General features: G+C 35.0%; 50 protein-coding genes and 2 tRNA genes. 14 read left to right on the forward strand and 38 right to left on the reverse strand.

The annotated features are described in order from the left end of the window. Positions 1-119: 119 nt before the first annotated feature. Positions 120-767: a Crp/Fnr family transcriptional regulator gene (locus PUH65_RS11050; protein ID WP_305520058.1), complete on the forward strand. Its 648-nt coding sequence runs from the start codon at positions 120-122 to the stop codon at positions 765-767. A gap of 6 nt (positions 768-773) precedes the next feature. Here PUH65_RS11050 and PUH65_RS11055 read toward each other — a convergent pair whose 3' ends face one another. Next, positions 774-1,202, reverse strand: coding sequence for a DUF4268 domain-containing protein (locus PUH65_RS11055; RefSeq protein ID WP_305520059.1), 429 nt, complete (start codon positions 1,200-1,202; stop codon positions 774-776). Between the two features lie 222 nt (positions 1,203-1,424). Here PUH65_RS11055 and PUH65_RS11060 point away from each other — a divergent pair, with 222 nt between their 5' ends. The 5 genes from PUH65_RS11060 (at position 1,425) to PUH65_RS11080 (ending at position 6,466) form a co-directional block, all read left to right on the forward strand. Then, the gene (locus PUH65_RS11060; RefSeq protein ID WP_305520060.1) at positions 1,425-1,832 is read left to right on the forward strand and encodes an Rrf2 family transcriptional regulator; all 408 of its coding nucleotides are present in this window, start codon (positions 1,425-1,427) and stop codon (positions 1,830-1,832) included. A gap of 89 nt (positions 1,833-1,921) precedes the next feature. Continuing rightward, positions 1,922-2,617, forward strand: a complete 696-nt coding sequence (locus PUH65_RS11065) for a phosphoadenylyl-sulfate reductase (RefSeq protein ID WP_305520061.1) — start codon at positions 1,922-1,924, stop codon at positions 2,615-2,617. Between the two features lie 18 nt (positions 2,618-2,635). After that, positions 2,636-3,544, forward strand: a complete 909-nt coding sequence (cysD, locus tag PUH65_RS11070) for a sulfate adenylyltransferase subunit CysD (protein WP_305520062.1) — start codon at positions 2,636-2,638, stop codon at positions 3,542-3,544. Positions 3,545-3,697: 153 nt separating this feature from the next. Continuing rightward, on the forward strand, positions 3,698-4,936 hold the full coding sequence (locus PUH65_RS11075) for a sulfate adenylyltransferase subunit 1 (protein WP_305520063.1): 1,239 nt from the start codon (positions 3,698-3,700) through the stop codon (positions 4,934-4,936). A gap of 3 nt (positions 4,937-4,939) precedes the next feature. Then, the gene (locus PUH65_RS11080; RefSeq protein ID WP_305520064.1) at positions 4,940-6,466 is read left to right on the forward strand and encodes a TSUP family transporter; all 1,527 of its coding nucleotides are present in this window, start codon (positions 4,940-4,942) and stop codon (positions 6,464-6,466) included. Positions 6,467-7,008: 542 nt separating this feature from the next. On the opposite strand, the gene kbl is transcribed toward PUH65_RS11080, so the two are convergent. The 5 genes from kbl to PUH65_RS11105 form a co-directional block, all read right to left on the reverse strand. Next, a complete protein-coding gene (gene kbl, locus PUH65_RS11085) occupies positions 7,009-8,202 on the reverse strand; it encodes a glycine C-acetyltransferase (protein ID WP_305520065.1) in 1,194 nt (397 codons plus the stop codon). Between the two features lie 97 nt (positions 8,203-8,299). Next, positions 8,300-10,231, reverse strand: a complete 1,932-nt coding sequence (locus PUH65_RS11090) for a M1 family aminopeptidase (RefSeq protein ID WP_305520066.1) — start codon at positions 10,229-10,231, stop codon at positions 8,300-8,302. Between the two features lie 80 nt (positions 10,232-10,311). Then, positions 10,312-11,757, reverse strand: a complete 1,446-nt coding sequence (gene dacB / locus PUH65_RS11095; protein WP_305520067.1) for a D-alanyl-D-alanine carboxypeptidase/D-alanyl-D-alanine-endopeptidase — start codon at positions 11,755-11,757, stop codon at positions 10,312-10,314. 151 nt (positions 11,758-11,908) lie between these two features. Then, positions 11,909-14,356, reverse strand: a complete 2,448-nt coding sequence (gene priA, locus PUH65_RS11100; protein ID WP_305520068.1) for a primosomal protein N' — start codon at positions 14,354-14,356, stop codon at positions 11,909-11,911. Positions 14,357-14,526: 170 nt separating this feature from the next. After that, on the reverse strand, positions 14,527-15,696 hold the full coding sequence (locus PUH65_RS11105; RefSeq protein ID WP_305520069.1) for a proline dehydrogenase family protein: 1,170 nt from the start codon (positions 15,694-15,696) through the stop codon (positions 14,527-14,529). Positions 15,697-15,786: 90 nt separating this feature from the next. On the opposite strand from PUH65_RS11105, the gene aroB reads away from it, so the two are divergent. Further along, on the forward strand, positions 15,787-16,815 hold the full coding sequence (gene aroB, locus PUH65_RS11110; protein ID WP_305520070.1) for a 3-dehydroquinate synthase: 1,029 nt from the start codon (positions 15,787-15,789) through the stop codon (positions 16,813-16,815). 309 nt (positions 16,816-17,124) lie between these two features. Continuing rightward, positions 17,125-17,742, forward strand: a complete 618-nt coding sequence (locus PUH65_RS11115) for a porin family protein (RefSeq protein WP_305520071.1) — start codon at positions 17,125-17,127, stop codon at positions 17,740-17,742. A 70-nt stretch (positions 17,743-17,812) separates the two neighbouring features. Here PUH65_RS11115 and purF read toward each other — a convergent pair whose 3' ends face one another. From purF to PUH65_RS11150, 7 genes are all read right to left on the reverse strand, one after another. Further along, positions 17,813-19,303, reverse strand: coding sequence for an amidophosphoribosyltransferase (gene purF / locus PUH65_RS11120; protein ID WP_305520072.1), 1,491 nt, complete (start codon positions 19,301-19,303; stop codon positions 17,813-17,815). Positions 19,304-19,321: 18 nt separating this feature from the next. Next, the gene (gene purC / locus PUH65_RS11125) at positions 19,322-20,041 is read right to left on the reverse strand and encodes a phosphoribosylaminoimidazolesuccinocarboxamide synthase (RefSeq protein ID WP_305520073.1); all 720 of its coding nucleotides are present in this window, start codon (positions 20,039-20,041) and stop codon (positions 19,322-19,324) included. A gap of 90 nt (positions 20,042-20,131) precedes the next feature. Further along, complete coding sequence (locus tag PUH65_RS11130; RefSeq protein WP_305520074.1) at positions 20,132-20,833, reverse strand: DUF3307 domain-containing protein; 702 nt, start codon at positions 20,831-20,833, stop codon at positions 20,132-20,134. Beyond that, on the reverse strand, positions 20,834-21,439 hold the full coding sequence (locus PUH65_RS11135; protein ID WP_305520075.1) for a SatD family protein: 606 nt from the start codon (positions 21,437-21,439) through the stop codon (positions 20,834-20,836). A 146-nt stretch (positions 21,440-21,585) separates the two neighbouring features. Continuing rightward, positions 21,586-25,275, reverse strand: a complete 3,690-nt coding sequence (locus PUH65_RS11140; RefSeq protein WP_305520076.1) for a phosphoribosylformylglycinamidine synthase — start codon at positions 25,273-25,275, stop codon at positions 21,586-21,588. Between the two features lie 124 nt (positions 25,276-25,399). Next, positions 25,400-26,827, reverse strand: a complete 1,428-nt coding sequence (purB, locus tag PUH65_RS11145; protein WP_305520077.1) for an adenylosuccinate lyase — start codon at positions 26,825-26,827, stop codon at positions 25,400-25,402. A gap of 56 nt (positions 26,828-26,883) precedes the next feature. Further along, positions 26,884-27,690: an SDR family oxidoreductase gene (locus PUH65_RS11150; protein ID WP_305520078.1), complete on the reverse strand. Its 807-nt coding sequence runs from the start codon at positions 27,688-27,690 to the stop codon at positions 26,884-26,886. Between the two features lie 128 nt (positions 27,691-27,818). Between PUH65_RS11150 and PUH65_RS11155 the strand changes: the two genes are divergently transcribed. After that, entirely contained in the window at positions 27,819-29,180 is a 1,362-nt protein-coding gene (locus tag PUH65_RS11155; protein ID WP_305520079.1) for an aldehyde dehydrogenase, read from the forward strand. 72 nt (positions 29,181-29,252) lie between these two features. Here PUH65_RS11155 and PUH65_RS11160 read toward each other — a convergent pair whose 3' ends face one another. Continuing rightward, positions 29,253-29,843 carry a thioredoxin family protein gene (locus PUH65_RS11160; protein WP_305520080.1) on the reverse strand — a complete coding sequence of 197 codons (591 nt, stop codon included), beginning with the start codon at positions 29,841-29,843 and terminating at the stop codon, positions 29,253-29,255. 85 nt (positions 29,844-29,928) lie between these two features. On the opposite strand from PUH65_RS11160, the gene PUH65_RS11165 reads away from it, so the two are divergent. Genes PUH65_RS11165 through PUH65_RS11185 form a run of 5 tightly spaced genes read left to right on the forward strand, consistent with a single transcriptional unit; the run spans position 29,929 to position 34,108 of the window. Continuing rightward, positions 29,929-30,804: a lysophospholipid acyltransferase family protein gene (locus PUH65_RS11165; RefSeq protein ID WP_305520081.1), complete on the forward strand. Its 876-nt coding sequence runs from the start codon at positions 29,929-29,931 to the stop codon at positions 30,802-30,804. Positions 30,805-30,843: 39 nt separating this feature from the next. Then, positions 30,844-31,806, forward strand: coding sequence for a glycosyltransferase family 2 protein (locus PUH65_RS11170; RefSeq protein WP_305520082.1), 963 nt, complete (start codon positions 30,844-30,846; stop codon positions 31,804-31,806). Between the two features lie 52 nt (positions 31,807-31,858). After that, positions 31,859-32,725: an alpha/beta hydrolase gene (locus PUH65_RS11175; protein WP_305520083.1), complete on the forward strand. Its 867-nt coding sequence runs from the start codon at positions 31,859-31,861 to the stop codon at positions 32,723-32,725. Positions 32,726-32,743: 18 nt separating this feature from the next. Continuing rightward, on the forward strand, positions 32,744-33,511 hold the full coding sequence (locus tag PUH65_RS11180; protein ID WP_305520084.1) for an alpha/beta hydrolase: 768 nt from the start codon (positions 32,744-32,746) through the stop codon (positions 33,509-33,511). Positions 33,512-33,550: 39 nt separating this feature from the next. Beyond that, positions 33,551-34,108: a 3'-5' exonuclease gene (locus PUH65_RS11185; RefSeq protein WP_305520085.1), complete on the forward strand. Its 558-nt coding sequence runs from the start codon at positions 33,551-33,553 to the stop codon at positions 34,106-34,108. 13 nt (positions 34,109-34,121) lie between these two features. On the opposite strand, the gene apaG is transcribed toward PUH65_RS11185, so the two are convergent. The 24 genes from apaG to PUH65_RS11305 all read right to left on the reverse strand — a co-directional run bounded on the left by apaG (position 34,122) and on the right by PUH65_RS11305 (position 57,539). Beyond that, positions 34,122-34,508 (reverse strand): Co2+/Mg2+ efflux protein ApaG, encoded by a 387-nt coding sequence (gene apaG, locus PUH65_RS11190; RefSeq protein ID WP_305520086.1) that lies wholly within the window; start codon positions 34,506-34,508, stop codon positions 34,122-34,124. 83 nt (positions 34,509-34,591) lie between these two features. Further along, the gene (gene odhB / locus PUH65_RS11195) at positions 34,592-35,824 is read right to left on the reverse strand and encodes a 2-oxoglutarate dehydrogenase complex dihydrolipoyllysine-residue succinyltransferase (RefSeq protein ID WP_305520087.1); all 1,233 of its coding nucleotides are present in this window, start codon (positions 35,822-35,824) and stop codon (positions 34,592-34,594) included. A gap of 26 nt (positions 35,825-35,850) precedes the next feature. Next, a complete protein-coding gene (locus PUH65_RS11200; RefSeq protein ID WP_305520088.1) occupies positions 35,851-36,417 on the reverse strand; it encodes a hypothetical protein in 567 nt (188 codons plus the stop codon). Between the two features lie 10 nt (positions 36,418-36,427). Continuing rightward, positions 36,428-39,235 (reverse strand): 2-oxoglutarate dehydrogenase E1 component, encoded by a 2,808-nt coding sequence (locus PUH65_RS11205; protein ID WP_305520126.1) that lies wholly within the window; start codon positions 39,233-39,235, stop codon positions 36,428-36,430. A gap of 101 nt (positions 39,236-39,336) precedes the next feature. Further along, positions 39,337-40,374 carry a polyketide cyclase gene (locus PUH65_RS11210; RefSeq protein WP_305520089.1) on the reverse strand — a complete coding sequence of 346 codons (1,038 nt, stop codon included), beginning with the start codon at positions 40,372-40,374 and terminating at the stop codon, positions 39,337-39,339. 83 nt (positions 40,375-40,457) lie between these two features. Next, on the reverse strand, positions 40,458-41,726 hold the full coding sequence (locus PUH65_RS11215; RefSeq protein ID WP_305520090.1) for a glucose-1-phosphate adenylyltransferase: 1,269 nt from the start codon (positions 41,724-41,726) through the stop codon (positions 40,458-40,460). Positions 41,727-42,034: 308 nt separating this feature from the next. Continuing rightward, positions 42,035-42,108 (reverse strand) — tRNA-Asp (locus tag PUH65_RS11220). A 69-nt stretch (positions 42,109-42,177) separates the two neighbouring features. Continuing rightward, positions 42,178-42,251: transfer RNA gene (locus tag PUH65_RS11225), tRNA-Asp, on the reverse strand. A 208-nt stretch (positions 42,252-42,459) separates the two neighbouring features. Further along, a complete protein-coding gene (gene trxA / locus PUH65_RS11230) occupies positions 42,460-42,777 on the reverse strand; it encodes a thioredoxin (RefSeq protein WP_305520091.1) in 318 nt (105 codons plus the stop codon). A gap of 70 nt (positions 42,778-42,847) precedes the next feature. Beyond that, positions 42,848-44,023, reverse strand: coding sequence for a cysteine desulfurase family protein (locus tag PUH65_RS11235; protein WP_305520092.1), 1,176 nt, complete (start codon positions 44,021-44,023; stop codon positions 42,848-42,850). A gap of 38 nt (positions 44,024-44,061) precedes the next feature. Next, the gene (locus PUH65_RS11240) at positions 44,062-44,649 is read right to left on the reverse strand and encodes an HAD-IB family hydrolase (protein WP_305520093.1); all 588 of its coding nucleotides are present in this window, start codon (positions 44,647-44,649) and stop codon (positions 44,062-44,064) included. Between the two features lie 57 nt (positions 44,650-44,706). Further along, a complete protein-coding gene (locus PUH65_RS11245; RefSeq protein ID WP_305520094.1) occupies positions 44,707-45,432 on the reverse strand; it encodes an SDR family NAD(P)-dependent oxidoreductase in 726 nt (241 codons plus the stop codon). A 59-nt stretch (positions 45,433-45,491) separates the two neighbouring features. Further along, a complete protein-coding gene (locus tag PUH65_RS11250; RefSeq protein WP_305520095.1) occupies positions 45,492-46,805 on the reverse strand; it encodes an FAD-binding oxidoreductase in 1,314 nt (437 codons plus the stop codon). Continuing rightward, positions 46,802-47,689, reverse strand: a complete 888-nt coding sequence (locus PUH65_RS11255; RefSeq protein ID WP_305520096.1) for a decaprenyl-phosphate phosphoribosyltransferase — start codon at positions 47,687-47,689, stop codon at positions 46,802-46,804. Before PUH65_RS11255 ends, PUH65_RS11250 begins: the two co-directional genes overlap by 4 nt. A gap of 92 nt (positions 47,690-47,781) precedes the next feature. Next, on the reverse strand, positions 47,782-48,474 hold the full coding sequence (locus PUH65_RS11260) for an OmpA family protein (protein WP_305520097.1): 693 nt from the start codon (positions 48,472-48,474) through the stop codon (positions 47,782-47,784). 19 nt (positions 48,475-48,493) lie between these two features. Next, positions 48,494-48,973, reverse strand: a complete 480-nt coding sequence (locus PUH65_RS11265; RefSeq protein WP_305520098.1) for a lipocalin family protein — start codon at positions 48,971-48,973, stop codon at positions 48,494-48,496. A gap of 112 nt (positions 48,974-49,085) precedes the next feature. Next, positions 49,086-50,801: a S8 family serine peptidase gene (locus PUH65_RS11270; protein WP_305520099.1), complete on the reverse strand. Its 1,716-nt coding sequence runs from the start codon at positions 50,799-50,801 to the stop codon at positions 49,086-49,088. Continuing rightward, positions 50,798-51,421: a WbqC family protein gene (locus PUH65_RS11275; RefSeq protein WP_305520100.1), complete on the reverse strand. Its 624-nt coding sequence runs from the start codon at positions 51,419-51,421 to the stop codon at positions 50,798-50,800. The genes PUH65_RS11270 and PUH65_RS11275 overlap by 4 nt, the downstream gene beginning before the upstream one ends. 266 nt (positions 51,422-51,687) lie before the next feature. Continuing rightward, positions 51,688-53,337: a signal peptidase I gene (lepB, locus tag PUH65_RS11280; protein WP_305520101.1), complete on the reverse strand. Its 1,650-nt coding sequence runs from the start codon at positions 53,335-53,337 to the stop codon at positions 51,688-51,690. 122 nt (positions 53,338-53,459) lie between these two features. Continuing rightward, positions 53,460-54,164 carry a 4-hydroxy-tetrahydrodipicolinate reductase gene (dapB, locus tag PUH65_RS11285; RefSeq protein ID WP_305520102.1) on the reverse strand — a complete coding sequence of 235 codons (705 nt, stop codon included), beginning with the start codon at positions 54,162-54,164 and terminating at the stop codon, positions 53,460-53,462. A 32-nt stretch (positions 54,165-54,196) separates the two neighbouring features. Then, entirely contained in the window at positions 54,197-54,826 is a 630-nt protein-coding gene (locus PUH65_RS11290) for a DUF5683 domain-containing protein (protein ID WP_305520103.1), read from the reverse strand. Further along, positions 54,826-55,713 carry a ParB/RepB/Spo0J family partition protein gene (locus PUH65_RS11295; protein WP_305520104.1) on the reverse strand — a complete coding sequence of 296 codons (888 nt, stop codon included), beginning with the start codon at positions 55,711-55,713 and terminating at the stop codon, positions 54,826-54,828. Before PUH65_RS11295 ends, PUH65_RS11290 begins: the two co-directional genes overlap by 1 nt. A gap of 61 nt (positions 55,714-55,774) precedes the next feature. Then, entirely contained in the window at positions 55,775-56,548 is a 774-nt protein-coding gene (locus PUH65_RS11300) for a ParA family protein (RefSeq protein ID WP_305520105.1), read from the reverse strand. Positions 56,549-56,720: 172 nt separating this feature from the next. Then, entirely contained in the window at positions 56,721-57,539 is an 819-nt protein-coding gene (locus PUH65_RS11305) for an energy transducer TonB (RefSeq protein WP_305520106.1), read from the reverse strand. Between the last annotated feature and the right edge of the window lie 132 nt (positions 57,540-57,671).

Here is a 57,671-nt window from a genome sequence, read left to right on the forward strand (position 1 = left end):
CAGCACGCGGTTACTTTCGTCACATGTCGGTGTGAACATTTCTTTTGTTGATTTATCTCACCTCACGACTTTTAAATTTTTATTTTAATCAGCGTATATTGCTCCCTTATTAAAAAACGATGATTGTACCCGAAGCCTATTTAGAAAATCCTATTTTTGATCACTTATCCGATCGCGAAAAGGCGGTTCTGAATGCGAATGCCTCGTTAATGCAATTTGATCAGGAAGAAATGTTTATTAAAAATGAAAGCTTATTGTTTTCAGTATTTTATATTTACAAAGGAGAGGTGAAAATTAAAGACGATAAGTGTCGTCTAATCGATCTATATGGAGAGACCGATTTTATAGGATTGCGTTATTTGTTTAATGATGATCCGGTTTTTTTCTCAGCTTATGGTGTGAAAGGAACCCAGGTTATTCAATTTGAGAAAAATGTTTTCAAAAAATTTGTCACTACCAATGCAATGTTTCTGGTAGATGTTTATAATGAGTCCTACAACAATATAACCGCGCTCACCAGAAATCTTTTGAGTTACAAAGCCCATAAAATCAATGGTGCATTGGCAGATTTTCTCTTACATTACAACGACAGAGGTTGTCTGCAATTTTTGAAACAGAAAGAAATCAGCGAAGTTTTAGGCTATTCACGAGAGAATGTGAATAAATGTTTGAATGAATTTACTTCCGAAGGATACATTAAATTTACCGACGAAAAGATAGAAATTCTTAATGATGAAGGTTTGAAAGCCATTCGGAAATTCGGCTAAGATTGATTAGACATCTTTAATAAAGTCTTCATATTCATAAAATACTCTTTCGAATCCTTCCATTTTTTCTATAAAAAATTCAAAGATTTCCTGCCACGTATTTTTATTGTAAATCGAAACATTTTCTTTGGTGATCCAAAATCTAGAAATGACTTTGCCGTTTTCTAAAGTATAGAATTCATCTTTGTGAATTTCCCCTAATTCCTCTTCTAAAATAGATTCCAACGACCACATTTTCTCGAAATAAGCATTTCGAAAAATCTCATCATTCATTTCTATATCTAAAGAAACTTCGGCTTTTTTAGCATCAGCATTAAATTTAAAAGAGAAATCTTTAATCTTGGTATTGTATAAAATCCATTTTCTGGGAAAACTTTTCCCAAAGGCGATCCAGAATTCTTTTCTTAATTTTTGTGCTTCTTCTTTGCTAAACATTCCACTGAATTTATGACCTGCGAACTTACTTAAAATATCACATTATAAACAATGCAGTGGGCAATTTTTAAGGAAAATCGTTTGGCAATTATTTTTCTACCTAAATAAATATTTTCAGTTCTTTCTATTTAAATAAATAATATGCGTGAATTCGTAGCAAAGTTTGTTGTGTTTAAAACCTTACTTCTCTATCTTCTGAAAAGTTTTACTTAATTTTACATCATGCTTTCTAAAAAATCTCAGTATGCACTCAGAGCGCTTTCTTTTCTCGTGGAGAAAAAGAATCAAGGACCTGTTTTGATTTCAGATATTGCCAATGAGAAAAAAATTCCGATCAAATTTTTAGAAAACATTCTTTTGGAACTTAAAAAAGCCGAAATCCTGGATAGCAAAAAAGGAAAAGGTGGCGGCTATTTTTTTAATGCGAATCCGGCTGATGTTTCGCTTGCTACCATCATCCGTTTGGTGAATGGTCCGATTGCAATGATTCCTTGTGTGAGTCTTAATTTTCATGAACAATGTCTAAATTGCAATCAGGAACATTGTGGTTTACATGATGTCCTGATCGAAGTTCGCGATGCCTCTTTAGCGATTTTAGAAAAGAAGACTTTGCTCGATATTGTAGATTAATTCGATCCCTTTTTATTTATTTTAATAGTCCACCAATTTGGTAGGATAATAAATTTATTGCAAATTTGCTGACATTAAATAAAGAAATAATGTTCTCAACAGAAGAAATTCAGCAAATAGAAACCCTTTCCCTAGAGCAAAGCCTGTTTAAATTGTGCGAGATGATTCCAGACGGAATTGTATTTTCCACTTCTTTAGGACAAGAAGATCAAATCATTACCGATGTTATTTTTAAAAATAAATTACCCATAAAAGTATTTACATTGGATACGGGAAGATTATTTTACGAACATTATGACCTTCTTTCCAACAACAATTCAAGATACAAAATCAAAACAGAAGTCTATTTTCCGGAAGCAGATGATGTTGAAAAATTTGTCAATGAAAAAGGAATTAACGGCTTTTTCCATTCTATAGAAAACAGAAAAGAATGTTGCTACATCCGAAAAGTAAAACCACTCAATCGTTCTTTGCAAGGAGCAAAAGTTTGGATTACCGGTTTAAGAAGTGAACAATCTGAAAACCGACATTCTTTAAAAATGCTGGAATGGGACGAAAGCAGACAACTCTACAAATTTAATCCACTTCTCCACTGGACTTATGATGAAATTTTAAAATACATTGAGGAACATCAAATTATGGATTTGCCTCTTCATAAAAAAGGGTTCATCAGCGTTGGTTGCAAACCGTGTACAAGAGCAATTGAACCCGGTGAAGATCCGCGTGCCGGAAGATGGTGGTGGGAAGAATCTCAGAAAGAATGCGGTCTTCATTCAGAAAAATAAAAATTCTAAAACTCAATTATGTCAAAATATCATTTAAATGATCTGGAGCAATTAGAAGCGGAAAGCATTTATATCATGCGGGAAGTTGCGGCTCAGTTTGAAAAACCTGCACTATTATTCAGCGGTGGAAAAGATTCGATTACATTGGTTCATTTGGCGATGAAAGCCTTTGCGCCTATGAAAATCCCTTTTCCTTTAGTTCATATCGACACCGGTCATAATTTCCCGGAAGCCTTGGCGTACCGAGATTTTTTAGCCAAAGAAATCGGTGCAGAATTAATTGTCAGGAAAGTGGAAGATACGATTCACAAACAAAAACTGACTGAACCTAAAGGAAAGTTCGCTTCCAGAAACTGGTTGCAAACGCATACTTTATTAGAAACGATTGAAGAATTCCAATTCGATGCCTGTATTGGTGGAGCGCGACGTGACGAAGAAAAAGCCAGAGCCAAAGAACGTTTTTTTTCCGTTCGGGATGATTTCGGACAATGGGATCCAAAACTTCAAAGACCGGAATTATGGAAAATCTACAACGGACGAATTCACAAAGGTGAAAATGTTCGGGTCTTCCCTATTTCAAACTGGACGGAACTCGATGTTTGGAATTATATTAAAAAAGAAAAAATTCAATTGCCCTCTATTTACTTTTCACACGAAAGAGAAGTTTTGGAATATGAAGGTCAGTTAATTGCAGTTTCAGATTTTATTCAAATTGATGAAGATGATGTTATTTCTACAAAAACCGTTCGATACAGAACTGTGGGAGATATGACTTGTACGGCAGCGGTAGAAAGTAATGCCGCGACTTTAGATGAAGTTGTTCAGGAAATTACCGCCTCAAGAATTTCGGAAAGAGGCGAAACCCGAATCGATGATAAAGTGACCGAAGCCGCAATGGAGGATCGTAAGAAAGGCGGATACTTCTAATTAAAAACAAATCGTTTTTAGAACCCTAATTCTGCAGCCCGACTTGAGCGGAAATCCTTTTTTTGTAGGGCAAAAGCGATGGAAAAAAAGATTGGGAGCGGAAGGCGGAGATGCTGCCCAAATAAAAACCTTTTAAAGAAAGAAAATAAAGAAATGGATATATTAAGATTAATGACGGCCGGAAGCGTTGATGATGGTAAAAGCACCTTAATTGGTCGCCTTTTATACGACAGCAAAAGTATTCTGGTCGATCAACTGGAAGTCTTGGAAAAGCAGTCTAAAAATAAAAATTCAGACGGAATTGATTTGGCGATTCTTACCGATGGATTGCGTGCAGAAAGAGAACAGGGAATTACGATTGACGTCGCCTACCGATATTTTTCAACACCGAATCGGAAATTTATTATTGCGGATGCTCCCGGTCACGTTCAATACACGAGAAACATGATTACCGGCGCGTCTAATTCTGATTTGATGATTATCCTGATCGATGCTCGACAAGGTGTGATTGAGCAAACCAGAAGACACAGTATTATCGCTTCCCTTTTAAAAATTAAACACATCGTCATTGCGGTGAATAAAATGGATTTGGTTAATTATTCAGAAGAAGTTTTTGAAAATATTAAAACCGATTATCTGGAAATTGCTAAAAAATTGAACCTCAGCAATATTCAGTTTTTCCCAATCTCTGCTTTAGATGGCGATAATATCGTCGATCGATCTACGAAAATGCCTTGGTTTAAAGAAAATTCTTTATTAGAATATTTGGAGCAAGTTGAAATCAATAAAGAAATTAATCTGGAAGACACGCGCTTTCAAGTGCAATTTGTTATTCGTCCGCAAACCGAAGAACTGCATGATTATCGAGGTTATGCCGGCGAAATCGTAAGTGGAATTTACAAGAAAGGTGATCGTATAAAAGTGCTTCCGCAGAATATAGAAACCACGATTATTAAAGTTGAAACCGGCGGAAAAGAAGTCGATGAAGTTTTCGCACCTCAACCTGCTGTTATTCATATTGAAGATGATATCGATATTTCACGTGGTGATTATTTTGTTCATGCAGACCAACTTCCGACCGTGGCTAATGAATTTGAAGCGTTAGTTTGTTGGATGGATCATAAAGAATTAGTGATCGGGAATAAATATTTTCTGCAGCACAGAAGTAAGTTGATTAAAACGATTATCAAAGAAATTGATTATAAATTAGATGTCAATTCCTTAGAAAAAACGCCAACTGATTCTGTCAAATTGAATGAAGTCGTAAAAGTTACTTTAAAAACCGCGAGTCCTTTAGTACATGATTCTTTTGAAAAAAACAAAGGAACAGGAAGTGCGATTTTGGTCGACGAAACAAGCAATTCAACTGTTGGCGCGGTAATGATTCTATAATTCATGAGCGAAGTTCAACCTAATAATATGCATCCGTTATTCCTTAATTTGGAAAGGATTCCCGTATTATTGGTTGGACATGATGAATTGATTCTCCAAGCATTAAAACAAATCGTTCGGAATTCTATCCATTGTAAAATCAAAATTTTTGATGAAAATAGTTCAGAAGATTTAATTGAATTCTCGAGAGGCAGATCAAACATTACTCTTTTCCCTCGAAAAATGGAAGAAGATGATTTACAAGATTTTGCCTTGCTAATAATTTCAACTGAAGATCATGAATACGAAGAACATCTTCTTCAACTTTCTCAAAATAAAAATGTTCTGATCAATGTCATCGGGAAACCACAAATCAGTGATTTCTCTTTGGTTTCAGTCATTAAAAAAGAAAATATAAAACTGGGAATTTCATCTAATGATTATTCGCCAGAAGTTCAGGAAAGAATCAACCGAATTATCGAACACAGCATTCCATCGGACTTGGAGGAGTTTATTGGTAAATTAAAATTCGCCTATAAAAACCCTTTGATGAATCGAGAAGATGAACTGAAATCGCTCGACACGATTACGGCTGATTATCTTGATCAGAAACAAAAACATCCTCTCGCCAATTCTGAATTTGAGAATTTAGAAAAAATAACGAAAGCCGTTCGCCGTCGGTCTAATATCTATCTTGGTATAATCGGCGTCATGGTTTTAATTGGCGTTTTGTCTTATATTCTTTTTGAATTTCAATTATTCCCGGATATCAATGCATTTCTAAATGCCGACAATCATATTTTTTATAAAATGCTGGCGGTTGGTTTCGTCGCAGAACTGGTTGTCGGAAGTACGGGAATGGGTTACGGAATTATTTGCACCACGATTCTATTAATGTTGAATATTGCACCACCAATTATTAGCGCAAGTATTCACTCGGCAGAAACATTTACGTCTGCAGCGGGAAGCATCAGCCATTTCCGCTTAAAGAATGTAAATATGAAACTGGTGAAAGCCTTGGCGCTTCCGGCAATTATTGGTGCGATTATCGGCGCATTATCTCTTACTTATTTTGGTCAACATTATGCGCATATTGTAAAACCAATTATTTCCTGTTACACTTTATATCTTGGAATTAATATTTTGCGGAACGCTTTCAAAAATAATAGAAAGAAAAAACGCACTCAGAAATCTAGTCGAAACATCAAAGTTTTAGGATTATTCGGCGGGTTTATCGATTCCTTTACCGGCGGCGGTTGGGGACCAATGGTTACGGGAAGTTTATTAAAAGACGGCCGAACGCCAAGATACGTGATTGGAAGTTCTACCCTTTCGAAATTTATTTTAACCATTACGAGTGCAATTACTTTTGTGATAACAATCGGCATTCAACATTGGAATATAGTTCTCGGTCTTTTAATTGGTGGAATTGTTACCGCACCTTTTGCAGCAATGCTTACGAGCAAAATTCCGATTAAGAAAATGTTTGTGGTTATTGGGATTCTTATAATTAGTTTGAGTGTTATTTCGATTGTAAAATCGTTGACTTAGTTTTTTTAACCACACAAGTCACAAAAGTTTTTAATGGCTGAAGTTTTAAATAATGCTGCTGAAAGTTCACAAAACGTCTATTGAAAAGTTATTAAACCACAAAAGTCACAAAAGTTTTTAATGGCTGAAGTTTTAAATAATGCTGCTGAAAGTTCACAAAACGTCTATTTAAAAGTTTTTAAACCACAAAAGTCACAAAAGTTTTTAATGGCTAAACTTTAAAATAATGCTGCTGAAAGTTCACAAAACGTCTATTGAAAAGTTATTTAAACAAAAAGTCACAAAAGTTTTTAATGGCTGAAGTTTAAAATAACGCTGATGAAAAGTTCACAAAATATTTCTTGAAAATTTTTGACCGCAGAAAATCCAAAAGGTTTATTTATCAGGACATTCAAAAGGTTGTAAAAGGTGCTAGGAATAACGCTCTTAATTATTTACATTCTTTTGTACTATTTTTTTCAATTACCTTTTACTTCTTTTGCGGTTAAAATATAAAAACCTTCCATTACAGAAGGTTTTTAAATATATTTCGGAACAAGTTTTTAAATAACTCCTAAATCTTTTCCTACTTTTTCGAAAGCAGCAATCGCTATGTCTAACTGTTCTCTGGTATGAGCCGCAGAAAGTTGAACTCTGATTCTGGCTTTTCCTTTTGGCACAACCGGATAAAAGAAGCCGATGACATAAATTCCTTCATCCATTAATTTTTCCGCCATTTTTTGGGCTAAAGGTGCGTCGTATAACATTACCGGAACAATCGCAGCATCGCCATCAGGAATATCAAAACCTTTGGCTTTCATTTCTTTTCTGAAGTATTCTGCATTTTCCATTACCTTGTCTCTCAAAGTCGTATCGTCGGAAATCATATCCAACACTTTAATCGCTGCCCCAACAATTCCGGGAGCGAGAGAATTCGAGAATAAATAAGGTCTGGAACGCTGTCTCAACATATCGATGATTTCTTTTTTACCGGAAGTAAATCCGCCAAGCGCGCCGCCTAATGCTTTTCCTAAGGTTGAAGTGATGATATCTACTCTACCCATTACATCGTTTGCTTCGTGAGTTCCACGACCGGTTTTCCCGATAAACCCTGTAGCGTGAGAATCATCAACCATGACCAAACAATCATATTTTTCTGCTAAATCGCAAAGTCCTTTCAGATCTGCAACAATTCCGTCCATGGAGAAAACTCCGTCGGTAACGATGATTTTAAAACGGTGATTATTTTTGGAAGCCTCAATTAACTGCTCTTCCAGATCTGCCATATTATTATTTTTGTAACGGTATCTGGCTGCTTTACACAAACGCACGCCATCAATGATTGAAGCGTGATTTAATTCATCAGAAATAATGGCGTCCTGATCAGTAAACAAAGGTTCGAAAACGCCACCATTTGCATCAAAACAAGCAGCATATAAAATCGTGTCTTCTAAGCCTAAAAACTTAGAAATCTTGGCTTCTAATTCTTTGTGAATATCCTGAGTTCCACAAATAAAACGGACGGACGATAATCCGTAGCCACGACTTTCGATCATATCCTGTGACGCTTTCATCACTTCGGGATTATTTGATAATCCTAAATAGTTATTCGCACAGAAATTCAAAAGAGTTTTTCCGTTGGCTTCAATCACAGCAGATTGCTGTGAAGTAATGATGCGTTCGGTTTTAAACAAACCATCATTTTTAATATTTTGAAGTTCGTTCTGAAGATTTTCCAGATAATTTTTAGAAATCATATTTAAATTATTTTGAAACGCTAAAATACGAAAAAAAGCACTCTTTCAAGTGCTTTTCTAATTTTGTTATTAATAACATAAGGTTACTTCAACGCTTTTATTCTTTAATAAATTTCAAATTCTTTTCTGCAATTTTTAAAAGATAAACTCCTTTTGGAAGGGTATTTACACCAACTGAATTTTTAGCAGAAAGCATTCCTGATTTCACCAATTTACCATCAACACTGAAAATCTCATACGATTCATCTTTAGTAATTCCATCTACAGAAAGTTGGTCTTTCACCGGATTGGGATAAATTCTAATCTCATTTTTCGCAGCATCATTTACAGCAAGAATCGAAGTGTCTTTTGTTACTGTAGAACCTTTGGTAATAATTTGATTTTCATAATTAAATTGAACTGAAGCCACCGTGAAAGTCAATGCTTCGGCAAAATTTTGATTATTTGAATTATTGTTTAAAACCAAATAAGCAACTTGTCCAGCAGTTCCGTTTACTTTAATAGGCAAAGGCATTTCAAAGAAACTGACGGAAGGATGACTTTGAGTTTGACCCACTTTAAATCTCAAAACTTTATCAGCAGTTTGATTCCACTTAATTTGATACGTAGGATATCCCTGACCGTAAATCCAATCGTTGAAGAACTCGGTAAAATCTTTTCCTGTAGATTGTAAAAATGTATTCTTTAAATCGGTTGTAACTGCGTACTTATAAGCCAAATTGGGTTGGTTATGATAATCTTTTAAAGCCTGATAAAAAGCAGCATCGCCTAAAATCCATTTCATCATTCTTAAAACAAATCCACCTTTAGAATAACTTAATCTACCATTAAAAACTGCATTGGTATTTCCTAAATTGGCATCATCAACATAAACACTTCCACCTGCTGAGCCGGTAATATAATTCATTTCTGAAAGTAAATAACTCATAAACTGACTGTTGCTCATGAGCAGTTTTTCATTGGCAAGGTGTTCACCAAAGGTCGCGAAACCTTCATTAAGCCAGATGTCATTCCAGGCACCACAAGTTACTTTGTCACCAAACCACTGGTGAGCCAGTTCATGTGCGATAATTCCTTTTCCCCAAGAGCCCATGGATGACATGGTAGAATGTTCCATTCCACCGCCCCAACCGAATTCCATGTGACCGTATTTTTCATTTCGATAAGGATATGGGCCAAAATTTTCTTCGAAAACATTCATAATATCTTTGGTCCAATTGATATTCGCCATCGTCGAAGAATTGTTTGCTGTAGAAGGATAAACATAATTCACAAATGGAAAAGGTGGCGTTCCCATCACATCATTAAACTTCGTGTAATTCGTAATTCCCAAAGCCACTAAATAAGCGGGAATCGGATAATTGGTTTGCCAAAAAGTTAATTTCTTACTTCCCGGTAAAATCGTTTCAGAAATCAACTTCCCATTTGAAGCGACATTGTACTGAGAAGGAGTGGTAATTTTTATATCTACTTTTTCTATTTTGTCATTCATACTCTGCTTCGTTGGAAACCATTCCTGTGCGCCATAAGGTTCAGACAGCGTAAATAGAACAGGCGTGCCACCTTGCGTTTCTACGGTAAAAGCGTCACCTGCACTTCCGAAAGTATCTGGTGCTCCGGAATATTTGATGTACAGGGAATCAATCGTCGCTGAAGCAAGCGCAGCTGGAAAATCGATTTTTATTTCTTTCGTTGGTAATTGTGTAAACGATAAATTGGTGCCGTGGTATTTCACTTCAGAAACCGTAAGTACATTTGAAAAATCAAAATAAATACTCGAAATATTTTGATTGGGAATAAAATGATTGGTCACCGTTCCGCTTACATAATATTGTGCAGGATCAAGATTCAGATCTAACCGCTGATATTTCAAATCATAATTCAATGTGTTGGGATTTACATTATAATTAATCATTTTCGAATAGCGCTGTGCTTCACTTCGCATCATGCTCTTTCTTTCTGCTTCTTCGTTTTGACCAAAAACATGCGCAAAATAAAGAATTAAGGCAAGTACATAAAATTGCTTCATTTATTAAATTATTAGTTTCTAAAGATAAAAAAAACCTTCCAATAAATATTGAAAGGCTATTCTTTTTATGAAATAAAGATTTAGAGATTAAGCGTCGGCTCTAGGATTTGTTCCATTCTGCTTTTAACTTGATCTACAGAACCTGCGTAATTATTAATAAGTAACGAGAAAACCAGTGTTTTTCCAGAATTCGTTTTCATATAACCAGCCAAAGTTTTTACTTTATTTAATGTTCCTGTTTTCGCAAAAATCTGTCCGTTTCCGGTATCATAAAACATTCTTTTCAATGTTCCTGTTTGACCACCAATTGGCAATGATTCCTGGAATGTTTTGTAATATTTTTCATTCATCAGATTCGCTAAAAATTTCACCTGAGCAATTGGCGTCACCACATTACTTCTGGAAAGTCCGCTTCCGTCATAGTAATTTAAACCTTCAGTATCAAAACCAACTGACTTTAAATGTTCATTAACGACCCGTCTACCCGCTTCTAAGGTTTGGTCACCTAATTTCTGAAAACCAACCATTCTCAACGTCGCTTCTGCTAAAGCATTATCACTGTGCTGATTAGTATACATGATGATTTCTGCCAAAGTCGGTGACTGGTAAGCAGTGATTACTTCTCGTTTTTCAGGATTAGGATCAGTGGTTCTTGTTACCACTTTACCAACTATAGGTAAACCACTTTTAATCAATGATGCACGTAAATTATTGGCTAAATAAGCGGGCGCATCCGGAAGTTTAGTTGTTAGATTACCACCATCAAATTTATCAGCATACACCATTTGACCAATGTAAGGCGAGATATAGTAATAGTTTTTATTCTCAGAAAACGGATTTGATTTCTTTGCAATCAATTTTTCATTTTGAGGATTGATTTCATGGGTAGTTCCAACGGGTAAATAATAATTTCCGTTTTCTAACCAAACGACACTTTCCGGTAACAACTGTGATTTATTTGCTTTGAAAACTCCAGTTTGAATGATGATATCTCCATTCACTCTTTTTATACCTTTATCTGTAATGGCTGCTTTAAAATCGGAAATAATGCTGCTGTAAGAACTCGCGCCTGCTTTACTGGTTCCCAGCGAAGGATCACCACTTCCTACGATATACAAATTCCCATTAAGAACTCCATCTTCAATAGTTCCTGAATACTCTAACTGCGTAATCCACTTAAAGTTTTCGCCCAAAAGATTCATAGCGGTCTCTGTGGTCAATAACTTCGTAGTAGAAGCCGGAATCAAGGATGCATTTTCATTATAAGAACTGATAACTTTTTTCGTTTTCGGATCATAAACAACAAAACCCCAGTTTGCATTTCGCAAAACAGGATCATTCATCATCGAATTCAATTTGATGTCTACAAGTTCTTTTGCGCTTAGAAGTTTTTCAGCGGACTCTTTAGAGGAATTTTGATTTTCGTAAGATTGAGGATAATTGGTAGAAGCGAAGGTTCCCTGCCCAAACGCAAATGCAGAAACTGCTATTGCAGAGGAAACCAGAATTTTTTTGATGTTAATCATTTAATTTTATTATTTGATTATCTATTTAATGTTCGGTTAAAAGAATATAATTCTTACCCAAAACATCTTTTTAACGTTCAAAAGTATAAAATATTGTTGAAGGACAGTGAATTAACGGTGGTAAAAACATGGTAATAACTGTTAAACTTTGTTAAAAGTCAACATAAATCACCTTTTTAATTGAATGATACGCTGTAATCTCATCAAACTCGGCCAAACTTTTGGTTACCAAACCTTTATACTCTGCATACTTTTTTCCGCGCGGTAATTTAAGTAACAGTTGATATTGATACATTAAATTAAGTTTTCCGATTGGCGATTTTTCTGGACCGAGAATACATTCTTCGGGTAAATATTTTCTAAGAATTGAACCTAGAAACTGTGAGGCACGATTTACTTTATCTTCTCGGCGATGCTTTAATTCAATCATAATCAACTTCACGAAAGGCGGATAAAGGAATTTCTTTCTCTCTGTCAACAAATGTTCGTAAATCATCGGCGTATCATGATCTTTAAGCATTTGAAAAATAGAATGTTGCGGATTATAAGTTTGAATTAAAACTTTCCCATTTCCAGAACTTCTGCCGGCTCTACCAGAAACTTGCGTGATCAATTGAAACGCTCTTTCTTCCGCCCGGAAATCTTGTACATATAATAAGGAGTCCGCTTTTGGAATCGCGACCAGTTCAATATTATCAAAATCTAAACCTTTGGAAATCATCTGAGTACCAACAACAATGTCGGTTTCGCCTTCTTCGATTTTCTCGTATAATTTCTCGTAGGCAAATTTCTTGCGCATGGAATCAACATCCATTCGGTCAACTTCTGAGTCCGGGAAAATCTTTGAAACTTCTTCGTGAATCTGTTCTACACCAACCCCTCTCACATTCAATTTTTCGGAATGACATTTCGGACAGGCTTTTGGTTTCGCCGCTTTTTGTCCACAATAATGACATTTCATTTCATTATTATATTTGTGATAGGTCATCACCACATCACAATTTGAGCAATAGTTAACATAACCACAAGTTTCACATTCCACAACATTGGCATAACCACGGCGGTTATGAAGAATCATAGTTTGTTTATTATGATCGAGTTCTTTCCTAATTTCATCAATTAACTGCAAAGAAAAACTACCAACCAACTTTTTAGAATCCTGCGCTTCTTTAAAATTAATGAGTTCAAACTGTGGAATATTTACATTTCCAAAACGTTCGCCTAAGAAAACATATTTCAGTTTTTCCTTTTTTGCAGCGTAATAAGATTCTACTGAAGGAGTCGCAGAACCTAGAATAACATTGGCTTTATAGAATTTCGCTAAAACCTGGGCCGCATCTTTCGCATTGAAAAACGGAGAAGTTTCCCGCGGTTTATAACTGGAATCGTGTTCTTCATCAACTACGATTAAACCTAAATTCTCATATGGTAAAAACAACGCATTCCTCGTTCCAATAAGGATTTTGATGTCATTATTTTTAATTCTTCGCCAAACTTCTACCTTTTCGAAATCGGTTAACTTCTGATGATAGAATCCTAATTGTTTACCATATTTTTTTTCTAAACGCTGAACAATCTGTTTGGTGATCGCAATCTCAGGAAGTAGAAATAAAACATTTTTTTCATCTGCCACCGCTTCTTCAATCTTTTCTAAATAAACGTGCGTTTTCCCGGAAGAAGTTACGCCGTGAAGCAAGACATTTTTACCTTGTTCAAAGGCTTCATCTATTTCTGCTTTCGCCTGAAGTTGGATATCACTCAGTTTTTCTAATTCTTCAGTTTCTCCTTCATAACTTTCCAGTCTGTCTTTTTGAAGATAATATTCCTGAACCAGATCTTTTTCAATTAGTGATTTTAATTGCGCCTGGACAAATTTTCCTTCATGAAAAACATCGGATTTTTTGATTAATTTTTCAGGATGTTCGGTTTGTTTCTCTAAGAGTAAAAGAAATAATTCCTGCTGTTTTGGCGAACGTTTTAATGATAAAAGAATTTGAGGTAAATCAGAATTTTTTACCGTTTCTTCATTAATCTTTAAATAGGCAATTTCCTTTGCTTTGTACTTTTCAGCGATTTTTTCATCAATTTCAATGTATTGTAAATCGATTAAAGATTTTATGGTTTTTACAATATCTCTTTTCGGAATAAAGGCTTCAATCTCCGTTAAATTAATGAGTTGCCGAACTTCTAAGGCCTGAATCAGATACATTTCATTGACATCTAAATTCTCGAAATCGATAACAACATTTGGTCTTAATTTGAGATAAGTTTCACTTTCTAATTTTAAAGAACCCGGAAATGAAAAACGATAAATCTCGCCCAAATTACAGATATAATAATCTGAAAGCCAGTTCCAAAACTGAATTTGTTCTTTTGGTAAAATCGGTAAATCATCTAAAATATTGATAATTTCTTTCGGTACAAAAGTTTCGGGTTCTTGATCATGAAGATCGAAAACGATTCCTGTATAAATCTTTTTCCCACCAAAAGCCACCAAAACCCGCATTCCAACTTGAATGGAATCCAAGAGTTCAACGGGAACTTTGTAGGTGAAAATTCCTTTTAAATTTAAGGGAAGAATGACTTGGGCGAAACTCAATGCGTGAATGTGTTGATTTGTTGATGTGCCATTATTGTTAATGTTTTACAAATTTAGAAATAAATTTCGGCTAAAGCCAATCGCATTTTTGGAAATAAAAAACGGGCTAAAGCCCGTTCCTATTAATAATGATTGTTTTGAAAATTCAAAACTTAAAAATTATTTCAAAATTATTTTCCTTTTCTTCTGTCTAGTTCTTTTTGAATCAAACCTAATTCACGTCCTGTTTGTCCTGCTACAGAAGTATTTTCCTGCGCTCTTCTCGTCAAATAAGGAACTACATCTTTTACCGGTCCGTACGGAAGATATTTGCAAACATTATATTTTTCAGCACCCAAATAATAAGTGATATTGTCACTCATTCCGTACAGTTGTCCGAAATAAATTTGTGGATGATCGTGAGGCAAGCCCATCGCTTTCATTTTCTCCATCACCAGTTCGGTCGATTTTTCGTTGTGTGTTCCGAAGAAAGCAGAAACTTTATCTAAGTTATTTAAAACAAAATCGATCGCTCCATTATAATTATCATCAGACGCCTGTTTGGTCGGCTGAATTGGATCAGGATATTTCATTTCTGCTGCACGCGCTCTTTCTTTTTCCATATAAGCGCCACGAACGAATTTGTAACCAAGGAAATAGTTTTTCTCTTTGGCTCTTTCTAAATCTTTCGCCAAATATTCTAATCTTCCCGTTCTGTACATCTGAATAGTATTCCAAATAATGGCTTTTTCTTTGTTGAATCTTTCCATCATTTCATTCACCAGATTATCGGTAGCATCTTGCATCCAGGAATCTTCAGCATCAACCATTAACACGACATTTCTATCGAATGCCATTTGACAAACATCCTCAAATCTTTTTACGACTCTCGCCCACTCTTCTTTTTGTGAAGTCGTTAATTCTACTTTTTTACCAACTTCTTCATAAATCTCAATTCTTCCAAAACCTGTTGGTTTAAAAACTACAAAAGGAATCGCTGGATTACCTTCCGCAAATTTGATGTTCTGCTGAATTTCGGTACAGGTATCATCAAAAACTTTTTCTTCTGCCTTTCCTTCAATCGCATAATCAAAAATACTTCCGACATGATGTTTAAACATTTGTTTCACCACTTTCATACTTTCTTCATGGGTTTCGCCACCGCAAAACTGTTCGAACAAAGTTTGCTTTACAATATCTGTTACAAAAGGAAAATTATTTTTGATGGTAAAATTCAGTGCAGAAATTCCAACATTCGTAATCATAGGTTGTTCAATGGCTTTAAACATCCAGTATGCTTTTTTCAGTTGAGAATCTGTTTTGTCTGCGAAGGCAATTTGGGTATTATCGAAAATGCTCATAATTTAAATTAAAGTTCAACAAATTTAATAATACTCTATGAATTGATAAGACTAAATTAAAGTTTAATTTTGTGATAAATTTCAGTTTACATGATTTCAATATTAGATGAGGATTTCTCGCAACTCAACAGTTTTATAACCAATTTAAAACCGACTCAACTTTTAATTTTAGTTGATGAAAACACGCACGAACATTGTCTTCCCACACTTTTAGGGAATTTAGAAACCGAGATTCCTTTTGAAATCATCGAAATTGAAGCTGGCGAAGAGTTGAAAACTTTGGAAACTGCAGCACAACTTTGGGAAATCTTAACCGAATTTGAAACTGATCGCAAAGCCTTAATGATTAATTTAGGTGGCGGCGTCATCACTGATATGGGCGGATTTATCGCTTCAACTTACAAAAGAGGAATTCCTTTTATTAATATTCCAACGACTCTTTTAGGAATGTGTGATGCGTCTATTGGCGGAAAAACGGGAATTGATCATCAATTTTTAAAGAACATTATTGGAACTTTTGCACATCCAGAACAGATTTTTGTCTTTCCAGAATTCTTGCATACTTTACCTTTTGAGGAACTTCGAAGTGGTTTTGCCGAAATGTTGAAACACGGTTTAATTACGGATGAAAAACATTGGAACGATTTAATTTCCATTAAAGAATTAACGCCGGAACACATTTTCCCTTTCATTGAAAGATCGATGAAGATTAAACAAAATGTAGTTGAACAGGATTTTACGGAACAAAATATTCGGAAGACTTTGAACTTTGGTCATACGATCGGTCACGCTGTTGAAAGTTTATTTCTATTAAAAGGGAAACCAATTATGCATGGAGAAGCCGTTGCACTGGGAATGATTTGCGAAACGAGAATATCTTTTCTACAAGATTTGATTTCAGAAGAAACTGCTAATGACATTGTTGAAAATATCAGAAAGTTTTATCCTCACTTAAATATCAGCGGATTTTCATTAGAGGAAATAGTCAATTTAATGATGAATGATAAAAAGAATACAGCAGGAAATATCAATTTCTCTTTGCTAACCGGAATTGGAACTTCAACTTTTAATTGCTCTGTAAATCTTGAAAACATCAAAAACGCATTGCTTTATTATTAAAATTTGGTGTAAAAAGTAACTAAACTGCTGAACTGAATTCCTGCACAATTATTGTGCAGGAATTTTTTATTTATAGCAAACTACTGGTTTAAAGTCAATTAGAATTAATACTATTTAAACCCTTGTTTAATTTTTAGGTAGTTTATATCATTTTGGCACACCATTTGAGAGTACTACAATCGTAAAACAAATTTAAAAATGTAATGATAATGAGGATTAAATGATTTTAGAAATTCTAAAAATTTAATTTCTAAAAGTTGTAAAGTCCAATTATTAAAAACGTAAAAATTAATTAAAAAATTTAAGATTATGAAAAAGTTAGTATTAGGTGCAGCAATCGCAATGAGTTCATTGACATTCGCACAGCAATTTGGTGTTAAAGGTGGTATGAATGTATCCTCTATATCTAAAGATGGAGGTTTAAGTGATACTTCCTCAAAAATCGGTTTCAACGCAGGTGTTTTCATGAACGCTCCTTTAGCGGAAAACTTTAGCATCCAACCCGAAGTTTTGTATAATGATTTAGGATCAAAAGTTACTTACGGATCTAATGATCAGAATTCATACAGTACTAATTTAGGCTATATCGCAGTACCTGTAATGTTTCAGTACAATGCTACACCGGAGTTTTACTTAGAAGCCGGTCCGCAAGTGAGTTTTCTTGTTAATGCGAATAGTAAATTGAAAGATGGTAATAATTCAACAATCACTGACTGGACAAAAACAGCAAAAGATAATTTAAATACTGTTGACTTTGGAGTTGGAATAGGTGCTGGTTATTACTTCACACCACAACTAGCTCTTACCGCAAGATATGTAGCCGGAGTAACAAAAATCGGAAATGATGATAATATTATCGGAAAAGCTTATAGTGATTCCAAAAACAATAATTTCCAAGTTGGTTTAGCTTACAAATTTAGTAAGTAATAGCACACTTCATATCAAAAACACAATTTATATAGAAAAGGTTGGGATTAATTCCCAACCTTTTCATTTTTTATTTATCGGTGTAATCAGGATGAGGACCTGCAGGAACTGGATATTCTTCAGTAAAACACCCAAAGCAATGGTTGGTGCTTCCAAGAATTTCCTTCAGATTTTCCATGCTTAAAAACTCCAGGGAATCAACGCCCAGGTATTTTCGTAATTCTTCAACAGTCATATTGGCAGAAATCAAGTCATCTTTTGTTGGGGTATCGATTCCCAGATAACACGGCGCAATAATCGGTGGAGAAACACTTCTGAAGTGAATTTCTTTAACTCCGGCATCTTTCAGAATTTTCACCAAACGTTTAGAAGTTGTGCCACGAACGATGGAATCGTCGATAATCACTACTCTCTTTCCTTTAATTTCAGAAATAATTGGATTCAGTTTTAGATTTACAATTCGTTCCCGCATTTCCTGAGTCGGAACGATGAAACTTCTACCGATATATCTGTTCTTAATTAAAACCGGACGAAACGGAATACCGGAAGCAACAGAAAAACCAATCGCTGCAGGAACTCCAGAATCTGGAACTCCGATAACGATATCTGCTTCTACAGGCGCTTGCTCCCAAATTTTCATTCCGGATTTCTCCCGAGTTTCGTGAACATTAATCCCTTCCATTATCGAATCTGGTCGGGCGAAATAAATATATTCGAAAGCACACGTTCTTTTCTCGCAGTTTTCTATGGCCATGAAACTTTGTAAACCGGCTTCATTTTCGTTGGTATAAATAATTTCTCCAGGTAAAATATCACGAACGTATTGCGCTCCAACAGCGTCCAGCGCTACAGATTCTGAAGCCACAACATAAGTCTTTTCATCAATCGCACCTAAAACCAACGGACGAATTCCATGAAAATCACGGAAGGCAAAGAACTTATTTCTCGTCATTCCAACGACAGAATACGCACCTTGAATTTTTCCCATGGTCGTTTTAATCGCCGCACGCAACCCTAAATCAAGATGTTTCTGAATTAATCTCAGAATGACTTCAGAGTCAGAAGTTGCCCTAAAAACTACGCCTTCCTCTTCCAGTTCTCTTTTTAATTCCGCTGCATTGGTTAAATTTCCGTTGTGTGCAATCGTAAGAATGGTCTGATCATATTCATTCTTGGCAAAAAAGGGCTGGAAATTATATTTTTTCTTGTCGCCTGCCGTGGTATATCGCGTGTGTCCAATCGCAGAATTTCCCATAAAGGTTTCTGGTTCTCGGATTTCTTTGAACACATCGAGCACCAAACCTTCATCTTTAATATTGAAAATTTTGCCCTGTTTCATTACAGAAATCCCACAGGCTTCCTGACCACGGTGCTGCAAAGCAAAAAGTCCAAATTGCGACATCGAAAACGTATCAACATCGTTATCTGAATAGATTCCGAAAATCCCACATTCCTCAGCAGGAGCGTCAAACGGATCATCTGTTTTAAGAAGATTTCTACCGTACGTATTTTCCTTAAATTGGTTTAAATAATCTTCTCTGTGTTGTTGTAAATCTTTCATTTTTAGTTTTCCCAAAAATTATTTTTGAAGAACTTTTTTCAATCGTTCATAAATTTCTACATACGCTTCTGTCACTTCACCCAAATCGCGTCTGAAACGGTCTTTATCGAGTTTCTTCATCGTATCTTTATCCCAAAGTCTGCAAGTATCTGGTGAAATTTCGTCAGCCAGGATAATTTTACCGTCCGAATCTTTACCTAATTCAATTTTGAAATCAACCAAGATAATATTCATTTGATCAAAAAGATCGATTAAAATATCATTAATATCAGACGTCAATTCGTACATTTCATCCAGTTCCTCATACGTTGCTGCACCCAGGAAAACGGCGTGGTGATCATTGATGAGTGGATCTCCAAGATCATCTCTCTTATAACATAGATCAAAAATGGTTACGGGAGATTTTACTCCTTCTTCTACACCTAATCTTTGCGCCATACTTCCGGCAGCGTAATTACGAACCACCATTTCCAATGGAATAATGTGGACTCTTTTCACCAACTGTTCTCTTTCGTCTAACTTTTTGATGAAGTGAGTAGGAATTCCTTTTTTATTCAAGTATTCGAAAATCAAGGTGGTAATGGCATTATTCATTTCCCCTTTTAAATCAAATTGTCCTTTTTTTTGCGCATTGAAAGCGGTTGCATCATCTTTAAAACGGACAATCACTTCATTGGGATTATCAGTTTCGAAAACTTGCTTTGCCTTTCCTTCATAAAGCATTGCTCCTTTTGTCATTTTTACTTTTTATTAAATTTTTACTTTCTATTTATTTTGTAGGGTTAAAACCCTACTCTTTTTTAAATCGCCACTTCGTGGCTTGCGGAATTATAATTTAACTAAAATTCCTGTAAGAACTGCGATGCCAAAACTTAGCAAAGTTCCTATTAATACATACTCTGTAAGTTTCCTCTGTTTTGCTTCTGCGAGATCACTGAATCTGAAAACCGATTTTGCGGCAATCATAAAACCTACGCCTTCCCAATGGTCGACCAAGATGAAAACGAAAACCAAAAGTCTTTCTAAAATTCCAATATATTTTCCGGCATTTACCAGAGATTCTGTTTGTAATTTACTGTGTTCAATGGTAATTGGTGTCCAAATAGAAATAACCGTTTTGATTAATATAGAAGATGGAACCGTGAGAAATACGATTGCAGTTATTAATTTCAAACTTTCTGCATTGAAAAAATCTTCCCATCTGAAATAAGGAAAATAGAAAACCGAAACCGCTCCAATCACTAATATATGAGCAAGTTGATCGATAAAAAACCAGGTTCTTTTGGTCTTTGCATTCTGGAAATTCAGTTTTGTCCAGTCGATTAAAAAATGGGTGATTCCAATAATTAAAGCAATCCACCATAATTTCAAATTCCATAAAAACACGAATGCCAGCACCGTATGCAACAAAACATGAATGTATAAATAGATACTGCCACCCTTTTTCTTCTCCTTAGCAGCAACCCAAGAATTAGGCTGAAGAATAAAATCTCCTAATAAATGTGCTAATATGAGAGGAATAAAAATCATTTATAATTCTGAGATTTTCTTTCTGAAAAACTGATCGGTTTCGTGGATCAAGTCGAAGTTTGCTCGTTTAAGCCTTTGACTAACTGATGATTGTGTGATATTCAATTCTTTTGCAAGGTCGTCCTGCGTTAATTCTGAATTGCATAATAACTGATGAATAATTTCGGCAGTTGCAACGGTCCAGTTATCAAAATCAATGGAAGCCCATTTGAAAAGGATATTCAGATCTCTGTTTACTTTTTCATTTTCAGTTTGTATAGCCAATGTTCTTCCCTGAGATTTGATGTCGGTCAATAATCTTCCTGAATTCACGTAAGCAGAACCATTTGATTCGGTAATTTTCTCAGATTGAAAAACTTCATTTCCAATCCCGATAGCAAGACGAACATCTAAATTTTCAAAACTTCTGATGAGTGATTTTAAAAGAAGCGCTCTATGGAACACTTGATCTACACTGCATTTCAATTGAAATTCATCGCCTCGATAAACTTCCCAATTTTCGGGCGTCGTTGACCACGTTCCCATTAAATTTTTCAATTTTGGAAGCCATGTTTCAACATCTGATTTTTGAGAATTAATAATATCTCCGGTGATAATCGCAATCATGTTACAAATATAAGCAATAATCCTTATAAATTAAAAATATAAGGCAAACACCTTATAATGTTTTGTTAAAATCCACTGTTAAATATAAGTCAATCCACTAATATATAATGAATATAAGCAAATTGACTTATAATTAAATTTTCTATTTATTTAAAATACTCAACTCCGTTTTTAAAGATATTGTGATAATTCGCAGTTGGAATATTTTTCATTAACCCTTCAGCAAAACGTTCCGGATGTCCCATTCTTCCAAATATTTTTCCAGATTTTGAAGTGATTCCTTCAACACCGAATAAAGAGTTATTTGGATTGAATGGCATTCCGTGTGCAACCTTTCCATCGTGATCAATGTATTGTGTTGCAATCTGACCGTTTTCGTACAATTCCTGAATCACCTTTTCTGAAGCCATAAAACGACCTTCACCGTGCGAAATCGGAATCGTGAAGACTTGATCTTTCATTCCTTTTAACCAAGGCGAATCGTCATTGATGACTTTCACATCAACCATTTGAGAAATGTGACGACCGATTGCATTGTGTGCTAAAGTCGGTGAATCTGCATCTAAATCCCGAATCTCACCATAAGGCAACAATCCAGATTTCACCAAGGCTTGGAAACCATTACAGATTCCGAGAATCATTCCGTCGCGTTCCAATAATTGACGAACTGCATTTTTCATCTTCTCATTTTTCAAAACATTGACGATGAATTTTGCCGAACCATCGGGTTCATCTCCGGCAGAAAAACCACCCGATAAAACTAAAATTTGGGACTGATTAATTTCCGAAATCCAGGCATCCAAACTTTCATTTAAAAGTTGGTGATTGAGATTAATTAAGGGTAACCCTGAAACTTCAGCGCCTTCTTTTCTAAACGCATTTTGAGTTTCATATTCACAATTTGTTCCTGGGAAAATCGGTGCAAAAACTTTCGGTTTCGCTAAATTGTGTTTTAAGATATGAATCGTTCGCGGCTGAATTGAATTCAATTTTGAATCAATTTCAACAACCACTTTCGCTTTTTCTTTGGTTGGAAAAAGTTCTTCAAAAGTCCCTTTCCATACTTCAAGTAATTTTTCGATATTAAATTCAAAACCACTGATTTTCAATATATTTGAATTTTTAACTTCACCAATAACTTGAAGTAAATCATTTTCTAAAACCTCTGAACTTTCGATGATTAAACTTCCAATATTGTTTGTTAAAAGCAAATCTTCATCTACTTTAATTTCCGCTCCAAGATGATTACCAAAACTCATTTTCGCAAGAGCAACTGCAACTCCACCCTCTTTAATCGTCTTCACCGAAACGATCTTTTTCGACTTAATATTTTCAAATATAAAATCAAAGATCTGTTTCAGATCTCCGTAATTCGGCATTCCATTTTCTTGCGAAATATGGTTGAACAAGTACAATTTATTTCCGGCTTTTTTAAACTCCGGTGAAATGATAGTTGCCTTTTCTCCGTTCGCACAAGCAAACGAAATCAAGGTCGGTGGAACATGAATATCCTGGAAACTTCCACTCATGGAATCTTTACCACCAATCGCAGCCAATTCGAAATTCATCTGCGCATCATACGCACCAAGTAAAGAAGCCAATGGTTTTCCCCACTTCTCCGGCTGATTTCCTAACTTCTCAAAATACTCCTGGAAACTCAAACGGATGTTTTTATAAGCACCACCCATCGCAACAATCTTCGCAACACTTTCAACAACAGCATTCGCAGCGCCAACCAAAGAGTTTTGAGACGATATTTCGGCATCAAATCCCCAACTTGCCAAAGAAACCGTTTCGATATTTTTAGCGTTTAAAATCGGTAGCGTTTGCACGCTTCCTTCCATTTCGGTCAACTGATGTTTTCCGCCAAACGGCATGGCCACAGAAGTTCCACCAACAGAAGCATCGAACATTTCAGCCAATCCTTTTTGGGAAGCGACATTTTTATCGGAAAGAATCTTTAAGAAATTCTCTTCACTGAATTTTATAATTTGATTTTCAACAGGTTGCAAGTGTGAAACTTCAGCATGCTGCATTTTCGCACAACCATTGGTATCTAAAAATGCTCGGCTTAAATCAACGATTTTATTTCCTTGCCAGAACATTTGCATTCTGCCAGAGTCCGTTACTTTCGCAACTTCAACGGCTTTTATATTTTCTTTTTCACAGAACCTGATGAACTTTTCTTTGTCTTTCGCTTCAATGACAACTGCCATTCTTTCCTGGGATTCAGAAATCGCAAGTTCAGTTCCATTTAAACCTTCATATTTTAAAGGAAGGATATCGAGGTTAATTTCCAGTGAATCAGCAATTTCGCCAATCGCAACTGAAACTCCACCTGCTCCAAAATCATTTGATTTTTTAATTAAAGTCGTGACTTCTGGATTCCTAAAGAGTCTTTGAATTTTACGTTCTTCAACAGCATTTCCTTTCTGAACCTCGGTTGACAAAGTATGAATCGAGGTTTCATCCTGCACTTTAGAACTTCCACTTGCGCCACCAACTCCATCTCTTCCGGTTGCGCCACCTAATAAAATAACAAGATCACCATTTTGAGGCTGCTCTCTTTTTACCCAATCTTTTTTAACGGCACCAACGACAAAACCAACTTCCATTCGTTTTGCTTTGTAGCCATCGTGGTAAATTTCATTCACCGAAGTCGTGGCTAAACCAATTTGATTTCCATAAGAAGAATAACCGTTTGCGGCTTGTTTCGTAATTGTACGTTGTGGAAGTTTTCCCGCTAAAGTTTCAGAAATCGGTTCTAAAACATTCGCGGCTCCGGACAAACGCATCGCCTGATACACGAAAGCACGTCCGGACAAAGGATCACGAATTGCACCACCTAAACAAGTTGAGGCACCACCAAAAGGTTCAATTTCAGTTGGGTGATTATGGGTTTCATTTTTAAATAACAGATACCATGGTTCTTTCTTACCGTCGAATTCTGCTTCTATTTCAATCGTACAGGCATTTATTTCATCGGAAACAACCAGGTTTTCCAATTTACCTGTCTTATGAAAATATCTTGCGCAAACCGTAGCCAAATCCATCAAAGAAACTGGTTTCGCTTCACGGCCCAAGAATTTTCTCTTTTCTAAATAATCATTAAAAATCGTTTTTAAAGTCGACTTAAAAGAATCATTAAACTGAATATCAGTCAATTCAGTTTCAAAAGTTGTGTGTCGGCAATGGTCGCTCCAATACGTATCCAGAACTTTAAGTTCCGTTTCTGTTGGATTTCTATTTTCTGTTTTAAAATAATTTTGAATAAATTCTAAATCATCAATATCCAAAGCAAAACCATGGTTGTCGTAAAACGCTTTTAATTCTTCCGCAGAAAAATCGGTGAAACCTTCATGAACAATAACTGGATCTGGAGATTCCTCTGCTGGAATTTCTAATTTTGATAAATCTTTAACCTGAGATTCAACTTTATTAATTAAATGATTTTTAATGGTTTCTACGTCAGATTCAGAAACTCCGAATAATTCGACGAGTTTTCCACTTCTTACTTTACCGTTCTCATTTTCAGTTAATAAGACAATACACTGTTGTGCTGAATCTGCACGCTGATCATATTGTCCAGGTAAATATTCGGTCGCGAAATGAGTGCTTTTCGCCGGATTTTCTTCATGCAAAATATCGGTCACCGGATCTACAAAAGTACTGTTGATGACTTTTGAAAACTCATTATCATTAACACCAAAAACATCATAAACATTATAGACTTTAACATCTTTAATAGTCGGAACAATATTTTTTATTTCATTAAAAACCTGCGGACTTTCAACATCGAAAATTCCTTTTTTTTCTACGAAGATTCTTTTTTTCATTTTTAATTTTTATAAATAAGATTTTATCCTATTCTTTATTAAAGCGTCCTTTCAGGACTTTATAAGATTCATTTAATTGATAAAACTATAAAAAAAATGCAGCCAAAAAGACTGCATTAATAATTTATACTTTAAGGTCGGCTTTTAACCCGATTAGGTCGGCATACTTTTGCAGAATTGGATTTACCTCATTTTCAATAAACTCCTGCGTCTGAATCGGCGCGAATCCGATAAAGTTTTTCGGGTCGAGCACTTCTCTAATTTTTGATTTATCCATTTTTAAGGAAGTGTCGTTCATGATTCTGGCAATTAAATCATTTTCTTTTCCTTCCTCTTTAACTTTTTTACTCGCTTCCATGGAATGAACACGGATGGTTTCGTGAATTTCCTGACGGTCACCGCCGGCCTTCACTTCTTCCATAATAATATATTCGGTCGCCATAAATGGAAGTTCATCCATAATATGTTTCTGAATTCTATTTTCGTAAACCACGATTCCGTTCATGATATTATTCCAGATCATCAGAATAGCATCAACTGAAAGAAACGCCTGGGGAATAGTCAATCGCTTATTGGCAGAATCATCCAAAGTTCTCTCAAACCATTGTGTGGAAGCGACCATTGCGGAACTTGTAGAAAGTGACATCACAAATTTTGCCAAGGCTCCGATTCTTTCCGAACGCATTGGATTTCGTTTGTAAGCCATCGCAGAAGATCCAATCTGATTCTTTTCGAAAGGTTCTTCAATTTCTTTTAAATTCTGAAGAAGTCTTAAATCGTTGGTGAATTTATGTGCAGATTGTGCAATATTAGAAAGTAAAGCAACAACTTTTGCATCAATTTTACGATCGTAAGTTTGTCCGGAAACTCCAAACACTTTATCGAAACCAAAACGCTTCGAAAGTTGTTTATCTAAATGTTTTACTTTGGAATAATCACCATCGAATAACTCTAAGAAACTTGCGGCAGTTCCGGTTGTTCCTTTTACACCTCTAAATCTTAAAGTTTCAATGAAAAATTCTAATTCTTCAAAATCTAAAACCAAAGACTGTAACCATAAAGTTGCCCGTTTTCCAACAGTAGTCAATTGTGCCGGTTGATAATGCGTAAAACCTAAAGTTGGCAAATCTTTATATTGAATAGCGAAATCAGCCAAATTTTTCATCACATTGACCAATTGTTTTCTGAGCAACAAAAGACCATCGCGCATCTGAATCAAATCGGTATTATCGCCAACAAAAGCCGAAGTGGCGCCAAGATGAATGATTCCTTTTGCTAAAGGAGCAGCGTCGCCATACGTGTGAACATGCGCCATCACGTCGTGACGGAATTTCTTCTCGTATTCAGCAGCCTTCACATAATCAATGTCTTCAGCGTTTTCTTTGAGTTGTGCGATTTGCTCATCGGAAATATCTAAACCTAAATCTTTTTCGATTTCGGCTAAGGCGATCCATAATTTTCTCCAGTTTCTGAACTTGTTGTTGGGAGAGAAATTATAGAGCATTTCCTCACTTGAATAGCGTTCTTCAAGAGGGTTTTTGTAGGAATTCATTCTTTCTTTTACTTTTTACTTGCACAAATTTAAGTAAAATTTTTGAGCCTTAAAATTTATTTTCTGCCTGTAAATTCCTTCATGGTGTCGTAAATTCCAAAAACATTTTCCATCACCCAATCAAACGCGGGGATCGGTAAAATTCCTTGCGAAAAACGAATAAACCAATATGGAAGCGGCATTGCCAACATTTTCGTTTCGTTCTCGATTGCTTTAATAATTCGTTCAGATGTTTTTTCCGGTTCTAAAATCGGAAGCACTTTCGACTTGACGCCATCAAACATTCCTGTATTAATGAAGAAAGGCATAATGGTCGTCACCGAAATATTTTTCTTTAACTGTCTCATTTCGAGGCGAACACTATCACCCCAGCCAATTGCTGCCCACTTTGAGGCCGCATAAACCGACATCTTCGGATTGGAAATCAAGCCGGCAGAAGAAGCAATATTGCAAATTGCTCCAGAATTCTTTGCAATCATTCCCGGTAAAAACTCCAGTGTAAGATGCATGGGTGCATTTGAATTGATGGACATGCTTTTATCAATCTGCTCGTGCGTATGTTCATGGAAATATTTTCCGACCACAATTCCAGCGTTATTAATCAAAACATCAACAGAACCAACTTCGGTTCTGACCTGTTGCGCATTGATTTTAATGTCATCAAGATTAGACACATCCACTTTATAAGTAAAAATTTCACCACCCAATTTGGAAAATTCTGATTTAGTATGCGCTAAACCTTCTTCGTTAATATCCCAAATGATTAATTTAGAGCAACCTCTTTCCAGAGATTTTCGACCCATAATTTTTCCGATTCCGGAACAGCCGCCAGTGATAAGAACTATTTTATTTTTAAAATCCATTTCGTAAAGATGTAAATTATTTTTAAGTTAAATTTGTTTGGATTAAAACTTGCTGTGAATTTGATGCAAACACTGTAATATTCGCAATGCAGTGCATATTACACCCCTAATTTTAATAAATAAAAGTAATGAATTTTCAAGATATATTAACCGAACAACGTGAATTATTTAACAGTCAGAAAACAAAAAGTCTGAAATTCAGAAAAATTTATCTGGAAAAATTGAAAGAAGTTATCATTAAAAATGAAGATCTTTTATATAAAGCCATTTATGAGGATTTTGGAAAATCAAAATTCGACACTTTTACTACGGAGATTTCATTTGTCATTAAAGACATCGATTATTATCTTAAAAATCTAAATTCTTTAGCAAAACCCAAAAAGGTACGTACAAACATCGCTAATCAATTGGGTTCAAGCAAAATTCATCCGGAACCACTTGGCTGCACTTTGGTGATTGGAGCGTGGAATTATCCTTACCAACTTTCGCTTTCTCCTGTAGTTGCTGCTTTAGCCGCTGGAAACACCTGTATTTTGAAGCCTAGTGAAGTGGCTGAGAATTCTATGAAAGCAATGGCAAAAATCATTAATGAAAATTTCCCGAAAGAATATTTATACGTTGCAGAAGGTGGCGTAGAAGAAATAACAGAAATTTTAAAATTAAAATTCGACAAAATATTTTTTACAGGAAGTCCGAAAGTTGGGCAAATCGTTTATGAAGCCGCAGCCAAACATTTAACTCCCGTAACCTTAGAATTAGGTGGGAAAAGTCCTGCTATTGTAACTTCATCTGCCAATTTTGAAATTGCTGCCAAAAGAATTGTTTGGGGAAAATTTCTGAACGCCGGACAAACTTGTGTAGCACCGGATTATATTTTGGTTGATGAAAACGTAAAAGACAGTTTTCTGGATTCTTTAAAATCCTATATTCAAAAATTCAATTATCAGCCGGACTCTGAACATTACACCAGAATTATTAATGAAAGAAATTATAATCGTTTGGTTAAATTAATTGACCCCGATAAAATATTTTTTGGTGGAAAAACCGATTCCTTCACAAGATATATTGAACCGACAATTTTAAATAACGTTACTTGGAATGACGCCGTAATGCAGGAAGAAATTTTCGGTCCAATCCTACCGGTTTTAACATTCAAAAATTTTAACGAAGCGCTTCTTCAAATTGAAAAAGGAGAAAAACCGTTATCCGCTTATTTATTTTCCGACAGTTCAGAAGAAAAAGAACATTTTATTTCTAAAATATCTTTTGGTGGCGGTTGTATCAACGATGTTGTGATGCATTTGAGCAATGACTACCTTCCATTTGGTGGTGTTGGGAATTCCGGGATTGGAAACTATCACGGGAAATTTGGTTTCGAAGCATTTTCTCATCAGAAGGCAATTTTAGACCGTGCAACTTGGGGAGAACCTGATTTGAAATACCCTCCATACACAGACAAAAAACTGAATTGGATTAAGAAACTTTTATAAAACATTTATCAACGCAAAGTCGCAACAGAATATAAAAAAAGTCTCGTCAAATACTGACGAGACTTTTTTACTTTATGATTTCGGAGCCCATTCTTGAAAGAATGCTTTTACTTTTTCTGTACTATACCCTTTTCCTTCTTCTAAAACCGCACTATCTTGCGTATGAATCATTTTTCCGTTTTTATCTAAAACGATGAAAACCGGATAACCAAATTTTGCACCGGGATTATCATATTTAGCAAAAACTTTTTCATTTTTATTTTCCGGTGAATAATTCAAGTGATAATACAAATAATTTTCATCAATGATGTTTTTCAATTCAGGTGTAGTCTGTACAAACTGATTAAATCTTAAACACCAAATGCACCAGTTTCCACCAGCTTGTAAAATAATATTTTTATTTTCTGCTTGGGCTTGTTTAACTAGTTCTGCAATCTTTGCCTCTGCATTTTCCTTATCGTTATAAGGTTTCGGCAATTTGGCTTTTTCTTCAGTTGCTACTTTTTTCTTCGCTTCTAAAACCGCTGCACTATCAACTTCTACCGAAACTGTATTCGCAGTTTTCACTTCATTGGTTTTGATATTTTCTGTTTTTTGAGAACACGCCAAAGTTGTAATCAACAATGCAGAAAGAGCTAAAATTCTAAACGGGGTATTTTTCATTTTTAAGATTTCAAATTAATCTACGCAAATTAACAAATTTAGAGCCAACAGTAAAGTTTATTATCATTAAATTTGCAATCAACCTATGAACTTTATATTTAAAATCTTTCTTCTTTTTTCAAAACTTCCTTTGCGCGTTTTGTACCTGTCTTCAGATTTCATTTTTTTTGTGATCTATCACCTTGTTGGCTATCGTAGAAAAGTGGTTCTTGAAAATCTTCAAAACTCTTTCCCTGAAAAAACACCTGCTGAATTGAGAAAAATAGAGAAAAAATTCTACATTAATTTTTGCGATTATATTGTAGAAACGCTTAAATCGTTTACCGTTTCTTCTAATGAATTACGGGTTAGGGTTCAACATATAAACCAGGATGTTTTTAAAGAAGCGAAAGAAGAAAATAAAAACATCATTCTCTTGGCGGGACATGTTTTTAATTGGGAGTGGTTTAATGCCCTAGCAGAAGCAATTCCGCAAGAAAACAGTCATCCGGTTTATCGAAAAGTTCAGAGTGGTTTTTGGGAAACAAAAATTAAAGAGTTAAGAACCCGATTTGGAAATCAACCTTTAGAAGCAAAAGAGGTTGTACGTCATATTTTCAGAAATCCTAATGATGGAAATTCGGTATATCTTTTTGTTGCAGATCAAACGCCTCATGTTTCAGAAGTTACTTATGGATTAAATTTTCTAAATCAAAAAACGCCCGTTTTCGTAGGTTACGATAAACTTTCTACAAGAATGGATTTAGTATTCGTTTATTGTGATATGAAAAAAGTAAAACGCGGCTATTATCAAATCAACTATTACAGAATTCAGCCTGACGGAGAAAAATTCGTAGAACACGAAGTCGTGAAAAAATTCCATCAACTGCTGGAAAACACCATTAATAAAAGGCCAGATAATTATCTTTGGTCACACAGAAGATGGAAATATCAGCACGCTATAAAAGTGATGGGAGAATAAATTCCAAATTTTCTTTAATAATATTTAGCATTTATAATATTGGATTTAGCAATTGTCATACTCAACTGGAATGGTAAAAATTGGTTAGAAAAATTTCTTCCCAACGTTATTCAACATTCCAAAAATGCAGTTCTTTATATTATTGATAATGCTTCAACTGATAATTCTATTTCTTTTTTAAAGGAAACGTTCCCAAATGTTAAAGTCGTTCAGAACGAAAAAAACCACGGTTTTGCTGGCGGTTATAATGAAGGTTTAAAACAGATAAACCACGAATTCTATTGTCTTTTAAACTCCGATGTAGAAGTTACTGAGAACTGGATTGCCCCTGTTTTTAATTTATTTAAAAGCGATTCAACTATCGCAGCAGTTCAACCTAAAATAATCGATTTTAATAAAAGAAATCATTTCGAATTTGCTGGAGCTGGCGGAGGATTAATTGATAATCTTGGTTATCCTTATTGCAGAGGAAGAGTTTTTGAAAAGATTGAAGAAGATCAAGGACAATATAATGATGAAGTCGAAATTTTCTGGGCTTCGGGATGTTGCTTTTTTATTCGGTCTAAAGATTTCTGGGCAGAAAATGGATTTGATGCCAGATTCTTTGCACATCAGGAAGAAATCGATTTGTGCTGGCGCTTGAAAAATGACGGCAAGAAAATATTCTATACCGGAAAATCAACGGTTTACCATGTCGGCGGCGGAACATTAAATAAACAAAGTCCACAGAAAACTTTTTTGAATATTCGAAATAATTTTTCGATGATTTTAAAGAACACGCCACTTTCTACTTTACTTTGGCTAATTCCCTTTCGTTTGGTATTAGACGGATTCGCTGGAATTTATTTCGGTTACAAAAATGGAATATCTCATTTCTGGGCTGTGATCCGAGCACATTTCTCATTTTATGCACAGATTCCACAAACAGTTAAACTTCGTCAAAAAAGCCAAATTAAAGATTTCTACCAGGCAAAATGGTTAGTCTTTAAGAACTTTCTCTAATTTATCGTCCACCTTTAGATATTCTTGAGTTAAATTTATCTACTTTTATGTTATGAATATAAAAACGGATATCTACTTGATTGTTGCCATCATTGTGGTGGTTATTCTCGTTCTGGGTATCTTCATTTATTTTTTTCAACATAAATTTTTCTTTCAACCAGAAAAACTTCCGGGAGATTTCAAGTTTGCTTACGAAAATCTAAAAGCGGAGGAGAAATTTGTAGAAACAGAAAAAGGGGCTCACATCAGTTATCTTCATTTTCAGGTTGATGATCCAAAAGGGGTTGTCATTTATCTAAAAGGGAATACGAAAAGTATTAAAGGTTGGGGGAAATTCGCCATCGATTTTACCCGATTAGGTTATGAAGTTGTAATGATGGATTATCGCGGATTCGGTAAAAGTATAGGCAAAAGAACGGTTGAAGCCATGAAAAGAGATTCGCAGTTCATTTACGATATTGTTAAAAGAGAATTCAGCGAAGATAAAATTATCGTTTATGGTCGTTCGCTCGGCGCTGGATTTGCAGCGAGGTTGGCTTCGAAAAATAATCCACGTTTATTAATTCTGACTTCACCGTTGTATTCATTACTAAGAACGATTCATCGATATTTACCTTTCATGCCAGCAAAACCATTTTTACGGTATAACATTCCAACTTTTCAGTATTTAAAAAATGTTCGCTGTCCTATTAAAATTATTCATGGAAGCGATGATCGACTGGTTCCCATCAACACAGCAATTGATCTCTCTGAAATCAATCCTGATTTGACGAGATTGTACATTATTTTAAGAGCAGGCCATATCGACATTCATCAGTTTGAAGAATACCACCGCGTAATGGAAGAAATTTTCGAAGAGCGAAAAATTTTCATTGATGCAGATCAAACAAGTTTGGGGTATTCCCATCGAAAAGGATAGTTTTCTTACATTTACGCCATGTCTGAACTTCTAAAATATCTTCAGGAAAAAGTAGTTTTTTTACCAGTAGTTTTACCCGAGAATCATGAATTTGATTTTGGTCAAAACTTCGAGGAATACTTATGGGAAACCCCTTATGAAGGAAAAATAGATGTTCTTCATTTTAAAATTAAAAATCCAAAAGGCGTAATTGCTTATTTTCACGGAAATTCGGATAACCTTCTACGCTGGGGTAAAATCGCGCATGAATACACCCACTTCGGTTACGATGTTTTGGTAATGGATTACCGTGGCTACGGGAAAAGTTCTGGTCCTAGAAATGAGGATTACCTTTATTCCGACGCACAGTTTTTTTATGATTTTGCGAAGAATCATTATGGGGAAGAAAACACAATTGTTTATGGAAGAAGTTTGGGCGGATCTTTTGCGGTTAAAATTGCTGCCGAAAACCATCCCAAAGCTGTTATTTTAGAAGCTACTTTTTTTAATTTACAAGATATTGTAAACCGATGGCTGCCAAAAAAAGTTACTGATAAAGTTTCACCAACGATGACTTATCACTTCTTATCAAATGAAAATATTATAAAAGTAGAAAGTCCACTTTATCATTTTCATGGTACAAAAGACAAAATAGTTCCTCTAAAATCAGGCAAGAAACTTTTTGAAGTTTTCAAAAAAGCACAGCCAAAAATTGAGAAGAAATTTATTGAAATTTCTGGAGCGACCCATGATGATTTAATTAATTATAAAGAATTCGTAGAGGAACTCAAAAAAATTCTAAAATAAATTGTACTATTGAGGTCTTAAAAAAAATGATACATTCCAATGATTAATTTCTGCGCCATCGATTTTGAAACTGCAACTTCTGATAGAAATTCCGCTTGCGAAATGGGAATTTGTGTGGTTGAAAATGGCAAAATTGTAACTACGAAAACCTGGCTCATTAAACCACCAAGTTATCCTTATTTTAATCCATTCAATATTGCAGTTCACGGAATTACTCCAAAAGAAGTTCAGGATGCGCCGACCTTTGATGAGATTTGGCATGAAGCCCAGGATTTGATGTACGGAAATTTAATGATTGCTCACAACGCTGGTTTCGATGCCGGAGTTTTGCGCAGTTGTTTGGATCATTACGGCTTCTTTAAACCAAAAATGAATTATTTATGCAGTATTTCTATTGCTAAAAAATCCTGGAAAGGTTTACCGAAATACGGATTGAAGAGTTTGGCAGAACAGCATAATATACAATTTAATCACCACAGAGCAGGTGCTGATGCAGAAGTTTGTGCAAAAATTTCACTATTAGCATTTGAAAGGTTGATGTTAACGAGAAATGAAGAAGTAAATGAAGTGATGAAGAAGAATTTGAAAATACTATAAAAAATAAGTTCTTCTAGTTACTCAGAACTTCTGAAACTAAATTAAATTTAGGAACTTCTACTTCTAAAGTTTCATTGGTTAGAAGATTCTTGCAGAAATAAATTCCCTGCATATTCCCAACTCCAGAGCGAAGTAAAACGTTAGAAAAATAGGTGAAATTTTCACCGGGTTCAATAACTGGTGTTAAACCAATAACGCCATCGCCAGCCACTTCAGTAAAACCAAATCCTAGATCAAAAATCAACCATTTTCTGCTCAAAAGTTGAATAGCATCTCTTCCTAAATTTTCGATGCTGATATTATACCGAAAAACGAAACGATTATCTGCAGGAAAACTGTTTTTGATATCATATTGAGGAATAACAGAAACCTTAATATCGAAAGTAGTTGTAGAAATCATCACAAATATTTTAAAAATGTAGATACAAAAATCCCGCCTTTTTAGACGGGATTTATATTATTACTGAAAATCTATAATTATGATTAAAGTTCCAATCCTTTTCTCTCGTCACCTCCCAATAAAAATTCTACTGGATTGTCGATCGCTTCTTTAACAGCAACAAGGAATCCGACAGATTCTTTACCATCGATAATTCTGTGATCATACGACAACGCAACGTACATCATTGGGCGAATAACTACCTGTCCATCAATTGCCATCGGTCTTTGAAGAATGTTGTGCATTCCTAAAATCGCAGATTGTGGCGGGTTGATAATTGGCGTAGACATCATTGATCCGAAAGTACCACCATTAGTTATAGTAAATGTACCACCAGTCATTTCATCAACGGTAATTTTACCGTCTCTTACTCTTTCTGCCAAAGATTTAATATTACTTTCAACACCACGGAATGACATATCTTCTGCATTTCTCAACACTGGTACCATCAATCCTTTTGGACCCGAAACCGCAATTGAAATATCGCAGAAATCATAATTGATTTTATAATCTCCATCAATAGATGCATTTACATCTGGATATAATTTTAATGCTCGGGTAACTGCTTTGGTAAAGAATGACATAAATCCTAATCCAACGCCGTGTTTCTGTGCAAATTCTTCTTTGTATTGTTTTCTGATTCTGAAAATTTCCGACATATCTACTTCATTAAAAGTAGTCAACATCGCCGTTTCATTTTTAACCATTACCAATCTTGCAGCAACTTTTCTTCTTAAAACAGAAAGTTTCGTTGTGCTAGAACCTCTAGAACCACTTGTAGAAGAGATTGATCCCATTGCTGCAACGGAGGCTACATCAGCGTCCTGTTTAGTAATTCTACCATCTTTGCCAGAACCACTTACTTGAGTAGCATCAATTCCTTTTTCGTCTAAAATTTTCTTAGCCGCTGGTGAAGGAGTTCCTGTTGCGTAAGTCGCACTGGTTGCCGGTTTTGCTTCTGCTTTCGGTGCTTCTACTTTTGCTGGCTCTGCTGCTTTAACTTCTGCTTTTGCAGGAGCCGAACCTTCAGGCTTTGAAGCAGAAGTATCAATTAAACATACCACTTGACCAACTTCTACCACTTCACCTTCTTCCGCTTTTAACGTGATGGTTCCGCTTTCTTCAGCAGGTAACTCAAGGGTTGCTTTATCAGAATCTACTTCCGCGATGGGTTGATCTTTCTCTACATAATCGCCGTCTTTTACTAACCACGTCGCGATTTCAACTTCTGTGATGGATTCTCCCGGAGATGGGACTTTCATTTCTAATATTGACATCGGATATATTTTTTATTTTTTGTTTATTAATTTATTGATCTTAATAATGATTCTGGAATAAACTGTATCAAAATCGGGATTTGTTTTTTCTCGATAACAGTGAATTTCCAATTTTTTAAATCTGAAGAATTCGCTATTGTCTCTTTTACTGTTTTAATTTCAAAGACTCTCGTACTTTCATCATAACTCACTTGATTAGGTCCAAATTCTGACCGTAATGCCGAAAGCAGTTTTTCTGGCTTAACTCCGGGCACATTAAATTTCATGTCCAGGTTTTGTCTGTAAGTCAGTTTAAGGAAAGAATTATTGTTTTGTTTAATAATTTCTTCACCAATTACAAGTTCTTGTGGTTGATAAATTTTAACTTCAACATCCTGTGAATTAAACATTTGATTCATTAAAGCAACCACTTGTTCTTTAGGAAAGATTTTAAAATAATCTTCATTTCCATACTTATCCAGCGCTTTATCAAAGTTTTTATTCTCTATTAATACGCTGTATTCTCTAAATTGATTTTCAATATCACCTTTGATATTCTGGGAAAAATTCAATACAGAAAATGAAATGCACAAAAATAAAAGCACTTTTCTCATCTTGAAAATTTTAAGCCGTAACAGGTCTTTTTGCAGGCTCATCATTTCTATCAAAAACTCTGTTGATTACGCTATTTTGATTTTTCTCAAACATTTTATGACTTCCTGGCGCTGGCGAACCACTTGGTACAGCAGCAATAACCTGAATTCCTGTATCACGGAAATTTCTTAAGATATAACCCCAAGCTCCCATATTCTCTGGTTCCTCCTGAACCCAAAGTAATTGTTTTCTGTTGCTATATTTCGCAAAAATCTCATCAATCTTATCTTGCTGAAGTGGATACAATTGTTCCATTCGAACAAGCGCAATATTTTCGCAGTTCAATTCTTCTTTTTTAGCCAAAAGTTCATAATAAATTTTACCAGAACAAAGAACTAATTTTTCAATCTTAGTTTCATCAGCAGTAACATCATCGATGATCGGCTGGAATTGTCCAGTTGCCAAATCTTCTATTGTTGAAATTACTTTCGGGTGACGCAATAATGATTTTGGAGTCATTACTACTAATGGTTTTCTGAAGTTCCATTTCATTTGTCGTCTTAACAAATGGAAGTAATTCGCTGGAGTTGTCGCATTGGCAACCACCATATTTTCATTGGCACAAAGTCCTAAGAATCTTTCTAATCTTGCTGAAGAATGCTCTGCTCCCTGGCCTTCAAAACCATGTGGAAGAAGCATTACCAAACCTGCTTGGATTTTCCATTTCTCTTCAGCAGCGACCAAATATTGGTCGATAATGATTTGTGCACCATTTACGAAATCTCCAAACTGCGCTTCCCAAATTGTTAAAGTGTTTGGTGAAGCCATGGCGTAACCATAATCGAATCCTAGCACTCCATATTCTGAAAGGTGCGAGTTATAAATATCGAAACGATTTTCGCTAATATGTCGTAATGGGATATATTCTTCTTCGGTATCTTCCGTTTTCACTAAAGCGTGACGGTGGGAGAAGGTTCCTCTTTCAACATCTTCACCAGAAATTCTGATATTGTGACCTTCCGTAAGCAAAGTTGCATAAGCCAACCACTCACCCAAAGCCCAGTCCAAAGTATTTCCTTCGATTGCTTTGATTCTGTTCTCAAAAAGACGGGTTACTTTAGTAATGAATTTTTTATCGCTTGGCAAAGTTGACATTCTGATTGCCAATTCTTTTAATTCCTTCGCGTCGAATTTGGTATTCACTGGATTAAGAACTGCTCCTTTTGCAGACATTGGTAAATCTTTCCAATAATCTGCCATAAAAAGATCCATGGTGTTTTTCGCAATCTCTTTTGAGGCATCATAATCTGCATCTAAAAGTTTTTTGAATGAAACCTCCATTTCCTTCAGAACCTCATCAGAAAGAACTCCTTCCTGCATTAATTGTTCTTTGTAAATCTCTCTTGGATTCGCGTGCTTAGAAATTCTTTTGTATAAATTCGGCTGCGTAAATCTTGGCTCATCACCTTCATTATGACCGTATTTTCTGTATCCTAAAAGATCGATATAAACATCTTTACCAAACTGAGCGCGGAAATCTGCTGCAAAACGAATCGCATGTACAACCGCTTCTACATCATCTGCATTCACGTGCATTACAGGAGATTCTGTTACTTTAGCAACATCCGTACAGTAGTTAGACGAACGTGCATCTCTATAATTTGTAGTAAATGAAACTTGATTATTCACCACAATATGTACGGTTCCTCCAGTTCTATAACCTTCCAAAGTCATCATTTGTGCAACTTCGTACACGATGCCTTGACCAGCAATAGCACCATCACCATGAATGATGATTGGTAAAACTTTTTTGAAATCTTTATATTTATTATCAACTTTTGCACGGCAAATACCTTCTACCAAAGCAGCAACTGTTTCTAAATGCGAAGGGTTTGGCGTTAAATTAATTGAAACCTCTTCCCCATTGGCTGTTTTAATAATTTTAGAAGAACCCAAGTGGTATTTTACGTCACCAGAAAATACATCTTCTTCAAATTCTTTTCCTTCAAATTCAGAGAAAATCTGTTTGTATGATTTACCAAAAATATTGGTTAAGACATTTAATCTTCCACGGTGAGCCATTCCCAAAACTACTTCATCAACACCTAATTGTGATGAACGGGTAATTAATTGATCTAAGGCTGGGATTAATGATTCGCCACCTTCCAGGGAAAACCTTTTTTGTCCAACGAATTTGGTATGAAGATAATTCTCAAAAGCAACTGCTTGATTCAGTTTTTCTAATATTTCAACCTTCTCATCAGAATTTAATTTTGGATGATTTTCATTCACCTGCAACCATTCTCTAATGAATTTACGTTCTTCAATATTGTTAATGTGCATGTATTCCACACCAATTGATTCACAATAAATCTTGTTGAGATGATTTATAAGTTCCTGCAATGTAACTGCGGTAGCAAGACCTGTAGTTGTTGCAGAATTAAATTTGCGCGTAAGATCTTCTTTAGTTAAACCAAAGTTTTCAATATCTAAAGTCGGTTCGTAATGTCTTCTGTCACGCACCGGATTAGTGTGTGTAAAAAGATGACCACGATGTCTGTAGGCTTCGATTAAATTTAGAACCTGAAATTCTTTTTGAATATCCTCTGGAATCTGCCCATTTGCTGCTGCTTTATTTGCCAGTTGAGCCGGTGCAGAAACATTGGTTGCTTCAGAATTCCCCCCAAAATCATCACCATACCCCGCTAATGCAAAATCAAATCCTTGAAAAAATGCTTTCCAGGAAGGTTCTACAGAATCTGGGAACTTTAAATATTGTTGATATAAGTCTTCTATTAACTGCGAATGAGCAGCGTTTAGGAATGAAAATTTGTCCATCATTTACAAATTATCTGTTTATTTTTATTTAAAGACCAAATTTAACAAAAATAAGTGAGGTACTAAAGCCTAAAAACGGTTAATAACAGGATTGTTATAAATTATTTAAAAACTGGTAAAGATAACATCATTATGGTGTTATTTTCTGTGGTCGGCTCTTCTAAAAAAGTTTGTTGTAAATCTCCGATTCTCATCGTGTCTCGTTTCGCTTTTGTTAATAATTGCTGTATTGCGCGCACTCTTCCAGCATAATTTCCTTTATAAAAAATCACGTATTGTTTTGATCCATTTAAAGTCCTGAAACTGAAATTATTATCAGAAACTGGTTCTTTTTTAGAAAGCGGAATTCCATAAAAATAAGAAACTTCTTTATCTTTAAAATTATCTGCATCTGTGATTAATACTGGTTCACCATACTCATCATCTCTTTTACCCAAATCCATTTTCACAAAGTTCAGAACTTTATTGTGGTTAATGACGATGTTTTTGAAAAGCGCATCTTTCACATTTTTAGTCGTTACATTAATTCCCAAAAGCAATTGACTGTCTTGCTGCTCTACCATGAGTGAATCGAATTTTAAACTTTCACGCTGAATTTCTTTATCTACTTTATTTCCTAAAAGTTGATAAAGATTTTTCATGCTTTTATCAATGTTATCCACCCAAAAATCTTCAGAAATTAAATTAAGAGATCTCTTTAAAAAAGGCTGCTTGGGAGTATGAATATACCAAACGATTTTAGTTTTATTATTTTGTGGAATAAATTTCAAATCAATATTGTAAGGAGTACTTTTTTTCCCTTCAAAAAGTTGAAATTTCAAAGTTTTTTCTGGATTTTCATACCGAATAAAAATATCGCCAAAAACATCATTATCTTTTTTATCCCGATAGGTCATCGCGCTTCCTTTACCTTCATAAGGAGAATAGTATTGAAAAGTAAGGTTTTTATTTTCTGAAAAGAACGCATTCCATCTGCTGAAATTCTGAAGGTTATTGAATTGCGTAAAAACTTTATCAACCGGATAATTAATTTCTTGTTCAATGGTGAAGTTTTTATTTTCATCCACAAAAGTCATCGAAACGGCATAAACTGCTCCGAAAAACAAAACGATAGATATCCCAATTTTTAACCAACGCATGCGGCAAAAATAAGCAAAAACGTGGGCAAAAAAAAACACGGTATTAAAAATAGTACCGTGTTTTTTTTTAAAAATCTAAATTCTTATGAAATCTGAGTTCCTGGTTGAATCACTGCGTTCTTTTTAACGATCACAATTCCATCCTTAATTGAATGGTTTTCAAAATCACCATCTGGCAAATGTTTACCTCCAATAATTCTTACGTTATCGCCAATTCTACAGTTTTTGTCGAGAATGGCTTTTTCAATATAGCAGTATTTTCCAACTCCTAAATTAGGAATTCCATTGCTGTCGTTTGATACAATTTCGTTGGTATCCTGATAAAAGTCGGCTCCCATCATATAAGAATTCATTATGGTACTTCCTCTGTCCACACGGCTTCTGTTCCCAACGATCGAATTTTCTATCTTATCTGCCATTACGATACATCCGTCACCAAAAATCGCTTTGCTCACATAAGATCCCAATATTTTGGAAGGTGGGAGCATTCTAGCTCTTGTATAAATAGGAGATTTGCTAAATAAATTGAATTTCGGAAAATCTGTTGTTAAATCTAAATTCGCATCGAAAAACGATTGTATGGTTCCTATATCGGTCCAATAGCCATCATATTGAAAACTTAATGTTTTATATTTCCCAATGCCATTCGGAATTAATTCGCCACCGAAATCATCACCAGAATCTTCATCAAACATTTTCTTCAATCCATTTTTATTGAAGACGTAGATTCCCATAGAGGCAAGATATTCTTTACCTTCACCTTTATTTTTCTCAGAGACTTCAGATTTCCAATCATTTAAAATATCACCAGAAGGTTTTTCTATAAAGGAAGTAATATTTCCTTCTTCATCAGATTTCAAAATACCAAATCCTGTCGCATCATGAGCATTTACTGGAATCGTAGCGATGGTTATATCGCCTTTGTTTTTGCAGTGAAAATCAATCATTTCACGGAAGTCTATTTGATAGAGTTGATCACCAGAAAGAATTAAAATATATTCATAATCATACTTATCCAAATGCTTCATAGACTGGCGAACGGCATCTGCTGTTCCTTGATACCAGGCATCACTTTCTATATTTTGTTCAGCTGCTAGAATATCTACGAATCCTTTGCTAAAGATATCAAAGTGAAAAGAATTTTTGATGTGTGAATTTAATGACGCAGAATTAAATTGAGTTAATACCAAGATTCTGTTAAATCCAGAATTAAGACAATTAGAAATCGGAATATCGACTAACCTATATTTTCCTGCAATAGGAACTGCAGGCTTTGAGCGCGTATTGGTTAAAGGAGCCAACCTTGCTCCTCTTCCTCCACCAAGAACAATTGATATTACACTAGGTTTCATAGATGTATTTTTTAATAGATTATTAAATAATGTTGCTTAACAATATTACCATTTTTACTTTACTTTTCAAAATTAAATCTTATGATAAATGAAGTCATTATAGAAATTTCTAAAAAATAACGGTATAAATATTATAGTTAGCAAAAAGAATCACAAGAAAATTTATGTACTGGAAAGGAATTTAGGATTTAGTTTAAAGATATTCAAGATGAATCGAGAAACCTTTGTAGCAAACATCTAAGAAGAGAATAAAGAATATAAACCTAATACTTAATCAAAAAAGTCTCTCAAAATAATTGAGAGACTTGCGATCCGGACGGGATTCGAACCCGCGACCTCCGCCGTGACAGGGCGGCATTCTAACCAGCTGAACTACCGGATCAATTTTTTTTGAAAAGTATTGATAAACTTTTGTAGTATTTTTATAAACTATAAATAATTTATAAAAAAGCGATCCGGACGGGATTCGAACCCGCGACCTCCGCCGTGACAGGGCGGCATTCTAACCAGCTGAACTACCGGATCAATTTACCATAAAAATTAAACTGCAAAAACTCTTGCTGAGTTAATATTGCATTACGCAATTTCGTTTAATTATCGGATTTTCTAATTTGTAAAGAACTTCTTTCTTTTTGGTGAGTGCAAAAGTACAATTTTTATTGCACCTTGCAAACTAAATTTAAAAAAAGTGCTCTCCTATTAAGGAAAGCACTCATTTTCAAGCCATTTATTTTTATAAATGTGCTGATAATTTTTCAGCAATCACTTCTTTTGAAGCAACACCTACAATTTTATCTACCACTTCTCCATTTTTAAAAATCAAAACGGTAGGAATATTTCTGATTCCGTAGTCTACAGAAACTTGTTGGTTGTTATCAACATCAACTTTTCCTACAATTGCTTTTCCTTCGAAATCAGTCGCTACTTCTTCGATAATTGGTCCAAGTGTTCTACACGGTCCACACCATACTGCCCAAAAATCTACCAATACCGGTTTATCTGAATTCAATACCATTTCCTGAAATGATTGATCTGTAATTTCTAATGCCATTTTTATATATTTTTTAAAATTAATTTTAAGTCTACAAATTTACGATATTCTTGCTAATTTAACTTTTTGTCTATCTATGTTCAACATTTGCTTTTTCTATTTGAAAAGTCTTTGCAATTTCTTCCACCGCCTCAACCAATGCATCAATATCTTCTTTGGTTGTAAAGTGGCTGAAAGAAACTCTTAAAGGTGTCGTGCTGTCCATTTCCTCTTCATCAACAACCATCATCAATACCATGGAAGGTTTTGACGCTCCAGATGAACACGCGCTTCCTTGTGAGATCGCGATTCCCTTCATATCTAACTTTAATCCAATCATAGGATCTTTAAAAGGTAAAAGAACACTTAAGACGGTATATAGACTATTGTCCATTTCAGCACTTCTACCGTTAAATTTAACTCCTTCAATTTTCTGAGATAACTGATCGATCGTATATTGTTTAATCTCCCTAACATGATCAGCATAACTATCCATATTTTTAAGATAAATTTCCAAGGCTTTTCCTAAACCTACAATTCCGCAAACGTTTTCTGTACCTGCTCTTAGGCTTCTTTCCTGTGGACCACCGGTAATAATTCCTTTTAATCCTGAAGCTTTTCTAACAAATGCAAAACCGCTTCCTTTTGGTCCATGGAATTTATGTGCACTGCATGAAGCAAAATCTACGGGAATATCAGAAAAATCCATATCCATGTGCGCCATTGACTGCACGGTGTCTGAATGAAATAAGGCATTGTTTTCTTTGCACATTACCGCTACTTTTTTAATATCAAGCAGGTTTCCAATTTCATTATTGGCGTGCATTAAAGTCACCAAAGTTTTCTTGTCAGAACTTTTTAGAAGATTTTCTAACTGCTCTAAACTTACATCTCCTTTTTTATCCGGACGAAGATAAGCCACTTCAACTCCTCTTCTTTTCTTCATATCTAAAACCGTCTCAGCCACGCATTTATGCTCAAGCGGCGAGGTAATAATCCGCTCTACTCCCAAATGATCGACACACGATTTGATGATCATGTTATTGGATTCTGTTCCGCAAGAAGTAAAAATTATTTCTGCCGGAGTTACCTTCAGATATTCTGCGATCTCTCTTCTCACGTTTTCAATGAGTATTTTGGCTTCCTGACCAAGACTGTGAGTTGATGAGGGGTTACCAAAATTATTCTTCAACACGCCAACCATCGCATCGATTACCTCCTCAGATAGCGGTGTTGTAGCCGCATTATCCAAATAAATTTTATTCATTTTTACCTTTACTTTTTAAATTTTTTCAGAGTTTAAAATTAATGAAAAAATTTAAACTGACCTTCATTTGCCCAATCCAACATTTCCTGATCGCCCGAAGTATCTCCAAAAGCGATTGTTTTATCGTATTTCTTTCCAGAAATTTCTTCTTTAATTCTATTTACTTTTTCAATTCCGTTGCAGTTTTTTCCGATAAAATTTCCGGTGAAAATATCATTTTTAAACTCTGCTTTTGTTGCGATAAGATTCATTTTGAATTTATCGGCAAACGGTTTCACCCAAATATCAAGCGACGCAGATACGATATAGCAATCTGTTTGTGAGTAATCAATATTCTTAATGAAATCTAATGCATTCTCCCGAAAGATTTCAGGATAATACTGGTCGAAAAATTCCTGCGACTTTTTTTCGATTTTTGCTTTAGGTTGACCTTTAAGAATGGAGGATATAAAACTCTTCTTTACTTTCTCAGCCTCTAAAAGATTTAATTTCAATAAAGTAAATAGTGGAATATGTTTGATAAACTGAATTCTAAATTTTGTAGCATTATAGAATTTAAGATATAGAAACATAGTGTCGCTGTAAGTTAAAGTTCCATCAAAATCAAAGCAATATAATTTCTTCATTTTTAAAAATTCAATCTGATTTAATTCTGTGTAAACTACAAATTATATTTTATAGTATTAAAGTTTCAATTTTTTAAAAATAAATTCGGGAATATTTTTGATAATCAACATAATAACGCTCCAAATTGGCAAAACATAAACAACGTTTCTCCTGTTTTTGTAAGCCTTGTAAATTACGTCTGCTGCCTGTTTTGGACTTGCTGTTAATTTAGGATTGAGTGGTAAACCTTCGGTCATTTTGGTTGCCATAAAGCCAGGTTTTATAGTAAGAACGTGAACTTTTTTGCTGAACAGATAATTTCTCAGTCCACTTAAATAAGCAGTTAAACCCGCTTTTGCACTGCCGTAAATAAAGTTACTTTGTCTCCCGCGCTCGCCTGCCACCGAGGAAAGAACGATCATTGTGCCGGATCTTTGTCGCTCCATTTTATTGGCAAAGAAATTAAGAACGGGAATTAATTTCGAATAGTTGATATCGATGATTTTCTCTGTATTTCTATTATCGTAAAGTCCTTCTTCTGTTCCTTCGCCCAGATATCCTGTAGCACAGAAAAGAAGTTCAGAATCAATTTCATCAAAACTGGTGTAATCGACTGGCTTCAATAAATCGAGTTCGATGATCTCTGACTGCTGAATAAATTTCACCTCGAGATGTTTCGCAAATTTCTCAGTGGTTTCTTTATTTGAAGTGAAAAGATATATTTTCGAAAATTTATCACCCGCACTTAATGTCTTCTCGACAAATGCCTGCGCAACTTCTGAATTGCTTCCTAAAACGATCATAGTTTATTTTGTAATTTCTAGATGTGGATTTCTGAACGGAATTATCTTACAAAGATTCATTAATTATTTTGAATTCTTTTCTGCTGCATAGAAACAAATTTAGAATTCTGAACATTCTGCAGATAATTGGTAAGCGAAGGCTTGCTCATTGAATCTTTGCTTAAATAAATTCTACCGCCAAATTCTTCAACAATCGCATCGAGTTGTGTAACTAATTTTTTCAGTTTTGAGTTTACTTTAAAATCCAAAGCCAAAGTATAACCTTCCATCGGAAAGGAATTGTACGCTTCCGGATTGTCTTTACCAAAAAGTTTTAAAACAGCCAGAAAAGATCCGTTTCCACTTTTAGCAATAGTTTCGAGAATTTTCTTCATTCCTTCTTTTCCCTTTTCTTTTGGAATGACCATTTGATATTGAATAAAACCTTTTTTACCGTAGATGCGATTCCAGTCATTAACAATGTCAAGTGGGTAAAAGAATTGTTCATAATGGATAAAATTCTTGACTTCTTTTTTACTTTGTTTAAAGTAATAGAGAAGATTAAATAATTTCACAGTAAGATTATTCAACACAAAATTCGGAAAGTAGAAAGGAATTGAGGGTTGAATTCCCTTTTGCATTTTTAAAGGATTTTCCTGCAATTTTTTTGGTAATTCATGTTTAAAAGCATGCTCACCTCGCATCATAATACTTCGTCCCAATTTTTGATCCTTTTGAAGACAATCAATCCAGGCAACATTGTAAGTCCACGATTCACTTTCATCAAACAGTTTAAAGATTTCATCTAAGTTTTCGGCTTTTATGCTTTCTTGACGAATATAGGTGCTTTCAATATTTTTTAATTTGAATTTTGCAGAAAGAATAATTCCGGTCAAACCCATTCCACCAATGCTTGCCCAATATTTGTCCGCATTTTCAATTTTAGAACAAGTTAGAATTTCACCTTTTTCATTTAATAAATTAAACTCAATTACATACTCAGAAAAACATCCTTCAGCGTGATGGTTTTTCCCGTGTACATCGGATGCAATTGCGCCACCGACTGTAATAAATTTGGTTCCTGGTGTGACAAAAAGAAAATAACCTTGTGGAACGATTACTTCTAAAACATCGGAGAGTAAAACACCAGATTCGCATTCGATGATTCCGTTTAACCGGTCGAAACTGATAAATTTATTCAATCTTTTAGTAGAAAAAATATTTTCAGAAAGTGAGGCATCACCATAACATCTGCCATTTCCTCGGGCGATTATTTCGTGGTGATTGCGAACGTATTCTATAATTTTAGCAGAAGAATCTTCGGACTTCATTTCTTTTTCCACTACCGGAAAATTTCCCCAATTCGTTACAGTCTGTTTATAATCTGGTTTCATTTCTTAAAATAAATTTGTAATAAAAACGCAACTAACCAAAGCACTAAAGTGACCTGAATGTATCGGTCTTTATAAATAATTTTAGTGGGTGATTCGGTTTTGTTATAAACCAAAGTCTGCTGCAAATAGCGTAAAAAAGCAAATACAACAAAGATTACCGTGTAAAAAACTCGCGGATGAAAACGTTGTTGAACTTCAGGTGAAAGCGTAAACATTAAATAACAAACAATTGCCAATGCACAACTGATTGAAAGTGCGATGTCTGCAAATTGCACATTATAGCCGTCCAATGATTTTCTTGTTCTACCCGATATTTGAGCATTGATGAGTTCTCCTCTTCTTTTGCCAATCGCTAAAACCAATGCCAAGACGAAAGTAAGTAAAATGGCCCATTGCGAAATGAGAATTCCCGTTGCGTAACCTCCAGCTAATACACGTAGGACGAAACCGATGGAAATAATCATGACATCTACGATTGCAACGTGCTTAAGTTTAAAAGTATAAGCCAAATTCATGACAAAATAAAAGCCAACAATACTTGCAAATTTCCAAAGATTATCTTGTAAAAAATCTTTGGTCAGGAACATTAAAATAAAAATAATGCTTAATAAAAGCACCAAAATTACTCGGGCTGATGATTTAGAAATAAGACCACTTGCTAAAGGTCTGTTTTTCTTTTCGGGATGTTTTCGATCAGATTCTATATCTGAATAATCATTAATGATATAAATACTGCTCGCTGTAAAAGAGAATATCACAAAAGCAAAAATGCTTTTAATTAACAAATCAAGATGGGTAATATTTCCCGAAAAAAAGAGTGGCAAAAAAACAAAAAAATTCTTGACCCACTGCTCAATACGAAGCAGTTTTAAATATTTCATCATTCATGTAAAATCAAGAAGCAAAATTAGTGAAATTTAAATAAAAAAAATCCGCCGAAGCGGATTCTATATTTATACCTATTGGTTAATGAATACTATTGGTTGGCAGCTTCATTAATCATATTTTCGTTTGCGGTAATTGCAAATTCAACTCTTCTGTTTTGTGCTCTACCTGCATCAGTATCGTTAGATGCTATTGGTTCTTTTTCTCCCATTCCCATTGCAATCATTCTTGAGCCAGAAATTCCTTTAGAACTTAAATAACTTTTTACAGCTGCGGCTCTTCTTTCAGAAAGTGAAAGGTTATAGGAATCAGCACCTTTACTGTCGGTATGACCGTAAATATTAATGTTGGTATCTGGATTATTTACCAAAACTTGCGCTAATTTATCAAGGTTAACTTTTGCTGCTTCGGTTAAGTTAGAAGAATCGAATCCGAAGTTTACCATATTTTCTTTCATGGTTACTCTAATTCCCTCTCCAACTCTTTCTACTTCTGCGCCTGGTAAAGTTTCCTTAATTTCTTTCGCTTGCTTGTCCATTTTGTTACCGATCACGTTACCGGCTACTCCACCAACTACTCCACCAAGAACTGCTCCAAGAGGTGCGTTTTTACCTTTACCGATATTGTTACCCAAAACCCCACCTAAGATTGCTCCGGCAGCAGTTCCGATAACGGTTCCTTTTTGTTGATTATTTGAGTTTTTTACTGCTTCACAACTTGTCATTGTCACCATTGATGCTGAAATGAATAGTGCTGCGATATTCGTTTTATTAAAAATTTTCATAAGTTTATTTTTTGTATTATTATTTCATTCCTGTTCTTTCGAAATTGTAAACTACTCTTACATTTTCTCCATTAGATGGGATATTTTGTTCCAGACTAAATTGATCTGCTGTTTGACTAATAAGATTTAAAGAATATCCTGCCGTAACAGCTTTTGCTTTAGAACCCTCCATTAATTTTTTAAATTTAAATTCATTGCCAGCACCTACTTCAAATTTAATTGGCTGTATAACACTTGGGCAATCACCACCACCATTAATGGTATAAGATCCTGACCAGTTATTTGGAATCAATCTCCAATGGCTACCTACAAAACACTGCGCATCTGCACCTTCGTCAAAAGGTTTTACTTTGTAGTTTTTGTCGTAGTTGACACTGGTTATTTCCCAATCTCCTTTTAATTTCAGAAACTCAGCGCGATCAGTTTGAGCAGTTTTTGCTGTAGAACATGAAACAGTCATTGCTGCTCCAACTATTCCTGCTAATAATAAATTTTTCATAGTAGTATAATTAATTAATTTAGAAGTACAAAAAACCGTGCCATTTCAACCAAAAAACAAAAAAAACCCGAATAATCGGGCTTTCTTATTAATATTATACTTATTAAAAAAATTATTTTTTAGAAGTTTTTTTCTTTAGTTTAGATTTAGTGGCTTTAATTGGAGTAACTTTTACATTCGGTGCTTTGTAAAAATTTGTGTAAGCGTATTCCGCTGCTTTTCTCAAATCAATTACGCCACCCGCTTCAGAAATCAGATCGAATCTATTGTTGGTATTTGAATTAATCATTGCATTTACCGTAGATTTATTTGAAGTTTTCACAAGAGATTCAATCATTTGTGCTGGGGTCAAATTAGGCATGTAAGCGAGTAAAACTGAGGCAGCACCCGCAACTACTGGCGAGGCCATAGAAGTCCCTTGCAGATATTCATATTTACCATCAGGTACGGTTGAATAGATTTTATCACCAGGGGCAAATACGTTTACTAATTTTTGATTATAGTTAGAGAAACTTGCTCTTAGAAATTCATTATCGTTTGTTGATGCACCAACAACAAGCATATTGTTAATAAATGGTTTCGCGTCTGTAACATTTTTAAAGTTGGTTGGATAGTAAATATTTTCTGCAATATCCTCATTTTCATTTCCCGCAGCTTTAACCAAAAGAACGCCTTTTGACTCCGCATATTTAAAGGCATCCCAAACAACATCTTTACCTGGCGAAACAGGTTTACCGAAACTCATATTCAGAATTCTCGCGCCATTATCTACTGCGTATCTGATTGCATTTGCGATATCTTTATCTCTTTCATCACCGTTTGGAACAGCGCGAACTGTCATAATCTTTGCAGTTTTATAACCGACTCCATACTGAACTTCATCCCCTTGCGGAAGTCCAGCAATTATCCCAGCAACATGTGTTCCGTGTTGAGCATCTGGTCCTTTATAATGATTATTACCATAGTTCTTTTCAGCATAGTCCTCATAATGATCACCCACAATTGAAGCTCTCGGATTGAAATCTAAATTATATTGTTTCGTGGCTTGTGGTTCATAGTAATCCAAAGCTTCTTTCATTTGAGCCTCTAAAAATTTCTGAACTTCTGCGGGAGATTTTCCATTAACTGAAGGATCTCTGCTGATTTGTGTTAAAACATTAAGAGCCATTGCTTGCTCAGGAGTTCCTGGTTTAATTGACCCTATCGTTTCTTGGGTTAAATTCTTACCGCTCAGCATTGAAATCATCGAAGGAATCATTCCCTGAATCCTTTTGTAAGTCTCGTAATTCTGTTTTGCTTCAACGCTTTTCTTGGTGAAAATTTCTTTAGATTTCATGTACATTGCAAATTCCTCTGGCATTTTTGCCTGGTTTGCTTTGTTCTCCGTAGAATTTGGACCTTCGAAAATTGTTTGGTATTTCTTAACCACGCGGGTAACTTCCATATTGTCCACATCGATATCGCCGTTTTTACCACCGCTGAAATTCCAGCCATAAATATCATCAATATATCCGTTTCCGTCATCATCAATTCCATTACCTGGAACTTCGTTTACGTTTTTCCACATATTATTAATGAGTCCTGGATGATTAACGTCTACTCCGCTATCTAAAACGCCAACAATTACTGGTTTTGGCTTTAATCCTTTAGAATCTAAGTATTTATAGGCGTTTTGAGTATTTACACCATAAACATTCGAAGATGCAAAATCCTGATGATACCATGTCATCAAGTTTTTGTCTTTCATGGGATCCAAGGGAGTTTCTACCTGTTGTGCAAATGTTGCATAGCCGATCAGAAACGACGCGGCAATTAATATTTTTTTCATTTGATATCTATTTCGGTTTTAATATTCTTGATATAGGTCAAAGATTCTGGGCCTTTGTTACAAATCAGATCAATTATCGACAAGTCTTTCAAATACCCATACTTATCGGAAAAGGACTGAAAGTACTCTTGCATTTCAAAAGGAGTATCTGACTTTGCTGAAAAATGATCGCGATAATTAAGAATGGCAGGTTCTTTAAAAAATTCATCGTTTAAAGAAAATGACTGTTCTGTTTTGAGAATCTTTTGGATTACTTTTAAAGCATTAAGGTTAAATTCAATTAAAGAATTTGTTTTAAAAGTATAAATTTCCTGCAGCCGATCTTCATAATAGTCAAAATAAGGTGAAGTTTGATAAGCCGTTTTTATAGATTTCCAATGGAGTTGTTGCCACTTTTCACGATTTGAAGTTTGGATATCTTTGATGACTCTGGTTCCATTATGATTCATGGGAATAATCAAAGACAGTTTGCCATTTGCGCCATAAATATTGGCTCTGTTACGATAAGTCTGCTTTGGAAAATTCTCGAACTGTTCGAAAATAATTTCGGCGTCGTCCTGTAAAAAAACATAAAACCAGGAAATCGGGGGAAGATAAAATATGGGTAATAAAATCTGCATTGTTGTAATACTATATTTATTAAATGATAGACTTATTTTTTAAAGTAAAAGCACACTAAATTAGCCGTAGAATAAATACGTTTGTAAGGACTTTTGTCTTTATAGAATTTTAATTCCTCTATCGCTAACTTATGGATTTTTCATATTGAATGAAACCTTATTTTAAAACGGGAATCCATAGCCCCGATTGCAGAGGCATCCTTTTTCTGACGAGGAACGAGGAGAAAAAAGATAGAGCGGAAAGCGGGATTAAGCTTCTAAAAAAATCAATTTTCTTCTTTTTTCTTTTTAAAGAATTTCATGATGAAATCCCAACCAAAAAACAAGCCAAGAATCAATACCGCAACCCACCAGTAAGAGGTTTTGTGCAATTCCCCAGTGTTGGTTGCTTTGAACATTCTGTCCCAACGGATTTTTTTATGTGCCTGATACGTTGAACCGTTATCTTTGAAAAGTCCCTGAATACTTAACCAAGTAAACATAGGCGATCCCACGATATTTTCCTCGGGAACAAAGCCGAAAAAACGAGCATCTAAAGAGGCATCGCGGTTGTCACCAATCATCATGTAATAATCCTGCTGAATGATATATTGCGTGGCTTCTTTACCATCGATAAAAATTTTACCGTTTTTGTTTTCTAAATGATGATGTTCATATTCAGAAATAATCCACTGATATTCCGGTAAAGTTTCTTGATTTAAAGTTACAACATCGCCTTTTTTGGGGATTCTCAAAGGACCATACCAATCTTGATTCCATTTTTTATTGATAGGGAAAATGGATTGTGTAGTATCGATATTTTTGGTGTAAGCATCTCTGGCCGCGTTTACTTTGTAGGAAACAGCAGCGGAATCTTTTTCCCAGATATGTTCTTTTATATCGATTACTTGTGGAAGTTCTTTGATTTCTTTTGCTGTTTTATCAGTTAAACCTTGGAAATCATACATAAATCCCGATTGAGTTTGAATTTCCTGAACGGGCAGAAAGCCGTAAATTTTATACAGCGCGGGAATATCTAACTGACTTCCGGTAGTAGCAATATATTTATGCTGCTTCTGCTGATCACCTAAAGTAACTTCAGGTTTTCCGTTTACAAAAAGTCGACCGGCACGCATTTCAAGAACATCACCTGCAACAGCAACACATCTTTTTACGTAAGGATCTTTTCGATCTATCGCAGTGTGAACAGAATCTTGTGGATAATTGAAAACAACGATGTCGTTTTTCTGTGGTTTCTTTATTTGCAAAATTCTGGTGTACGGAAGTTTTATGGCATCTACGTAAGATTTCGGATCATCTTTTGGATTCCCTTTTTCACCAGTATCCATAATGGTTCCCTGCAAGAAAGGAAGTGCAACAGGTCGCATCGGCATTCTAAAACCGTAAGTCCATTTGTTCACAAACAGGAAATCTCCTACTAAAAGCGTTCTTTCCATAGATCCTGTCGGAATTCCAAAAGGCTGCGTTACAAAAACGTGAATAATCGTTGCAAACACCACGGCAAAAGTGATTGAACCTGCAAAAGTATCTTTCTTTTTAGATGCTAATTCCTCTTCTGTGAAGTAAAGTTCCTCATCTTTTTCAACTTCTGTATCTTTAGAATAATTGACTACTGCCAAATAAATAAAGGGAAGGAAGATGGTCAGTAAGGTTTGAACGAAACTCTTCTTACCGAAATGCCTCATTAAAAATAAATGAAAAACAGTCATCATAATCGGTCCAATAATAGGAACATATGATAAGATCGTCCACCACTTTGAATGTTCTGTTTCCTTCAAAATAATAAAATAATTATAAAAAGGGACAAACGTAAAAAGTGGGTTGTACCCCATTTTTTTGAAAAGTTTCCATGTAGAAATTCCCATTATTATAGAGAGAATTATTACATAAATCGTATAAGTAAGAAAGTAATCCATATTCAGTTGCTTATCGCTATTAGTTTAATTTGTTTGAAAATTGTTACAGGATCATGAGTAATAAAAATATAGATGAGCAATTTCTCATTCGTGATTGTCTATTACTATACATTTATTGCGTATTACTTATTAAAAAGAACATCGTTCATGGTAAAATTTCCTGTTTTTCCGATAATCCATTCGGCGGCAATTACGGCTCCAACTGCAAAACCATTTCTGTTGAAAGCGGTATGTTTAATTTCAATTTCATCGACTTCACTTTTATAATAGACACTGTGTGTTCCAGGAACTTCATCTTCACGGATGGCAAAAATCCCCAATTCTTTATTTTGAGTTTCATCGAGTTTCCAAGCATCGAATCTTGAATCATTTTTAATAATACCTTCGGCTATAGAAATGGCTGTTCCACTTGGCGCATCTTTTTTATAAGTATGGTGAATTTCTTCCAGTTGAACATTATATTCAGGAAAGTCCTTCATCAAATTTGCAAGTTTTTCATTTAAGGCAAAAAACAAATTAACGCCTAAAGAAAAGTTTGATCCGTAGAGAAAACCTGTACTATTTTGAAGCGCGATTTCCTCAATTTGTGGTTTACTATCAAGCCAGCCGGTCGTCCCGCAAACTACTGGAATGTTATTTTCCAGGCAAACTTTAATATTGTTAAAAGCTACTTCAGGATTTGAAAATTCAATGACAACATCAGGATTATTCAGATTTTCAAAAGTTGGAGTTTCATTTAACTTCGCCACAATTTCATGACCTTTTTTCGTCGCAATATCATCAATGATATGTCCCATTTTCCCGTAACCAACCAATGCTATTTTCATATTCTTCTAGCGCGATTGCGCGATGTTTTTAATTAAAAATTATAACTTAAACTTAAACCTGCTTTCGAATTGGTATTTCCGAATTCATCAAAAATCACTGTTGGTTTTAGTGCCAAATCCGGATCTTTTCTACCTTCGTACAAATGAGCATCTACGACCGCATCTACAATACCGAGAATATAAACCAAACTGGTTACGGCAATTGCGTAATCTCTTTGTCTTTTCACGCGATCCTGAGTTCGTCCCAGCACTTCTTTGGTAACGCCTGGAATATTGGAGAATTCATGTTCCTGACCATTTAACTCGGCTACAAATGCATCTCTGTAACGGTTATACTGTTTTTGGTTCCAAAGGGTGATGCCGACTCCAGTTCCGATTCCGCCCCAAACAATCGGGATTTTCCAATATTTTTTGTTATAATATTGTCCTAATCCAGGTAAAATTGCAGAATACAAGCCGGCTTTCGTCGGATTAAATTTCATGGTTTTAACGGGAGCGTTTGATTCTTTAATATCGGTAAGCACTTCAATTTCCGAGGGAACTTTTTTTGTAGATACTGAATCTGTCGGATAATTTTCTACACGAATAGTATCTTTCGGACTGATTTGTGCGAAAATCTTCATCGAGAATAAAACCAATAATACGAAAGTAAGTTTTTGCATTAGTTAAAGTGTGACAGAATTTGTTCTAATTCTTCCTCGTTTTTAAAATCTAAAACTATTTTTCCTTTTTTTCCATTTGCAGCCGTTTTGATTTCAACTTTTACCGCTAAAATATCTGATAGATTTTTCTCAGCTTTTTTCAAATGATTGGGAACTTCGGTCTTCGATTTCTTAACTTCAACTTTAGGATTTTTCATAAATCCTGCCTCCTGTTCCGCTTGTCGAACGCTTAACTTTTCTTTGATGATTTTATCGAAAAGTTCCTGTTGTTTTTCAGCATCTTCAATACTGATAATCGCTCGACCGTGACCAGCAGAAATTTCGCCGCTTCTAATGGCATTCTGAACATCTGGATTCAAACGCAATAATCGAATTGAGTTGGTAATTGTGCTTCTTTCTTTCCCAACTCTTTGGCTCAAATTCTCTTGAGTCATGCCAATTTCTTCCAGCAATCTTTGGTAAGTTAAAGCAATTTCTATGGCGTCTAAATCTTCTCTTTGAATATTTTCAACCAAAGCCATTTCCAGTAATTCCTGATCATTGACTAAACGAATATAAGCCGGAACACTTTTTAAACCTGCAATTTTACTGGCTCTGAAACGTCTTTCACCAGAAATAATTTCAAATCTATTTCCGTCTTTTCTTAAAGTAATCGGTTGAATTACTCCTAACGCTTTGATGGAAAGCGCCAAATCATTCAGGGCTTTTTCATCAAAATAAGTTCTTGGCTGTGTCGTATTGGGATCAATATCTTCTAAAGAGACCTCCATAATATTGCCGACGAATTTATCTGCACCTTCATCGGTAGCGGAGTTGACAGACGCTTTGGATTCAGCACTTAAAATCGCACCTAATCCACGTCCCATTGCTCTTTTCTTGTCTTTCATTCTTACAATATTTTCTTGATTTTTAAAGTTTAAATGAACATTAAACTTCTCAAATCATTTCTTAATTATTAATTAAATTTTCATTTTTCAGCAAAACCTCTTCCGCTAATTGAAGGTACTGAATTGCACCTTTACTTTCGGCATCGTAGTTTAAAATACTTTCACCAAAACTTGGAGCTTCACTTAAACGCACATTTCTGCTGATAATTGTTTCAAAAACCATTTCCGGAAAATGCAGGTGAACTTCTTCTACCACTTGATTCGATAATCTTAAACGAGAATCGAACATGGTTAAAAGCAAACCTTCAATATCTAAATCCTTATTATGAATGTTCTGAACATTTTTAATGGTGTTCAATAATTTCCCTAAACCTTCTAAAGCAAAGTACTCACACTGAATTGGAATAATTACCGAATCTGCTGCTGTTAAAGCATTGATAGTAATTAACCCTAAACTTGGTGCGCAATCTATAATGATATAATCATAATTTTCTTTGATGGACTGTAATGCTTTTTTGAGCATATATTCCCGATTTTCACGATCAACCAATTCAATCTCCGCCGCAACCAAATCAATATGAGATGGAATAATATCAAGATTTGGAGACGCTGTTTTTTGAATACACTGCTCAACTTCTACACTATGCTCTAATAAGTGATAGGTTGAATATGTAGCCTCATCAATTCCTAAACCTGAAGTGGCATTTGCTTGTGGATCTGCATCAATCAAAAGGACTTTCTTTTCCAAAACTCCCAATGCTGCAGCAAGGTTTACTGCCGTTGTAGTTTTCCCTACACCCCCTTTTTGATTAGCAACTCCTATGATTTTACCCATTATATAAAAAATTTAATCTCCAAAAATACACTTTTTTATCATTTTCAAACGATTGTTAAACTTTTAAATAAAGTTAAAATACTGCAAAGCAGCGAATTACCTGTAAAAAAAATTATCCACAAAATAAGGTATTTTGTGGATAAGTCTAATCTATTGAAAATAAGTGATTTATTTATTCAAATTGCATTGAAATGGGAAACTTGAAATAACTTCTTACATTCTCCCCATTTAATTTGGCAGGAACCCATTTTCCTTTCACTCCTTTAATGGTTTTAATGGCTTCCCGATTGAAATCCGCATTTGGTCCAGTCGCTTTTACTTCGCTGATCGTTCCATCTTTTTCAACGATGAAAATAACGGTTGTCTTAATTACATTACCGGTTGCATCCATTACAGAACTATCAAACTGATTAAGAACTTTATTTCTAAAAACGTTAATTCCACCTATGAAACTGGCTTCAACATCAACTGTAGTTCTTGGAGAATTATCAACTGGTTTTGGCGTAACAGTTTCTGGACCTTTTACCGGAACATCTTGGACTGCCGGCGGCGTGTAATTAATTACGGGTGGTTCACCAACAATATCTTTAGTACCAGCAATTGCATGATCGTAGTCTGATTGCTTAGGCATAACTTTTTCCTTCTCCGGATTTTTTGTTGGAGTAGGAACGGTAGAATCTAAAGTATTTACAGGCGCTTGGACTGGCGGAGTTGTTTGCACAACAATGGGAGGTTTTTCAATCTGATCTACATTTTTCAGGTCAATAGGAGGAAGCGATTCAGGTACATTCGTTTTCTCTTGCGTATTAAAAACATTCATCAGTAAAGGAGTCATTGCAATCATTGCAAAGATTCCAATTCCAATAAACATTGATTTGGTTAAGATTCGGTCTGCTTCATTTCTTAACACATAAGCACCATAGTTTTTGTTTCGGTTTTCGAAAAGAATTTCATCCAGTTGAAATTCTTTGTTTTGGAGTAGATTTTTCATCACTAAATTATTTTAATTGGTTGGTAATAAATATTAATGATTATTAGTTTTGTATCTATTTTAAAATATTAGTGATTTCATATCAAAATTAAAGCCAATAATTTGTTAATAATTAAAAGAAACCATCCAAAA

It is taken from the genome of Kaistella sp. SH40-3, assembly GCF_030686865.1.
Lineage (GTDB): Bacteria > Bacteroidota > Bacteroidia > Flavobacteriales > Weeksellaceae > Kaistella.

Excerpts from the sequence above, each read along its gene's own strand:
- PUH65_RS11210 (WP_305520089.1), bottom strand. The coding sequence starts at position 40,374 with ATGCGTTGGTTAAAAATTGGGATATCTATCGTTTTGTTTTTCGGAGCA.
- PUH65_RS11295 (WP_305520104.1), bottom strand. The coding sequence starts at position 55,713 with ATGAAAGACAAGAAAAGAGCAATGGGACGTGGATTAGGTGCGATTTTA.
- apaG (WP_305520086.1), bottom strand. The coding sequence starts at position 34,508 with ATGATTTCTACAACTACTTTCGATATTAAGGTTTCTGTTATTCCTCAA.
- PUH65_RS11080 (WP_305520064.1), top strand. The coding sequence starts at position 4,940 with ATGAGCGAAGTTCAACCTAATAATATGCATCCGTTATTCCTTAATTTG.
- purB (WP_305520077.1), bottom strand. The coding sequence starts at position 26,827 with ATGAATTCCTACAAAAACCCTCTTGAAGAACGCTATTCAAGTGAGGAA.
- purF (WP_305520072.1), bottom strand. The coding sequence starts at position 19,303 with ATGAAAGATTTACAACAACACAGAGAAGATTATTTAAACCAATTTAAG.
- PUH65_RS11185 (WP_305520085.1), top strand. The coding sequence starts at position 33,551 with ATGATTAATTTCTGCGCCATCGATTTTGAAACTGCAACTTCTGATAGA.
- cysD (WP_305520062.1), top strand. The coding sequence starts at position 2,636 with ATGTCAAAATATCATTTAAATGATCTGGAGCAATTAGAAGCGGAAAGC.
- PUH65_RS11150 (WP_305520078.1), bottom strand. The coding sequence starts at position 27,690 with ATGGATTTTAAAAATAAAATAGTTCTTATCACTGGCGGCTGTTCCGGA.
- PUH65_RS11305 (WP_305520106.1), bottom strand. The coding sequence starts at position 57,539 with ATGAAAAATCTACTCCAAAACAAAGAATTTCAACTGGATGAAATTCTT.
- PUH65_RS11250 (WP_305520095.1), bottom strand. The coding sequence starts at position 46,805 with ATGAAACCAGATTATAAACAGACTGTAACGAATTGGGGAAATTTTCCG.
- PUH65_RS11135 (WP_305520075.1), bottom strand. The coding sequence starts at position 21,439 with ATGATTGCGATTATCACCGGAGATATTATTAATTCTCAAAAATCAGAT.
- PUH65_RS11065 (WP_305520061.1), top strand. The coding sequence starts at position 1,922 with ATGTTCTCAACAGAAGAAATTCAGCAAATAGAAACCCTTTCCCTAGAG.
- PUH65_RS11300 (WP_305520105.1), bottom strand. The coding sequence starts at position 56,548 with ATGGGTAAAATCATAGGAGTTGCTAATCAAAAAGGGGGTGTAGGGAAA.
- PUH65_RS11235 (WP_305520092.1), bottom strand. The coding sequence starts at position 44,023 with ATGAATAAAATTTATTTGGATAATGCGGCTACAACACCGCTATCTGAG.
- PUH65_RS11075 (WP_305520063.1), top strand. The coding sequence starts at position 3,698 with ATGGATATATTAAGATTAATGACGGCCGGAAGCGTTGATGATGGTAAA.
- PUH65_RS11175 (WP_305520083.1), top strand. The coding sequence starts at position 31,859 with ATGAATATAAAAACGGATATCTACTTGATTGTTGCCATCATTGTGGTG.
- PUH65_RS11270 (WP_305520099.1), bottom strand. The coding sequence starts at position 50,801 with ATGAAAAAAATATTAATTGCCGCGTCGTTTCTGATCGGCTATGCAACA.
- aroB (WP_305520070.1), top strand. The coding sequence starts at position 15,787 with ATGATTTCAATATTAGATGAGGATTTCTCGCAACTCAACAGTTTTATA.
- lepB (WP_305520101.1), bottom strand. The coding sequence starts at position 53,337 with ATGGATTACTTTCTTACTTATACGATTTATGTAATAATTCTCTCTATA.
- PUH65_RS11290 (WP_305520103.1), bottom strand. The coding sequence starts at position 54,826 with ATGCAAAAACTTACTTTCGTATTATTGGTTTTATTCTCGATGAAGATT.
- odhB (WP_305520087.1), bottom strand. The coding sequence starts at position 35,824 with ATGTCAATATTAGAAATGAAAGTCCCATCTCCGGGAGAATCCATCACA.
- PUH65_RS11155 (WP_305520079.1), top strand. The coding sequence starts at position 27,819 with ATGAATTTTCAAGATATATTAACCGAACAACGTGAATTATTTAACAGT.
- PUH65_RS11275 (WP_305520100.1), bottom strand. The coding sequence starts at position 51,421 with ATGCAGATTTTATTACCCATATTTTATCTTCCCCCGATTTCCTGGTTT.
- trxA (WP_305520091.1), bottom strand. The coding sequence starts at position 42,777 with ATGGCATTAGAAATTACAGATCAATCATTTCAGGAAATGGTATTGAAT.
- purC (WP_305520073.1), bottom strand. The coding sequence starts at position 20,041 with ATGACAAAAGGAGCAATGCTTTATGAAGGAAAGGCAAAGCAAGTTTTC.
- PUH65_RS11160 (WP_305520080.1), bottom strand. The coding sequence starts at position 29,843 with ATGAAAAATACCCCGTTTAGAATTTTAGCTCTTTCTGCATTGTTGATT.
- PUH65_RS11205 (WP_305520126.1), bottom strand. The coding sequence starts at position 39,235 with ATGGACAAATTTTCATTCCTAAACGCTGCTCATTCGCAGTTAATAGAA.
- PUH65_RS11245 (WP_305520094.1), bottom strand. The coding sequence starts at position 45,432 with ATGATCGTTTTAGGAAGCAATTCAGAAGTTGCGCAGGCATTTGTCGAG.
- PUH65_RS11265 (WP_305520098.1), bottom strand. The coding sequence starts at position 48,973 with ATGAAAAATTTATTATTAGCAGGAATAGTTGGAGCAGCAATGACTGTT.
- PUH65_RS11140 (WP_305520076.1), bottom strand. The coding sequence starts at position 25,275 with ATGAAAAAAAGAATCTTCGTAGAAAAAAAAGGAATTTTCGATGTTGAA.
- PUH65_RS11055 (WP_305520059.1), bottom strand. The coding sequence starts at position 1,202 with ATGTTTAGCAAAGAAGAAGCACAAAAATTAAGAAAAGAATTCTGGATC.
- PUH65_RS11115 (WP_305520071.1), top strand. The coding sequence starts at position 17,125 with ATGAAAAAGTTAGTATTAGGTGCAGCAATCGCAATGAGTTCATTGACA.
- PUH65_RS11165 (WP_305520081.1), top strand. The coding sequence starts at position 29,929 with ATGAACTTTATATTTAAAATCTTTCTTCTTTTTTCAAAACTTCCTTTG.
- PUH65_RS11060 (WP_305520060.1), top strand. The coding sequence starts at position 1,425 with ATGCTTTCTAAAAAATCTCAGTATGCACTCAGAGCGCTTTCTTTTCTC.
- dapB (WP_305520102.1), bottom strand. The coding sequence starts at position 54,164 with ATGAAAATAGCATTGGTTGGTTACGGGAAAATGGGACATATCATTGAT.
- kbl (WP_305520065.1), bottom strand. The coding sequence starts at position 8,202 with ATGATTTCTAAAAATTATCTGGAAAATCTTCAGAACGAACTTCAAAAT.
- PUH65_RS11215 (WP_305520090.1), bottom strand. The coding sequence starts at position 41,726 with ATGAAACCTAGTGTAATATCAATTGTTCTTGGTGGAGGAAGAGGAGCA.
- PUH65_RS11050 (WP_305520058.1), top strand. The coding sequence starts at position 120 with ATGATTGTACCCGAAGCCTATTTAGAAAATCCTATTTTTGATCACTTA.
- PUH65_RS11260 (WP_305520097.1), bottom strand. The coding sequence starts at position 48,474 with ATGAAAATTTTTAATAAAACGAATATCGCAGCACTATTCATTTCAGCA.
- PUH65_RS11130 (WP_305520074.1), bottom strand. The coding sequence starts at position 20,833 with ATGATTTTTATTCCTCTCATATTAGCACATTTATTAGGAGATTTTATT.
- PUH65_RS11240 (WP_305520093.1), bottom strand. The coding sequence starts at position 44,649 with ATGAAGAAATTATATTGCTTTGATTTTGATGGAACTTTAACTTACAGC.
- PUH65_RS11105 (WP_305520069.1), bottom strand. The coding sequence starts at position 15,696 with ATGAGCATTTTCGATAATACCCAAATTGCCTTCGCAGACAAAACAGAT.
- PUH65_RS11255 (WP_305520096.1), bottom strand. The coding sequence starts at position 47,689 with ATGATGAAATATTTAAAACTGCTTCGTATTGAGCAGTGGGTCAAGAAT.
- PUH65_RS11180 (WP_305520084.1), top strand. The coding sequence starts at position 32,744 with ATGTCTGAACTTCTAAAATATCTTCAGGAAAAAGTAGTTTTTTTACCA.
- PUH65_RS11200 (WP_305520088.1), bottom strand. The coding sequence starts at position 36,417 with ATGAGAAAAGTGCTTTTATTTTTGTGCATTTCATTTTCTGTATTGAAT.
- PUH65_RS11090 (WP_305520066.1), bottom strand. The coding sequence starts at position 10,231 with ATGAAGCAATTTTATGTACTTGCCTTAATTCTTTATTTTGCGCATGTT.
- dacB (WP_305520067.1), bottom strand. The coding sequence starts at position 11,757 with ATGATTAACATCAAAAAAATTCTGGTTTCCTCTGCAATAGCAGTTTCT.